This is a genomic window from Paraburkholderia sp. BCC1886 (assembly GCF_900996245.1).
Classification (GTDB): Bacteria; Pseudomonadota; Gammaproteobacteria; order Burkholderiales; family Burkholderiaceae; genus Paraburkholderia.
Window position 1 is genome coordinate 55,620 of record NZ_CAAJGK010000049.1, and the last position, 40,972, is coordinate 96,591.

General features: G+C 64.6%; 37 protein-coding genes (1 of these 37 running past the window's edge). 22 read left to right on the forward strand and 15 right to left on the reverse strand.

Translation table 11 applies throughout. The annotated features are described in order from the left end of the window. The 4 genes from FQ746_RS17245 to FQ746_RS17260 form a co-directional block, all read right to left on the reverse strand. Positions 1-578, reverse strand: the 5' portion of a protein-coding gene (locus FQ746_RS17245) for an amidohydrolase family protein (RefSeq protein ID WP_144110585.1). The gene continues 307 nt to the left of window position 1, outside the view; only the first 578 of its 885 coding nucleotides appear in the window; it begins with the start codon at positions 576-578; the stop codon falls past the left edge of the window. A gap of 18 nt (positions 579-596) precedes the next feature. After that, complete coding sequence (locus FQ746_RS17250; protein WP_409932406.1) at positions 597-2,507, reverse strand: feruloyl-CoA synthase; 1,911 nt, start codon at positions 2,505-2,507, stop codon at positions 597-599. 121 nt (positions 2,508-2,628) lie between these two features. Beyond that, the gene (locus tag FQ746_RS17255; protein WP_144110587.1) at positions 2,629-4,080 is read right to left on the reverse strand and encodes an aldehyde dehydrogenase; all 1,452 of its coding nucleotides are present in this window, start codon (positions 4,078-4,080) and stop codon (positions 2,629-2,631) included. A 26-nt stretch (positions 4,081-4,106) separates the two neighbouring features. After that, a complete protein-coding gene (locus FQ746_RS17260) occupies positions 4,107-4,934 on the reverse strand; it encodes a p-hydroxycinnamoyl CoA hydratase/lyase (protein ID WP_144110588.1) in 828 nt (275 codons plus the stop codon). Positions 4,935-5,100: 166 nt separating this feature from the next. On the opposite strand from FQ746_RS17260, the gene FQ746_RS17265 reads away from it, so the two are divergent. Continuing rightward, complete coding sequence (locus FQ746_RS17265) at positions 5,101-5,574, forward strand: MarR family winged helix-turn-helix transcriptional regulator (RefSeq protein ID WP_144110589.1); 474 nt, start codon at positions 5,101-5,103, stop codon at positions 5,572-5,574. Positions 5,575-5,620: 46 nt separating this feature from the next. Here FQ746_RS17265 and FQ746_RS17270 read toward each other — a convergent pair whose 3' ends face one another. After that, positions 5,621-6,565, reverse strand: coding sequence for a LysR family transcriptional regulator (locus FQ746_RS17270; RefSeq protein WP_144110590.1), 945 nt, complete (start codon positions 6,563-6,565; stop codon positions 5,621-5,623). A gap of 180 nt (positions 6,566-6,745) precedes the next feature. Between FQ746_RS17270 and FQ746_RS17275 the strand changes: the two genes are divergently transcribed. Genes FQ746_RS17275 through FQ746_RS17290 form a run of 4 tightly spaced genes read left to right on the forward strand, consistent with a single transcriptional unit; the run spans position 6,746 to position 11,328 of the window. After that, complete coding sequence (locus tag FQ746_RS17275; RefSeq protein WP_144110591.1) at positions 6,746-7,798, forward strand: porin; 1,053 nt, start codon at positions 6,746-6,748, stop codon at positions 7,796-7,798. Between the two features lie 25 nt (positions 7,799-7,823). Next, positions 7,824-8,903 carry an alpha/beta hydrolase gene (locus FQ746_RS17280; protein WP_144110592.1) on the forward strand — a complete coding sequence of 360 codons (1,080 nt, stop codon included), beginning with the start codon at positions 7,824-7,826 and terminating at the stop codon, positions 8,901-8,903. A gap of 11 nt (positions 8,904-8,914) precedes the next feature. Further along, positions 8,915-10,261 (forward strand): MFS transporter, encoded by a 1,347-nt coding sequence (locus tag FQ746_RS17285; RefSeq protein ID WP_186310764.1) that lies wholly within the window; start codon positions 8,915-8,917, stop codon positions 10,259-10,261. 20 nt (positions 10,262-10,281) lie between these two features. Then, a complete protein-coding gene (locus tag FQ746_RS17290; protein ID WP_144110594.1) occupies positions 10,282-11,328 on the forward strand; it encodes an alpha/beta hydrolase in 1,047 nt (348 codons plus the stop codon). A 67-nt stretch (positions 11,329-11,395) separates the two neighbouring features. Here the strand turns inward: FQ746_RS17290 and FQ746_RS17295 are convergent, their stop codons facing one another. Continuing rightward, positions 11,396-12,301 (reverse strand): LysR family transcriptional regulator, encoded by a 906-nt coding sequence (locus FQ746_RS17295; protein ID WP_144110596.1) that lies wholly within the window; start codon positions 12,299-12,301, stop codon positions 11,396-11,398. A 118-nt stretch (positions 12,302-12,419) separates the two neighbouring features. Between FQ746_RS17295 and FQ746_RS17300 the strand changes: the two genes are divergently transcribed. Together FQ746_RS17300 and FQ746_RS17305 are read left to right on the forward strand one after the other, a co-directional pair. Then, complete coding sequence (locus FQ746_RS17300; protein ID WP_144110598.1) at positions 12,420-13,631, forward strand: L-dopachrome tautomerase-related protein; 1,212 nt, start codon at positions 12,420-12,422, stop codon at positions 13,629-13,631. 36 nt (positions 13,632-13,667) lie between these two features. Next, positions 13,668-14,189: a GlcG/HbpS family heme-binding protein gene (locus FQ746_RS17305; protein ID WP_144110600.1), complete on the forward strand. Its 522-nt coding sequence runs from the start codon at positions 13,668-13,670 to the stop codon at positions 14,187-14,189. A gap of 19 nt (positions 14,190-14,208) precedes the next feature. Here FQ746_RS17305 and FQ746_RS17310 read toward each other — a convergent pair whose 3' ends face one another. Genes FQ746_RS17310 through FQ746_RS17320 form a run of 3 tightly spaced genes read right to left on the reverse strand, consistent with a single transcriptional unit; the run spans position 14,209 to position 16,696 of the window. Beyond that, positions 14,209-15,525 (reverse strand): Nramp family divalent metal transporter, encoded by a 1,317-nt coding sequence (locus tag FQ746_RS17310; RefSeq protein ID WP_144110602.1) that lies wholly within the window; start codon positions 15,523-15,525, stop codon positions 14,209-14,211. 21 nt (positions 15,526-15,546) lie between these two features. Beyond that, positions 15,547-16,170: a superoxide dismutase gene (locus tag FQ746_RS17315; RefSeq protein ID WP_144110604.1), complete on the reverse strand. Its 624-nt coding sequence runs from the start codon at positions 16,168-16,170 to the stop codon at positions 15,547-15,549. Between the two features lie 31 nt (positions 16,171-16,201). After that, positions 16,202-16,696, reverse strand: a complete 495-nt coding sequence (locus tag FQ746_RS17320) for a hypothetical protein (protein WP_144110606.1) — start codon at positions 16,694-16,696, stop codon at positions 16,202-16,204. Positions 16,697-16,947: 251 nt separating this feature from the next. Here FQ746_RS17320 and FQ746_RS17325 point away from each other — a divergent pair, with 251 nt between their 5' ends. Continuing rightward, positions 16,948-18,219, forward strand: a complete 1,272-nt coding sequence (locus FQ746_RS17325; protein WP_144110608.1) for an MFS transporter — start codon at positions 16,948-16,950, stop codon at positions 18,217-18,219. Positions 18,220-18,246: 27 nt separating this feature from the next. Here the strand turns inward: FQ746_RS17325 and FQ746_RS17330 are convergent, their stop codons facing one another. Further along, positions 18,247-19,059, reverse strand: a complete 813-nt coding sequence (locus FQ746_RS17330; RefSeq protein WP_144110610.1) for a shikimate dehydrogenase family protein — start codon at positions 19,057-19,059, stop codon at positions 18,247-18,249. 47 nt (positions 19,060-19,106) lie between these two features. Further along, positions 19,107-19,856, reverse strand: a complete 750-nt coding sequence (locus tag FQ746_RS17335; protein ID WP_222105884.1) for a carboxymuconolactone decarboxylase family protein — start codon at positions 19,854-19,856, stop codon at positions 19,107-19,109. Positions 19,857-20,036: 180 nt separating this feature from the next. Here FQ746_RS17335 and FQ746_RS17340 point away from each other — a divergent pair, with 180 nt between their 5' ends. From FQ746_RS17340 to FQ746_RS17360, 5 genes are all read left to right on the forward strand, one after another. Beyond that, positions 20,037-20,927, forward strand: a complete 891-nt coding sequence (locus FQ746_RS17340; RefSeq protein WP_144110614.1) for a LysR family transcriptional regulator — start codon at positions 20,037-20,039, stop codon at positions 20,925-20,927. A gap of 107 nt (positions 20,928-21,034) precedes the next feature. Further along, complete coding sequence (locus tag FQ746_RS17345; protein ID WP_144110616.1) at positions 21,035-22,051, forward strand: aldo/keto reductase; 1,017 nt, start codon at positions 21,035-21,037, stop codon at positions 22,049-22,051. 60 nt (positions 22,052-22,111) lie between these two features. Next, the gene (locus tag FQ746_RS17350) at positions 22,112-23,029 is read left to right on the forward strand and encodes a LysR substrate-binding domain-containing protein (protein ID WP_144110618.1); all 918 of its coding nucleotides are present in this window, start codon (positions 22,112-22,114) and stop codon (positions 23,027-23,029) included. A 186-nt stretch (positions 23,030-23,215) separates the two neighbouring features. Beyond that, on the forward strand, positions 23,216-24,523 hold the full coding sequence (locus tag FQ746_RS17355) for an MFS transporter (protein ID WP_144110620.1): 1,308 nt from the start codon (positions 23,216-23,218) through the stop codon (positions 24,521-24,523). A 34-nt stretch (positions 24,524-24,557) separates the two neighbouring features. Next, positions 24,558-25,805 carry a metal-dependent hydrolase family protein gene (locus FQ746_RS17360; protein ID WP_144110622.1) on the forward strand — a complete coding sequence of 416 codons (1,248 nt, stop codon included), beginning with the start codon at positions 24,558-24,560 and terminating at the stop codon, positions 25,803-25,805. Positions 25,806-25,868: 63 nt separating this feature from the next. Here FQ746_RS17360 and FQ746_RS17365 read toward each other — a convergent pair whose 3' ends face one another. After that, the gene (locus FQ746_RS17365; RefSeq protein WP_144110646.1) at positions 25,869-26,780 is read right to left on the reverse strand and encodes a DMT family transporter; all 912 of its coding nucleotides are present in this window, start codon (positions 26,778-26,780) and stop codon (positions 25,869-25,871) included. Between the two features lie 127 nt (positions 26,781-26,907). Here FQ746_RS17365 and FQ746_RS17370 point away from each other — a divergent pair, with 127 nt between their 5' ends. Further along, the gene (locus tag FQ746_RS17370) at positions 26,908-27,828 is read left to right on the forward strand and encodes a LysR family transcriptional regulator (RefSeq protein ID WP_144110624.1); all 921 of its coding nucleotides are present in this window, start codon (positions 26,908-26,910) and stop codon (positions 27,826-27,828) included. A gap of 47 nt (positions 27,829-27,875) precedes the next feature. Then, positions 27,876-28,955: an asparaginase gene (locus tag FQ746_RS17375; protein WP_144110648.1), complete on the forward strand. Its 1,080-nt coding sequence runs from the start codon at positions 27,876-27,878 to the stop codon at positions 28,953-28,955. A gap of 32 nt (positions 28,956-28,987) precedes the next feature. On the opposite strand, the gene FQ746_RS17380 is transcribed toward FQ746_RS17375, so the two are convergent. Further along, positions 28,988-29,968: a chemotaxis protein CheV gene (locus FQ746_RS17380; RefSeq protein ID WP_144110626.1), complete on the reverse strand. Its 981-nt coding sequence runs from the start codon at positions 29,966-29,968 to the stop codon at positions 28,988-28,990. A gap of 126 nt (positions 29,969-30,094) precedes the next feature. Between FQ746_RS17380 and FQ746_RS17385 the strand changes: the two genes are divergently transcribed. Both FQ746_RS17385 and FQ746_RS17390 read left to right on the forward strand, forming a co-directional pair. Continuing rightward, the gene (locus tag FQ746_RS17385) at positions 30,095-31,816 is read left to right on the forward strand and encodes a tetratricopeptide repeat protein (RefSeq protein WP_144110628.1); all 1,722 of its coding nucleotides are present in this window, start codon (positions 30,095-30,097) and stop codon (positions 31,814-31,816) included. Positions 31,817-31,855: 39 nt separating this feature from the next. Continuing rightward, on the forward strand, positions 31,856-32,881 hold the full coding sequence (locus tag FQ746_RS17390) for an aldo/keto reductase (RefSeq protein ID WP_144110630.1): 1,026 nt from the start codon (positions 31,856-31,858) through the stop codon (positions 32,879-32,881). 104 nt (positions 32,882-32,985) lie between these two features. Here FQ746_RS17390 and FQ746_RS17395 read toward each other — a convergent pair whose 3' ends face one another. Further along, positions 32,986-33,729 carry an SDR family oxidoreductase gene (locus tag FQ746_RS17395; protein ID WP_144110632.1) on the reverse strand — a complete coding sequence of 248 codons (744 nt, stop codon included), beginning with the start codon at positions 33,727-33,729 and terminating at the stop codon, positions 32,986-32,988. Positions 33,730-33,886: 157 nt separating this feature from the next. On the opposite strand from FQ746_RS17395, the gene FQ746_RS17400 reads away from it, so the two are divergent. Both FQ746_RS17400 and FQ746_RS17405 read left to right on the forward strand, forming a co-directional pair. Further along, the gene (locus tag FQ746_RS17400; protein WP_144110634.1) at positions 33,887-34,789 is read left to right on the forward strand and encodes a LysR family transcriptional regulator; all 903 of its coding nucleotides are present in this window, start codon (positions 33,887-33,889) and stop codon (positions 34,787-34,789) included. 110 nt (positions 34,790-34,899) lie between these two features. Continuing rightward, positions 34,900-35,241, forward strand: coding sequence for a single-stranded DNA-binding protein (locus tag FQ746_RS17405; RefSeq protein WP_144110635.1), 342 nt, complete (start codon positions 34,900-34,902; stop codon positions 35,239-35,241). Here the strand turns inward: FQ746_RS17405 and FQ746_RS17410 are convergent. Then, positions 35,187-36,137: a LysR family transcriptional regulator gene (locus FQ746_RS17410; protein WP_144110637.1), complete on the reverse strand. Its 951-nt coding sequence runs from the start codon at positions 36,135-36,137 to the stop codon at positions 35,187-35,189. The two genes, FQ746_RS17405 and FQ746_RS17410, sit on opposite strands and share 55 nt — an antisense overlap. Positions 36,138-36,246: 109 nt before the next feature. Here FQ746_RS17410 and FQ746_RS17415 point away from each other — a divergent pair, with 109 nt between their 5' ends. From FQ746_RS17415 to FQ746_RS17425, 3 genes are all read left to right on the forward strand, one after another. Beyond that, positions 36,247-38,022, forward strand: coding sequence for an acyl-CoA dehydrogenase family protein (locus FQ746_RS17415; protein ID WP_144110639.1), 1,776 nt, complete (start codon positions 36,247-36,249; stop codon positions 38,020-38,022). Next, positions 38,019-39,221, forward strand: coding sequence for a CaiB/BaiF CoA transferase family protein (locus tag FQ746_RS17420; RefSeq protein WP_144110641.1), 1,203 nt, complete (start codon positions 38,019-38,021; stop codon positions 39,219-39,221). The genes FQ746_RS17415 and FQ746_RS17420 overlap by 4 nt, the downstream gene beginning before the upstream one ends. 74 nt (positions 39,222-39,295) lie before the next feature. Then, positions 39,296-40,612 carry an MFS transporter gene (locus FQ746_RS17425; protein WP_144110643.1) on the forward strand — a complete coding sequence of 439 codons (1,317 nt, stop codon included), beginning with the start codon at positions 39,296-39,298 and terminating at the stop codon, positions 40,610-40,612. The last annotated feature ends 360 nt before the right edge of the window (positions 40,613-40,972 follow it).

The following is a 40,972-nucleotide window of genomic DNA, read 5'->3' on the forward strand; positions in this document are numbered from 1 at the left end:
GGGAAATCGGCGGCGACATCGTCGAGATAGATCGGCTCGGAGTACTTCAGGCGTAATCCGCCTCCGCCGGGCATGCCGGAGCCCATGCCGGAATGTCCGCTATGAAACACGGCCGTCAGCCGGTATTCGGCGATCAGTTCGTAGAGCGGGTACGCGAGCCGATCGTTGGCAAAAAACGCCTGCATGGTCGGATGAAACTTGAAGCCGCGCACGCCGTACTCCTCGACCAGCTTGCGTGCTTCGCGCACGCCCATCTTGCCTTTATGCGGGTCGATGCTGGCAAACGCAACCATGATGTCGGGGTTGTTCTGCGCGAACTCGGCAATCTCTTCGTTGGGGATACGGCGACGCCCGAGATTCGCTTCGCAATCGACGGTGAACATGACGAAGCCGATGTTGCGCTCGCGGTAATGCTCGATGGTCTCCGGTATGGTCGGCCGTCGGCCGCGCTTGAGCACGGTGCCGAAGTATTTGTCGGCCGCGTCGTCGAATTCCTTGCCGAACAGATCCGGCGGCTGGCAACACGAAATCTCCGCGTGAACGTGCGTGTCGATCGCGACGAGCTTGCTGATGTCCATCCATGACTCCTGTTGGTTCTATGTGCGAGCGGCGGCAAGAATCACGTCGGCATCGGCTCGTCCAGGCTCGTGCAGCGACTCCACCAGCGCAGCGCGCTGGGTCAGCACGGCGCGCTGATTGATCGAGCCTTTGTCGGTCACCTCACCGAGATCGAGCGATGGCGCGCGCTCCATCAGACGCAGACGCGCGATGGTCGTCGCGCTGCCGCTCGCATTGCGGTTGAGCGTCGCGAGCAGCGCGAAAAAATGCGCGCGCACGGCGGGCGCGTCGATCACCTCGCGCACGCTCGCGGTAGCGGGCAGTTGCGCAAGGCGGCGGCATTCGTCGAGACGCGGAAAGACGAGCAGGCCGACGTCGTCGCGATTCATGCCGGTCACGACGACATCCTGCACGTAGGGCGCGCCCGCGGAGATCACGCGCGAGCGCATCGGCCCGACGCTCACGAAGGTCCCCGAACTCAGCTTGAAATCTTCTGCAATCCGGCCATCGAACAGGAGCCCGATTTCAGGCCGCGAAGCGTCGACGAAGCGCAGCGCATCGCCGCTGCAGAAGTAACCTTCATCGTCGAAGGCGGCATTCAGGTCGGCGGATTGCGCGCGCCAGTAGCCGGCCATCACATGCGGGCCGCGATAGCGCACCTCCAGCTTGTCGCCGGCCGGCGCGAGCTTGACGTCGACCCCATGCGCGGGCAGTCCCACGTAACCCGCCTGCATGACCGGCCCGGTCGTGAACATGCACGACGGCGAGGTCTCGGTCATGCCGAGCCCCGCCATGATGCGAATGCGCTCGCCGCAATGCTGTTCGGTCACGCGTTCCAACCGGTCCCACGCCGCTTGCGACAACCCCGCGCCCGAGAAGAAATACAGCTTCACGCGCGAGAAGAATGTCTCGCGCAATTGCGCGTCCCGTTCGAGCGCGACAGCGAGTTCTTCCCATCCCTTCGGCACGTTGAAGTAGATGGTCGGCGCGATCTCGCGCAGATTGCGCAGCGTCTCTTCGAACTTGCCGTTGACCGGTTTGCCGTCGTCGATATAAAGCGTGCCGCCGTTGTAAAGCGCAATGCCAAGGTTATGACTGCCGCCGAACGTATGGTTCCACGGCAGCCAGTCCACCAGCACCGGCGGCTCGCTGGCGAATTCCGGAAACGTTTCGAGCAGCATTTGCTGGTTGCTGCACAGCATGCGATGCGTGGTCGGCACGGCCTTGGGCAGTTTGGTCGAACCGGAGGTGAACAGGAATTTGGCGATGGCGTCGGGGTGGACAGCGGCGTGCACCGAGTCGATGTCGCCGGGTTCTTGAGAAAGCAGGGTATCGAACGGCGTGACCACGCGCTGCGATGAACGGGACTCAGTTGGAATCTTCGCCGACACCACCTCGACGTCGCGCGGCACGACTGCTTCGATGGCAGCGGCGAACGCATCGTAGTCGCTGACGAAGACGAGCCCGGGCGTCAGCAGTTCGAACGTATGCCGCAGCTTGCCGAAGTCGCCGGACGCGAGCGAATAGGCCGGGGAAATCGCCGCCGAGGGGATGCCGGCCCACATCGCGCCGAGCGCCAGTTGCAAATGCTCCAGATCGTTGCCCGAGAGAATCGCCACGGGTCGCTCGGCGGAAAGGCCACGCGCGCGCAGAGCCGCGCCGATCGCGCGCGCGTCGTGCAGCGCTCGCGCGTAGCTCAGCCCCCGCCACTGTTCGCCGCTATCGCGTCGCGCCGCCAGCCAGCGGTCGGGATGCTCGCGCGCGCCGCTGGCGAGACGGTCGGTCAGCCGCTCGGGATAGTCGCCGAGCGGCTCGGCGGCCCGCAGATACCAGGCGCCGTCGCGTTGTTGCGCATGCAACGACGACACGCCGATCGTCGTCGCGCGATAGCGCAGCGTCTCACTGCCGCTCGCGTGCGGAATAACTGCTTGTGTCGGCTCGGAGTGCAAAGCCTGTCTCCTTGTCGAGGTGTCCGCGCGCCGTGTGCCGATAACCGGCGAACGGCGCGCGTCCCTCATCGTTTCTCGAGCGAAGCGTCGGACTGCGGTGACCGGATCGGATCCGGTCCGGTCAGATCGGATAGTGCCGCGGTCCGGTCTGCACGGTAATCCAGCGCAGATCGGTGAACTCGGCAATCGACGCCTTGCTGCCGAAGCGTCCATAGCCGCTTTGCTTCACGCCGCCGAACGGCATCTGCGCTTCGTCGTGCACGGTCGGACCGTTGATGTGACAGATGCCCGATTCGATGCGTCTGGCCACTTGCAGCGCACGCGCCACGTCGCGGCTGAACACGGCAGCGGACAAGCCGTAGTCGCTGTCGTTGGCGACGCGGATCGCTTCTTCGTCGCCGTCCACGCGCTGAACCGTCACCACCGGGCCGAACGATTCCTCGGCATAGAGCTTCATGTCGCGCGTCACGCCGTCGACGATGGTGGGTTGCATCACCGCGCCCTCGACCCGGCAGCCGACCGGCAGCATCGCGCCTTTCGCGCGGGCGTCTTCGACGAGCGCCGCGATGCGTTCTGCGGCCTTGACGCTTTCCAGCACACCGAGAATCGAACCGGCTTCGGCCGGATCGCCGGCCTTCAGGGTGCGGGCTTTGGCGGCAAGCTTGCCGATCAGCGCGTCGGCGATTTTATGGTCGACGATCAGCCGCTCGGTCGACATGCAAATCTGCCCTTGATTGAAGAATGCGCCGAACGCAATGCCGTCCACGGCCGCGTCGAGATCGGCGTCGTCCAGCACGATGACGGGCGCCTTGCCGCCGAGTTCGAGCAACGCCGGCTTCAGATGCTGCGCGGCGTGTTGCGCGACGATTCGGCCCACGCGGGTCGAACCGGTGAAGTTGACGCGCCGCACGGCAGGATGCGCGATGAGCCGCTCGACGATAGCCGGCGCATCCTGCGCCGAATGCGTGACGACGTTCACGACTCCGTCGCCGAGACCGGCTTCCTGCAACACGCTGCCGATCAGGCGGTGCACGCCCGGGCATCCTTCGGACGCCTTGAGCACGACCGTGTTGCCGCACGCGAGCGGCATCGCGATGGCGCGCGTGCCGAGAATCACCGGCGCATTCCACGGTGCCATGCCGAGCACGACGCCGCACGGTTGGCGCACGGCCATCGCGAGGCTGCCGGGCACGTCGGACGGAATCACCGCGCCGTCGATCTGCGTGGTCATGGCGGCGGCCTCGCGCAGCATGTTGGCCGCGAGCATCACGTTGAAGCCGTACCAGTTCGGCATGGCGCCGGTTTCGGCGACGCCGGTCGCGATGAACTCGGGTGTGCGCGCATCCATCAGGTCGGCGGCGGCGAGCAGGCGCTTGCGGCGCTCGGTCGGGCCCAGAGCGGACCAGCCGGGGAAGGCGGCGGCTGCCGCGGCGACGGCCGCGTCGGCATCTTCCAGCGTCGCCGCGGCGGCGCGTGAGGCCGGCTTGCCGCTGGCGGGGTTGATCCGCTCGAATGTCTTGCGGTCCGAGGCGCCGCGGCTTTCGCCGCCGATCAACAGGGTGACGTCGTCCATGTGTCGTGTCTCCTCGCTGTCTGCGTTCAGCGTTTGTAGGTCTGCAGGCCGGGCTTGATCGCCTTGTCGTCGAGGAACTGTTTCAGCCCCTGCTCGCGGCCGCCTTCGGGGTCGCGGTGCTGCGCCTGATCGAGTTTCGCGTACAGGTAGTCTTCGTTCTGATCCCACGTGAGTTCGCGGCTGCGCTTGAAACCGTGCTTCGCCGCGCGCAGCACCACCGGATTCTTCTCCAGCAGTTTGGCCGCCAGCGCGCGGGTTTCTTCGCGCAACTGCGCACGCGGCACGCTCTTGTTGACGAGGCCCATTTGCGCCGCCTGCGGGCCCGTGAAGGTTTCGCCCGTCATGATGTAGTAGAGCGCCTGGCGATGCCCGACGGTATCGGCCATCGCCTTGCTGACCAGGTTGCCCGGCGGAATGCCCCAGTTGATTTCCGACAGACCGAAGGTGGCTTCGTCGGCGGCGATCGCGAGATCGCACGCCACCAGCGGCGAGAAACCGCCGCCGAAGCACCAGCCGTTGACCATCGCGATGGTCGGCTTCGCATACATGCGCAGCAACTGCCATTGCCAGCGCGAGGCGTCGCGGCGAATCTTTTCCTGCAGGATTTCGGGGCCGGCGTCGACTTCGCGGAAATACTCCTTCAGGTCCATGCCGGCGGTCCATGCGTCGCCTTCGCCGGTCAGCACCAGAACCTGTGCGTTCGCATCGAGTTCCAGCGTTTCGAGGACGTCGATCATCTCCTTGTTCAACGTCGGGCTCATCGCATTGCGTTTCTCGGGACGGTTGAACGCCACCCACGCAATGCCATCCTCGATCTGCACCTTGACGGTTGTCCAGCGACCTTCGTAACTCATCTTCATTCTCCGGGAGCGTCGACCGCGACAGCGGCCCAATGCATCGATTTAATATCAGGCTGCCTGATATGTAAAGCGGAACTCGCCGCCCTTGGTGCAAACCCCTATCGTCGGCAACGCGGGGCGGGCACGCTAAGATGCGGGCTGGACCGATCCCACGCCGCCCATGAGCAAGACTCCGAATTCGCCTGTCAAGTCCGCAGCCGTGCCGAAGAGCCGTCGTCCCGCTTTGCGGCTGACGTATGTAATCGGCAGCCTCGACCGCATTCTGCGGCGCCGGATGAGCGAGGCGCTCGCGCCGCTCGGCTTGACGCTCGCGCAGTTCACCGCGCTTTCCGTGCTCGACACGCGAGGCCAGGCCTCCAATGCGCAACTCGCGGAGCGCTCTTTCATCACGCCGCAATCGGCCAACGAGGTGATGAACGCGATGGCGAGCCGCGGCTGGGTCAGTCGCGAACCGGACCCGATGCACGGCCGTATCGTGCTGCTCGAATTGACGGAGCAGGGACGCACGGTGTTGCGCGAAGGCGAGCAGGCCGTCCAGGCGATCGAACGCCAGATGACGGCAGGCACCGATGCCGATGCCGCTGCCGCGCTCCAAGGCCAGCTCGAAACCTTCGTGCGCAATCTGCGCGGTTGAGCGATTGAGAAAAGCGATTGAGAAGGTCGGCCCTCGAGCGGCCGCGTCAGTCCCGAATCCGGGCCTGCACCAGTTCGATGAAGCGCGCGGCCGCGCTGTTATGCAATGCCGTCGGATACGCGAGGTGCAGCGGCGCGCTGAGTTTCGACGGATTCGCCAGCGTGCAGTACACGGTGCCCACCTGGTCGTAGCGCTGCATCGACGCGGGCACCAGCGTGATACCCAAACCCGCGGCCACCAGATTGATACCGGAGAGCATGCGCGGCACCTCCCGCGCGATACGCGGCTCGAAGCCGGCCTGACTGCAGGCGGCGAGAATATCCGCATACATGCCGGGCGCGCCGGGCCGGCGCACGAGAATGAAGTCTTCGTTGGCGAGCGCCTTCAGCGACACCTCGGTGCGTTTTTTTGCCGTGGTTCTGGCGGCCCCCTTGCCCGTGCTTTTGCCCGCCCTGGCAAGCAGCGGATGACCCACCGGCAACACGACCACCATCGGTTCGTCGGCGAGCAATTCGAAGGCGACGCCTTCATGCAGCGCCACGGGCTTGCGCAGAAACGCCACCTGAATCTGACCGCTGGCGAGCCGCTCGATAATCTCGGCCGCATTCAGTTCCGCGAGTTCCACACCGACGCCCGGACAGGCGCTGCGAAAACTGCGAATGACCTCCGTAGTCAGCGGATGAAACGCCGCTGAAGAAGTGAGGCCGATCGAGATGGTCCCCAACTCGCCGCGCGCGATCCGGCTCGCCTTGCCGATTGCCTGCTGCAACGACAACAGCATCGACTCGGCATCTTCGGCGAAGGCTTTGCCCGCCGCGGTCAGCACCACGCCTCTCGGCAGGCGCACGAACAGTTCGAAACCCAGTTCGTCTTCCAGCGCGCGAATCTGTTGCGACAACGGCGGCTGCTGCATCGACAGACGCTCGGCCGCGCGCGTGAACTGGCCTTCCTCCGCGACGGTCAGGAAGTAGCGTAAATGGCGAAGCTCCATGAAGTGTCTGTCTCCTTGCCGCAGCGGTCTGGCGCCGCATGCCTGGTTGAATGGATCCATATATGGAAGATATGGATGGTGCTGGAAAAACGTATTTTACATTCACCACGGCTGGCTCTACGATTCGCCCCATCGCATCGCGCGTCGGTGCGAATAACTAGATATCGCCAGGAGACAGGTGTGAAAAAGCAAGCGGTGGTGGCAGCATTCGCGGTGGCCGGATGCGGTGTGGTGCACGCTCAATCGTCAGTCACGCTGTACGGTTTGATCGACACCAATATCGAATTCATCAACCATGCGAGCGCCACGGGTGGCGTCGTGGTGCGGGAAAATTCCGGCGGCCTCAGCAATTCGCGGCTCGGTTTTCGCGGCACGGAAGACCTGGGCGGCGGCAACTCGGCGTTCTTCGTTCTCGAAGCAGGCTTCAACGGTAACGACGGCACAGCCGCGACAGCGGGCGATATCTTCAACCGTACCGCCGCCGTGGGGCTGTCCAACGCGTTCGGTTCGCTCTCCGCCGGTCTGCAATACACCGCGATGTACGACACCCTGATCAAATACGATCCGATGGTGTTCGCGCAACAGTACACGTGGTTTCCCACTACCGGTTCCGTCGACAGCTTCTCGTTCAAGGCGCGCGTCGACAACTCGCTCAAATACGTCGGCCATTACGCGGGCCTGACCGCGACCGCCGACTACAGCTTCGGCGGCGACGCCGACAACTTCCAGAGCAGCGCGGCCTACGGCGGCGCGCTCGATTACGACGGCGGCAGCTTCGGCGCGGCCGTGGCCTACGACTATCGCAATGGCGCGATCAATTCGTCGAATACGTGGACCAAGACGCGCAACTGGAGCGTCGCTTTCCGTCAGAACGTGGGCAGCGCGTCGCTGTTCGCGGGCTACGAGCACTATCTGTACAACCCGACCAAAACCGCGGCCGTCTCGTCGGCGTTGTGGTGGGGCGGCGTGCGCTATCTGATCGTGCCGAACTTCCGTCTGACCGGCGCGGTGTACTACCAGACCAACAAGACCGACGACGTGTCGAACTCGTGGATGGGCGTGCTGAGCGCGGACTATATTCTGTCGAAGCGCACCGACGTTTACGCGACGGTGGCTTATGCGGCATCCTCGCGTTTTGGCAACGACCAGTACACGGCGACGGGCGTGACGAGCGACACGGCATTCGGACCAAACCAGACGGCGGTGACGCTGGGCATCCGGCATCGGTTCTAGGCAACGGTTTCAAGGAGCAGCTTGCATGGCTTTCAATCCGATTCATCGTCGCGTGCTCGTGAGCATCGCAGCGGGTGTCGCCGTCACGCTCGCGGTGCTGGCGCGGCCGGCCTTTGCGGTGCATGTGTACGAACCGCATCTGCGGCCGGTCGCGACCGTCTCCGATACGCGCATGACGCTCGGCACGCCGCAAGGCAAGGCGGAATTTCCGCTGTATCTGTCGAAGGACTGGAGCGTGGCGCAACCGCAGGTGACGCGGGCGGTCATCGTGATTCACGGCAAGCTGCGCAATGCAAACGTGTACTTTCATACGGCCGAAAAAGCGCAGCAGGCCGCCGGGGCAAATCCCGACGACGCGCTGCTGATCGCGCCGCAATTCCTCGCGAGCATCGACACGCAGCTGCATGACGAACCGGCCGACCTGCTGCGCTGGAACGACAACGCGTGGATGGGCGGCGAAGCGGCGCAAGCGCCGTCGCCGGTCAGCTCGTACAGCGTGCTCGATGCGATCGTCGAGCGGCTGGCCGATCGCAAGCTGTTTCCGAATCTGCAGCACGTGGTGTTCGCCGGACATTCGGGCGGCGCGCAAGTCGTGCAGCGTTACGCGGTCGCGGCACGCGATCTCGGCGTGCTGACCAAGGAAGGTATCGACGTGCGCTACGTGGTGTCGAGCCCGTCTTCGTATGCGTATTTCGATGCACAGCGTCCGAACGGCGAGGGCGTTCCCGCGCAATACGATGCCGCGCAATGCGCGGGCTTCGATCAGTGGAAATACGGCATGGAGAATCGCCCGGCGTATCTGAACGATCGCACGCCGGCCCAACTCGAAGCGGCGTACGCGGCGCGCCGGGTGGATTATCTGGTCGGCGGTTCGGACGACGATCCGCAACAGGCCGCGCTCGACCGGAGTTGCGGCGCCGAAGCGCAGGGCACGCAACGCGTGGCGCGCGCCGAAGGCTACTACCGCTATATGCAGACGCGTCATCCCGACGGGCTGCAGCAGAGCTTTCACGTCGTGCCTGGCGTGGGTCACAACGGCGCGCGGATGCTGACTTCGGCATGTGCGTTGTCGGCGATGTTCGGCACACAGGGTTGCGACAAATGAACGATGCCGCCATGACTCCGATTACACGGCAGCATCCGGCCGCGCCCGCCGCCGCTTTGAGTCCCGCGATGGTGCGCCGCGCGATCGGCGCGTCGGTGCTCGGCAACGGTCTCGAGTGGTTCGACTTCCTGATCTACGGCTATTTCTCGAAGATCATCGCGCAAGTTTTCTTTCCGAGCGGCAGCGGCTTCGTATCGATCATGCTGACGCTCGCCACGTTCGCGATCGGCTTCGTCGTGCGGCCGCTCGGCGGCATTCTGCTGGGCATCTACGCGGATCGCGCGGGGCGGCGCAAGGCGCTCTCGCTGCTGATCATCTCGATGGCGGCGAGCACGCTGTTGATGGGTCTGACGCCCGGCTACGCGAGCATCGGCCTGGCTGCGCCGCTACTCGTCGTGCTGGCTCGCCTGCTGCAAGGTCTGTCGGTCGGCGGCCAGTTCGCGACCGCCTCGGCGATGCTAGTGGAGTACGCGCCGCCCAACAAGAAGATGTTCTACGGCAGTTTCAACATGTCGGCGCAGGCGTTCGCGTTGCTGCTGTCGTCGGCAGTCGGCTATCTGCTCACCACGCATCTGACGCATGCGCAGCTCGTCACGTGGGGCTGGCGTCTGCCGTTTCTCGCGGGTGCGCTGGCTGGGCCGTTCGGTTTCTATATCCGGCATCGCGTCGCGGAATCGCCGGAATTCGAGCGCTTGCGCGAACAGGGCGATACGCCGCCGCGCGTGTCGATCCGCCAGTTCTTCCGCGAGAACGGCGATGCCGCGCTCTGCGCGATGGGCGTGATCATCGTCGGCGCGGCGACCAACTATGTGTGGCACTCGTATCTGTCGGTGTATGTCGAGCGGCAATTGCATTTGCCGTTGTCTACCGCGTTGCTAGGCGCGTTCGCGTCGGGCGTGCTGAACCTCGTGCTATTCCCGGTCTCCGGTAAGCTGGCCGATCGCTTCGGGCCGTACCGGCTGTTCTATCCGGTCGTGATTGCGTGGATGCTGTGCACGTACCCGTTGTTTCACTTCGTCGTCGCGCATCCTACGCCGGGGCATCTGTTCATCGCGCAGATGATCGCGTCGGTGTTTCTTGCGGCGATGTCGGGCGCGCATCCCGGCATGCTCGCCACGCTGTTCCCCGTGCGTAGCCGTTCGTCCGGTGTCGCGCTGTCGTACAACGTTGCGGTGACGCTGTTCGGTGGGCTCGCGCCGCTGACCATTACCGGTCTGACGCGGCTCACCGGTAGCAGTCTGACGCCGGCGTTCTACCTGATCTTCGCGGGTTTCGTCTCGCTCGCGCTGGTGTTCTTCACGAAGTCCGGGCGCACCCAAGGCGACGCCGCGACCGCGCGTTCAGTTTCATCAATCTAATCACGACACGAGCCTTACGCATGACCCAGTCTCTAAACACGGTCCCGGATGCCGACGACGAACGCGCACCGAACGAACGCCCGGTGTCGGTGGTGGCGCCGCAATTCCTGAGCATCAGCACGCCGGTGGGTAGCGGCACCATTCCGTTGTATGCGACCGGCGAGTGGCCCGCGCCCGCCGGTCTGCAGTCCGCCGGCGCGAGTCGCGTCAAGCGCGCGGTGATCCAGCTTCACGGCCGGCTGCGCAATGCCGATGCCTATTTCAGGCTTTCGCAGCAGGCTTGCGCGGCGGCTGGCGGCGATATCGGCGAGACCTTGCTGATCGTGCCGCAATTCCTTGCCACCGACGATGTCGTCGCGCATCGCCTGCCGCCGTCGACCTTGCATTGGGACTGGACCAGCTGGATGGGCGGCGGCGCCGCCGAAGGTCCGGCGCCGCTCAGTTCGTTTGCGGTGCTCGACGCGATACTCGCGGTGCTCGCGGATCGCGAGCGCTTTCCGGCGCTGACCGACGTGGTGATCGCCGGTCATTCGGGCGGCGGTCAGGTCGCGCAGCGTTATGCCGTGGTCGCACGCGGCGAGGCGCCGCTGCTGGCGCGCGGTATCGCGCCGCGTTACGTGATTGCGAATCCTTCGTCGTACGTGTATTTCGATGCGTTGCGGCCGGATGCGTCGGGTAAATTCGTCGCGCCGGACCCGGCGTGTTGTCCGCGTTTCGATCACTGGAAATATGGGCTGGTCGATCTGCCGCACTATGCGTACGTGGATGGCCAGCCGCCTTCGCCCGTAGCGCTCGAAGCCGCATACGTGCAGCGCGACGTCGTGCTGTTGCTGGGCGGCGACGACTGCGATCCGCAGCATCCGGCGCTCGACCGGTCGTGCGCCGCGATGACGCAAGGCGAGCACCGGCTAGGCCGAGGCCGTGCGTACGCGCGTTATATGGCGATGCGGCATCCGCACGATTTCAAACATCGCACTCACGAGATTGCCGGTGTCGGGCACGACGCGAACGGCATCTATTCGTCGGCGGCGGGCATGGCCGCGGTCTTCGACACAGGTGAGGGTTGACCGCCAAACTGACGTTGCAATCGCAGCGCGCTGAATAACGCGCTGAAGAACGCGCTGTGCATGTCGGTCACGGTGCGCTCAACGGCCGCGCCTCGAAGTCCGCCACCAGATAAGCCAGGAACAACTGGATTTTCTTCGAGCGCGTGCTCTGCCCGTGATGCAGCGCGACGAAAGGCACGTCGTCCGGCTCGAACGCTTCGAGCACCGTCGACAGTTCGCCGGCGTGCACCGCAGCCGCCACTTCCCACCACGATTTCTGCGCGACGCCCAAGCCTGCGCGCGCCCACTCGACGGGCAGTTCGGAATTGTTGCTGGCGAGCGCGCCTTCCACCCGCACGACGCGCGCCGCGTTGCCTTTGCCGAAGCGCCATGCTGCGCGCCGGCTCGCGTCGGCGTTATGGACGAGGCACGCGTGCCGGCACAGATCGGCGGGCGTTGCCAGCGCAAGTCCGCGCTTCAGATAATCCGGCGAAGCAACCACCACCCGTCGCGACAAACCGAGCACGTGACCGACCAGGCTGCTGTCCGGGATCGGCCCGCCGCGAATGGCGATATCGAAACCCTCTGCGACGAGGTCCGCGTATTCGTCGGTCAGCACGAGTTCCACGCGAATGTCCGGATGCTTCGCGATAAACCCGGCCAGCAGCGGCGCGATGCGGCGCCGGCCCAACGGCGTCGGCGCCGTGACCCGCAGCACGCCGCTCGGCTCGTCGCGGTGGTTCGCCACCGCGCGCTCGGCTTCGGCCAGTTGCGCGAGGATCAGGTGGCAATGTTCGAGGTAGGTGCGGCCCACGTCGGTGAGCGCCTGCTGGCGCGTGGTCCGCGCGACGAGGCGCACGCCTAGCCGCTTTTCCAGCGCCGCGATCCGTTCGCTGACCACCGACGTGGCCAGCCCCAGACCGCGTGCCGCCGCCGACAGCGTGCCGCGCGCGGCCACCTCGACAAAAATCGTCATTTCGTTGATTTCACGCATCGGCTTTCGGTATTCCCGGAAAGTGTTTTCAGCAGAGCGGGGTTCTCCACGCCATCGTCGTCGGCGATACTGGCCCACGATGGAACCGGTTCCATCCGAAGACAGACTGGGAGATTGAATGCGTGTCCGCCTTGCCCCGTTGTTGCTCGTGTTGTCACTCGCTATTTCGCTCGTATCGTCCGCATTTTACTGTGGGGCCGCGTCCGCTCAGGCGAAGCCCGCGCCGCAGGCTGGCGACACGGTCGATCTGGGCGGGGCGACGGCCGGCTCGCTCGAGGTAGTGGCGCGCTTCTACGGGCCGGGGCCGTCGGGCATTGCGGTCACGCCGGACGGACGGGTGTTCGTCGGCTTTCCGCGGCATGCGGACGATCATCGCGGGCCGACGCTCGCCGAACTGCGCGACGGGCACCTGATTCCGTATCCCAATGCGGCCATGAGTCTGCCGTCGGACGCGCCGGCCTCGGACCGGCTGCTTTCCGTGCACGGCATGACCACGGACACGCGCGGCCGCCTCTGGCTGATCGACGACGGCAAGCGCGCCGGCCAGCCGATTCCCGCGGGCGGTGCGAAGGTGGTCGGTATCGATCCCGCGACCGGCCGTGTGTTCGCCAAGGTCGTGCTGACGCCGCCTGCCATGCGCGAAGACAGCCACATGAACGATCTGCGGGTCGATCTCACGCATGGTGCCGAGGGCACGGCGTATATCTCGGACTCGTCGTTCGGTACGACGCCGGCGCTGGTCGTGGTCGATATCGCGAGCGGACGGCAGCGGCGAGTGCTCGCCGACGACCCGTCGACGCATGCGGTCGACGGTTTCCTGACGGTGCTCGAAGGGCGGCCGTTGCGATATGACGCGCACCATCAGCGGTTTCCTGTGGGCGGCGTGGATGGCGTCACGTTGAGCGCGGACAGCACGCGGCTGTATTTTTCGCCGCTCACGAGTCGCCGTCTCTACAGCATTCCCACCGCGCTGCTGTCGGACTTCCGCGTCGACGATCCGCAACTCGCCGCCGCCGTGCGCGACGAAGGCGAGAAGGGCGCCGCCGACGGCCTCGCCACCGACGCCGATAATCGCCTCTACACGACCGATTTCGAACACGACGCCATCATGCGGCGCGATCCCGACGGCCACTTCGACGTGGTGGCGCGCGATCCGCGCATCGTCTGGCCGGATGGCATTTTTGCGGCCGAACGGTACGTGTATGTGACGCTTGGACAGTGGGACAGACTGCCGGGCTTCAACGATGGCAAAGATTTGCGGCGGCCGCCTTATCTGCTGGTTCGCATTCCGTTGCAACAGCCGCCCGCGATCGATCTTCCCCGGCACTAATCGACCGACAAGGTCGATCTACAAGGAGACTCTCTCATGACCCTGCGCAATCTCAGGCACCTGTTGCTCGGCGTCGCGCTCGCGGGCGTCGGCGCGAGCGCATTCGCAGCCGGCAGCATCGTCGAGACCCCGAAGCTGCAATGGCGTCTGGCCAGCCAGCTCGCGGCCGATGCGGTCAGCGTCTGCGAAAGCCGCGGCTATTCGGTGACGGCGACGGTCGTCGATACGTCGGGGCATCAGCAGGCGGTGGTGAAGGGCGACACGGTGCCGCTGCAATCGCTGTCGGTGTCGTATCGCAAGGCCTATACGGCGTATTCGTACGGGCAGGCGTTCGACAAGTCGTCGACCGGCGAACTGCTGAAGTCGGGCCATGGCGGCCCCGCCGATGCCGCGCTCAACACGATTCCCGAAGTGATGTTCGTGCCGGGCGGCGTGATCATTCGCGCGGGCAAGACGGTGTTGGGCGGATTGGGCGTGTCGGGCGCACCCGGCGGCGACAAGGACGAAGCGTGCGCGGCGGAAGCGCTGTCGCACTTTCAGGAACAGATCGGACGCTAGCGCGGTGCGTCGCGCGTATTCAGTCCGCGAGACCGGGAAGCGCGACGCCGAACGTCTGCATCAGCAGCACGAGATTCAGCACGAGGATCGCCACGGTAGCGACGATCGCGACGCCATCGGTCAGCCGGCTATTGACGAATTCGCCCATGATGTCTTTGCGCCGCGTGAAGAGCACCACGGCGATCATCGGAATCGGCAGCGCGAAAGACAGCACGACCTGACTCATCACGAGCGCCTCGGTCGCATTCACACCGAGCGCCACGACGACGAACGCCGGCGCCATGGTCACGAGCCGCCGCAACCACACGGGAATGCGAAACCCGACAAAGCCTTGCATGATCATCTGGCCGGCCATCGTGCCGACGACCGAACTGGATATGCCGGAGCAGATCAGCGAGACGAGGAAGATCGCGGCGGCGCTCGCGCCGAGCAGCGGCGTGAGCGTGTGATAAGCCGTGGCGATCTCCGCGACATCGCGATGCCCGGCGTGGAACGCGGAACTCGCCATGATCACCATGGCCATGTTCACGAGGCCGGCCACTGCTAGCGCGGCCACCACTTCGAAATGCGAGAAGCGCACCAGCAGATGCCGCTCGCGTGCATTTCGCGCGGGCGTACGGGCTTGCGTGAGACCGGAGTGCAGATAGATGGCGTGCGGCATGACCGTCGCGCCGACGATGCCCACCGAAATCGTCAACCCCGCGGCGCCGGGCAGCGAGGGGACGACCGTGTGCCAGGCTGCTTGTCCCCACGCGACCGGTGCGATGAACATCTCCGCGAGATAGCACAGGCCGATCATGCCGACCAATGTCGCGATGACGATCTCCATTGGCCGAAAGCCGCCTTTCTCGAACAGCAGGATGCTGTAGGTCAGGATGGCGGTGACCGCCATGCCGGACAGCAGCGGCAACTGGAAGAGCAGCGACAGCGCGATGGCGCCGCCAAGGAATTCCGCGAGATCGGTCGCCATGGCGGCCACTTCGCTGACGGCCCACATCGCGATCACCGCGGGGCGCGGAAACTGCTCGCGGCACAGTTCGGCGAGATTGCGGCCCGTGACGATACCCAGTTTCGCGGATAACGCCTGAAACAGCATCGCGACGAGATTGGCCAGCAGCACGACCCACAGCAGCGAGTAGCCGAAGCGCGCGCCGGCCTGGATGTTGGTCGCGAAGTTGCCGGGGTCCATGTAGGCAATCGACGCGATCACCGCCGGTCCCGCGAACAGCAGAAACGACCGTGCCGCGCGACGCTTGCCGTCGAAGACTTCGTGGATCGCGAGCGTGGCGCGGGTCGTCAGCGTGGTGCGGGTGGTTCTGCCGGGCACGGTGTTCATCGAGGTCTCCCCGGCATCCGGTTAGCCACGCGCTGCCGCATAGCGCCGCGCCACCTCGGGCCAGTCGATCACGTTGTAGAACGCGGCAATGTAGTCGGGACGGCGGTTCTGATACTTGAGGTAGTAGGCGTGTTCCCAGACGTCGAGTCCGAGGATCGGCGTGTTGCCCGACATCAGTCCGGCCATTAGCGGGCTGTCCTGGTTGCCGGTATGTTCGACGAGCAGTTTGCCTTGCGCATTCACGCTCAGCCATGCCCAACCGCTGCCGAAACGGGCCAGCGCCGCCTTCGTGAAAGCCTCCTTGAACGCATCGAATCCGCCCAGGTCGGCGTCGATCGCCCGGCCGACGTCGCCGTCCGGTGTGCCGCCGCCCGTGGGCGACATGACGGTCCAGAACAGGCTGTGATTCGCGTGACCGCCGCCGTTGTTGCGCACCGGGAGTTGAAGGGGCTCGGGCAGCGACGGGATGCGCGCGATCAGCGTGTCGACGGGCAAGTCCGCGTACTCGCTGTCCTTCAGCGCGGCATTCAGGTTGTTCACATAGGTCTGGTGATGCCTGGAATGATGAATCTCCATCGTGCGGGCGTCGATGTGCGGTTCGAGCGCGTCGAACGCATAGGGCATTTCGGGCAGGACATAGGGCATGCGCAATCTCCGTGGCAGAAAGGGATTTGAGTCAGTGTTGCGTCGGACGATCGACACCCACTGCAACGCAGCCGGCCCGCAGCGCGCGTGTGATGAGCGGATGATCGCCATGTCGCGCCACATGCGCGATGAGCGCGACGTGGGTTTCGCGGCTATGACGCAGGGCGGCTTGCCGCAGCGAGGTATCTCGCGCGGCGTTCAGAAAGACGTCCAGCAGCGCTTCGTGAGCGCCGCCGAGGAGGGCGGCGGCATCGTCGATATCGCCCTGTTCGACCTGCAGGTCCGCGAGGTTGAGCGAGGAGACGACCAGCGCGGCGACGCAATCTTCCGCGCGGCCCGCTGGAGGCGCGGCCAGCAGACGGCGCGCGATGGACAACGCCTGCCGGTAGCCCGCAAGGGCCAGCTGGTGCTGCGCGTCGTGGCCGGCCGCGATGGCCTGGCGCGTGACGCTTTCCCACGAAGACAAAGTCAGAGCCGGCGCCGGCGTGCTGCTGTCGGCGGCGGAGTTCGCAATCTGGCGGTCCATGGTGAACCCTCGTAGGGAGGCTCCCTTTGCGTAGTCTTGTCACCTTCGTATTCGGGATAATGAATGATAATGATTATCATTTGAGATTTCCAGCGTAATTTTTCCCGCAGGTACCGGGCGCCTTGCGTGTGGTTTCAAGCGGCTGGGTGCCCGGCGACCGTAAGCAAAACGAATTCGCTTGCTCTAAACTGGCAGCCGCCTGTGTTTGCTCACGTCCCAGAACGCCCAAGCCAAGTAGAGACACGATCCCGATGCCCCCCGCTCCCGCCGATCCCACCGGCTCCGACACTGCAGTTCCGCTCAGCTTGCCCAGACATCCCGCTTTCCAGCGTTTCTGGAGCACCCGGATTCTTTCCTCCCTGTCGTTCCAGATGCTGGCCGTGGCGATGGGCTGGCACATCTACGCGTTGACGCATAGCGCTTTTGCACTCGGCCTCGTCGGCCTCGCGCAGTTTCTGCCGATGTTTCTGCTGACGCTCGTGGTCGGACACGTCGCGGACCGTTACGACCGCCGCCGGATCGCGGCGGTTTGTCAAAGCCTGGAAGCGGTCGCCGCGTTGCTGTTCGCGTGGGGCACGTTCGGCGGCTGGATCAGCGCGCCGGTCATCTATGTGCTGGCGGGCTGCGTCGGCGCGGCGCGTGCGTTCGAATCGCCCGCGGTGTCTTCGCTGTTGCCGGCCGTCGTGCCGCGTGGCTTGCTGCCGAAAGCGACTGCGTGGGCCACGTCGGCGAATCAGACCGCGCAGATCGCCGGACCGGCGTTGGGCGGTCTGCTGTACGGCATCGGTCCCGGCGCGGCGTATCTCGCATGCACGGTGTCGTTCGCCGCGGCGGCGGCCGCCGTGTGGGCGATTCCGTTGCAGGCGAAGCCGGCGCATCGCGCGCCCGTGACGCTGGAATCGGTGTTCTCCGGTATCGCTTTCATTCGCCGGGAGCCGGTCATTCTCGGCGCGCTGTCGCTCGATCTGTTTGCCGTGCTGTTCGGCGGCGCGACGGCCTTGCTGCCGGTCTTCACGCGCGACCTGCTGCATACCGGGCCGCTCGGGCTCGGACTGTTGCGCTCGGGCACGGCGATCGGCGCGCTCGCGGGCACTATCTGGCTTGCGCATTTCCCGCTGCGCAACCGGCCCGGCGCTGCGATGTTCGGCGGCGTGATCGCGTTCGGCGCGGCGACGATCGTGTTCGGTCTATCGCATCAGTTTCTGGTGTCGCTGTTCGCGTTGATGGTGCTGGGTGCGTCGGACACCATCAGCGTGGTGGTGCGCCTGTCGCTCGTGCAGTTGCGTACGCCCGATGAAATGCTGGGGCGGGTCAACGCGGTCAATTCGATGTTCATCGGGACCTCGAATCAACTCGGCGAATTCGAATCGGGCGTGACGGCAGGGTGGTGGGGCGCGCAGCCGGCGGTGCTCTTCGGCGGGGTGGCGACGATTGCCGTGGCGCTGCTCTGGATGCGGCTGTTCCCGGCGCTCAGACGAACCCGTTCGCTCGAACCGGAAGCGGAACTGGCGACCAGTCCTTGAGCGGGAGGGGACATCCCCGGCAATGGGTCAGGTGGGGCGATCCGTGTACTGGTCCAGCATGAAATCGAGCATCATCTGCTGAACGGCATCGAACATCTGTACGCCGTTCGCGGTCCCGCAGCCGGCCGACTGAGCCGCCATCAAAAGTGGCGTCACGCCATGGCCCGCTATCACGTCGCCGACGAACATGGATGCCTCCAGCAACTCGGCCGCAACCGGTAGCGGGTCGGCGTCGTTCAGGCCCATCGGTGTTGCGTTGAACACCAGCGTGCAGCCTTCAGGATCGGCCGGGCCAATCCGGACATGAGCGTGGCCCGCATTCGAAGCCAGTTTCTTCAGGCGTGCCGCGCGGGCTTCGTCGGCATCGTGGATGATCAGGTCGCGAATCCCGGTGTCGAGCAACGCGATGGCTATCGCGCTTCCCGCCGCACCGGCACCGACCAGTAGCGCACGCGCGTTGTTCATCTGCGCGCCCCGATCGGTTTGCGCTTTCACGAACGCGAGACCGTCGAGCATATCGCCGTGCCACGTGCCGTCCGCGTTGCGTCGCATGACGCTGACGCATTCCAGCCGTTGGGCCGTCGCGGAAGCGGTCGCACAGTGCGCATAGGCCGCCGATTTGTGCGGCATCGTGACGAGCAGGCCATCCACGTTGCCGGTCCGGCCGAGCGCGCGCATGACCGCTTCGAGATCCGCTTGTCCGACCTGCATCGGCAGGCACAGTCCGTTGAAGTTGCGTGCCGCGAAGCCCCGGGTCAATTGTTGCGGCGACTTCACGAACCCGATCGGGTCGCCGATGATCGGGAACAGCCGTGTCGCGCCATCCAGTTGCTCGGGCATGCGCTTTCCTCGTGATAGTTGCAATGACGCCGACGAATTGATGCGCGCTAGCCGGGTCTTTTGTCCAGCACGTCCTTGACGACCGGCAGCGCCGTAAACACGTTCGGCCAACCCGTATAGAACGCGAGTTGCGTCATGATTTCGGACGCCTGCGATCGGGTCAGTCCGTTATCCATGGCCCGGTTCAGGTGATAGGTCAGTTGCGCGACCTGGCCGGAGGCGACCAGCGCGCTGACCGTGACGACGCTCCGGTCGCGCGGCGCGAGGCCGGGTCGTAGCCACAGGTCGTTGAAGAGCGCGTCTCGCGTGAATTGCACGACGCCTGGCGAGACCGCGCCGAAGTTCTGCTGCACCGTGGATTCGCGCTGCGCTTCCGCGGCCTCGTCGAGCGGAAGCAGGGTGACCGATGCCGGCGGAAGCTGCGCCGCGGTGATGCCGCGCCGCGCGAAGACGGCCTGCGTCACTTTCACGGCAGCGGTCGCATTGGCCCAGCCGGAGTAGAACGCCAGATGTGCGACGATCTCCGAAACCTCGCCGGGCGTGACGCCGTGCTCCAGCGCGAAATCCAGGTAGAACGGCAACTCGGTCGTCTGGTTGCGGGCGATCAGTACGGCAAGCGTCACGATGCTCCGGTCGCGCGCTGATAACTGCGGACGCTTCCACAAATCGCCTAGCACGACGTCGTGGGTATAGCGCTCGAGCGCGGGTGAAACGCTGCCCAGCGCGACGGTTGCGTCAGCGGTGGGGGCAGCGTTGGAATTAGCGTTGGCGGTGGCGGGACGGCCCTGACTTTGCATAATGTTTTTCCTTTCTATCTGCGAACTGCGTGCGGCACCGAGCGAAAGCATCGGCACTGCAGTAACCGGTAATTTCATCGTTCAACTCCTGAATCGCTCGAACGTCGTTGCAATGTAAGCGACTCTCGCAGTGACGACTAGGCGCTAGAATCGGCAAACACCCATGAAGCGAGTTCATCAATGCGACGCGAAAGTTATAACGATCTGCTGGCTCTGATCGCCGTTGCGCGCGAGCGCAGTTTCACCCGCGCGGCCGCGCAACTCGGCGTGTCGCAATCCGCGTTGAGCCATACCATTCGCGCGCTCGAAACCCGGCTTGGTTTGAGACTGCTGACACGAACCACGCGCAGCGTCGCGCCCACCGAGGCCGGCGAGCGACTGCTTCGCACCATCGCGCCGCGCTTCGAGGAAATCGATGCCGAACTCGCGGCCGTGACGGAATTCCGCGACAAACCCGCCGGTACGATCCGCATTACCGCCACCGACTACGCGACCGAAACGGTCCTGTGGCCCAGATTGTCGAAGGTCCTGCACGACTATCCGGATATCAACGTGGAGATCATCACCGACTACGGCCTGGCGGATATCGTCGCGGATCGTTTCGACATCGGCGTTCGCCATGGCGATCAGGTTGCCCAGGACATGATCGCGGTGCGGCTCGCGCCGGAAATGCGGATGGCCATCGTCGGCGCGCCCGACTACCTGGCGAGACATCCGCGGCCAAAGAAGCCTCAGGACCTGACCGCACACCGCTGCATCAATCTGCGTTTGCCGACCCTCGGCGGTTTTTATCCGTGGGAACTCAGGAAGGGCAACCGCCAGGTGCAGGTGCGCGTGACCGGTCAACTCGCGTTCAACGGCACCTACCCGATGCTGGCGGCGGCGCTGTCGGGATATGGCCTCGCCTATGTCCCGGCCGACCTCGCCGAAGCGCATGTCGAGGCCGGCCGTCTCGTCAAGGTGCTCGACGAATGGTGTCCTGCTTTCCCGGGGTTGCACGCCTGCTATGCGAGCCGGCGTGAGTTCTCGCGAGCCATGACCGTGGTGATCGACGCGATTCGCTATTCATGAGCCCGCTTCATGAGGGCTTGCGGTTTTAACAGCTTTATCGCTGGATCCGCCGCGCCTAACATCCTTCCCTGTTTGCACCGCGGGTGCAGTTCTACAGGGAGTGGACGATGGATTATGGCTATCTGGGGCGCAGCGCCCTGAAGGTATCGCCGCTGTGTCTGGGCGCGATGATGTTCGGCGGCGAAACGGACGAGGCGACTTCGCGCCGGATCGTCGACAAGGCGTTCGATCAGGGCGTGAACTTCGTCGATACCGCCGACGTCTACCACGCCGGCCGCTCCGAAGAAATCGTCGGGCGCGCGATAGCAGCGCGACGCGACGACTGGGTCGTGGCCACCAAGTTCGGCTATCCGGCTTCGCCCACGACACGCCCGAACGAACAGGGGCAATCGCGCAAATGGATTTACCAGAGCGTCAATGCGAGCCTCGAGCGCTTGGGCACGGACTATATCGATGTCCTCTACTTCCATCGCGCGCTCAACGATGCGCCGCTGGAAGAGGCGCTGCGTGCGATCGGCGACCTCATCCGTGAAGGCAAGGTGCGCTACTTCGGTCTGTCCAATTTCCGCGCGTGGCGTGTCGTGGAAGTCGTGCGCCTCGCCGATCGACTCGGCATCGACCGGCCGGTTGCACTCGAACCGGTCTACAACATGGTCGACCGCACGGCCGAGGTCGAACTGATGCCCGCCGCCGGTCATTACGGCATCGGCGTCGTGCCGTACAGCCCGCTCGCACGCGGCGTGCTGACCGGCAAATATGCGCTCGACGCCACGCCGCCGGCCGATTCGCGCGCAGGGCGTGGCGACAAGCGCATCCAGCAGACCGAGTGGCGGCCGGAATCGCTCGCCATCGCGCAGAAAGTCGCGGCGCACGCCGCCGAGCGCGGCACGACGTCGATCGCGTTTGCCATTGCGTGGGTGTTGAAGAATCAACGGGTGAGTTCGGCGATTGCCGGTCCGCGTACCGAAGCGCATTGGGACAGCTATGTGGAGGCACTCGCACTGCAACTCGGGCCGGACGACGAGCGGTTCGTCGATAGTCTGGTGCCGCCGGGACATGCGTCGACGCCGGGTTATACCGATCCGAACTATCCGGTGGAAGGCCGGCGCGTGAGCCGCGAATGACCGGCTGATCTTCCGTATCGACCCGCTATGATGGCGCCATCGTGACTCGCCCGCACCATCATGCGCATCGCTCCTTTACCTCCGCTGCAGTGCCTCGTCGCATTCGAATCGGCCGTCCGGCATGCGAGTTTCACCAAGGCGGCCGCGGAACTGCATCTGACGCAGAGCGCGGTCAGCCGGCAGATCGCCCAACTCGAAGACTTCCTCGGCCGCTCGCTCTTCGTGCGCGAGCACCGCGCGTTACGTCTGACCATCGCCGGTGAAGGCTACGCGAAGCACGTGCAATGGCTGCTCGCCACCTGCTCGGAAGCCACCTTCGATGTCATGAAGCGCTACGGCGATCAGGAACTGACCATCGCGTGCTCGTCCGGGGTGGCGGTGCTGTGGCTGACGCCGCGGCTCGGCGAGTTTCGCGCGGCGCATCCGCACGTGCGGATCAGGATGATCGTGCGCGATGGTCTGGCCTCGCTGTCGCCCGCCGAATTCGACGTGGGTGTGTATTACATCCGGCAGCGCGCCGAGCCGCATTTCACCGCGCGCCGTCTGTTCGACGAAGAGGTGTACCCGGTCTGCTCGCCGTCCTATCTCGCCGGCCGCACGCTGCAACCCGCCGACCTCGTGCACGAAACGCTGCTGATGCAGGAAGACGGTCAGCGGCAATGGATGGCGTGGTCCGAATGGTTCCGGTTGAATCAGGTGACCATGCCGGCCTCGCCGCCGGCGGTCGTGGTCAATCACTATCCCCAACTCGTGCAGATGGCGATTCTCGGCCAGGGCGTGGTGCTCGGCTGGCGTCACATGATCGACGCGTGTCTGCACGACGGTCTGCTGGTGCGCGCCACGCAGGCCTCCGCGAGCCACGGCGGCGGCTACTACGTGGTCTCGCCAAACGACCGCTCGCAGAATCAGGCAGCCCGTCAGTTCACCCGCTGGCTGTTCGAGCAGGCCGAAGCGCAAATGGGCCGTCCCGCGCCCTGAACCGCGTTCGCATGCGCTACACGCATGCGTGCATGCGAATCTTTCGTTTCGAAAACAAATCGGCTGTGACTACGATCGGCGTCATGCCTGCGAAAACGCCGTTCGAGCTTCGGCGTGGCGCGTGGCCGTTGCGATTCTTCAGGATCGCTGCCAATGCCGAGAGGCACCCCGATGAGGACAGAAACCATGCAAGGAACGCTTTCCGCCGCCGCCGGCTTACCGGCGGATTCGCTCGCCCGGCAGCGGCGCCGCGCGATTATCGCCACCGTGCTCGGCAATGGGCTCGAGTGGTTTGACTTCACGGTCTACAGCTTTTTCGCGGTGATCATCGCGAAACTGTTCTTTCCGACCGGCAACGAACTGACCTCGCTGTTGCTGACGGTCGCGACCTTCGGCGTGGGCTTTTTCATGCGGCCAGTGGGCGGCATGGTGCTCGGCGTGTATGCCGACAAGGTCGGGCGCAAGGCCGCGCTCTCGCTGACCATTCTGCTGATGGCGGCCGGCACCGCGCTGATCGGTCTGGCGCCGACGTACGACAGGATCGGCGTATGGGCGCCCGCCCTGATCGTGATTGCGCGGCTGCTGCAGGGCTTTTCGGCCGGCGGCGAGATGGGCACGGCAACGGCCTTTCTCACCGAATACGCACCGGCCAACCAGCGCGCTTTCTATTCGAGCTGGATTCAGTCGAGCATCGGTTTCGCGGTCCTGCTCGGCGCCGCGGTCGGCACGTTCGTGACCAGCCATCTGAGCGCCGAGGCACTGCATTCCTGGGGCTGGAGAATGCCGTTCCTGATCGGCATCCTGATCGGACCAATCGGCTATTTCATTCGCAGCCGCATGGATGAAACGCCTGCGTTCGCCGCAGTCGCGCAAGAGGCGAAAAACGATTCGCCGCTCGCCGATGTTTTCCGCCGCTTTCCGCGTCAGACCTTCGCGAGCTTTTCGATGGTGATTCTGTGGACGGTCTGCACTTACGTGCTGCTGTTCTACATGCCGACGTATTCGGTGCGGACCTTGCATCTTCCGCAATCGACCGGATTTTCCGCGGGCATGTTCGGCGGCCTGATGATCATGTGTTTCTCGCCGCTCGTCGGCAAGCTCGCCGACCGCTTCGGCCGCCGCCGGTTTTTGTCCGGCGCTGCCGCGCTCATCCTGCTGCTCGCATGGCCGATGTTCGCGTACATCAACAGCGCGCCGGGTCTCACGTCGCTGCTCGTGTTCCAGGGCGTGTTCGGTCTGCTCATTGCCGGCTACACCGGCCCGATTCTCGCCGCGTTCTCGGAGTTGTTTCCGACGCGGGTGCTGTCCACGGGGCTGTCGGTTGCGTACAACTTCGCGGTGACGATTTTCGGCGGCTTCGCACCGTTCTTCATCACGTGGCTGATCGCTTCGACCGGCAGCAATATGGCGCCCGCCATCTACGTGATGATCGCCGCGGCCATCAGTTTCGTCGGCACGCTGTTCGTGCGCGATCCGGCGCCGCACCGGGTCTGAAGCGATTCCCACATTCAGTCAGGAAGAATTTCTCATGAGCATTACGGTAATCAGCGGTGGCAACGTACTCGACCTCGTTCGCGGTGAGTTGCTCGAGCATCATCACGTGGTGATCGAAAACGGTCATATCGTCGAAGTCACCGATCGGCCCGTCGACCTGCCGAATGCCCGCGTGATCGACGCGCGCGGCAAGACGGTCATGCCGGGTCTGATCGACTGTCACGTGCATGTGCTGGCCTCGCGCGCCAACCTCGGCGCGAATGCCGCGCAGCCGAACATTCTGACCGCGATTCGCGCGCTGCCGATTCTCAAGGCGATGCTCGGACGTGGCTTTACCAGCGTGCGCGATGCGGGCGGCGCGGATTGGGGCCTCACGCAAGCGCTGGAAAGCGGCCTGATTCCCGGCCCGCGGATTTTTCCGTCGGGCAAGGCGCTCTCGCAAACCGGCGGTCACGGCGACTTCCGTCCGCGCGGCGACGTGCTCGAACCGTGCTCGTGTGCGTTTCGTGCCGGTGCGATCGCGCGCGTGGTCGACGGCGTGGATGCCGTGCGGCTTGCCGTGCGTGAAGAGATCCAGAAGGGCGCCACGCAGATCAAGATCATGGCGTCCGGCGGCGTGGCTTCGCCGACCGATCCGATCAGCAACACGCAGTACTCCGAGGACGAGATTCGCGCGATCGTCGCCGAGGCCGAGGCCGCGAATACCTACGTGATGGCGCACGCCTACACTGGCCGCGCGATCTCGCGTGCGATCCGTTGCGGCGTGCGCACGATCGAGCACGGCAATCTGGTCGACGAGGCCGCGGCGAAACTGATGCATGAGCACGGCGCATTCGTGGTGCCGACGCTGGTGACCTACGACGCGCTCGCGAAGCATGGCGCGGACTACGGTTTGCCGGCCGACTCGATCGCGAAGATCGAAACCGTGCGGCAGGCCGGGCGCGACTCGCTGCAGATCTATGCGAACGCGGGCGTGCCGATGGGTTTCGGTTCGGACCTGCTGGGCGAAATGCACACGTTCCAGAGCGACGAGTTGCGGATTCGCGCCGATGTGCTCGGCAATCTGGAAGCCTTGCGTTCGGCGACCAGCATCGCCGGCGAGATCGTCGATCCGAATGGGCGGCTGGGCGCGATCAAGGTCGGGGCGATCGCCGACCTGCTGGTGGTGGACGGCAATCCGCTCGCCGATATCGGCGTGCTGACGGGGCAGGGCGAACGTCTGGACTACGTGCTGCAACGCGGTGAAGTCGTCGGCGAACGAGGCACGGTGCTGTCGCGGTGAATGGTTAGCCAGCAATACCCGCGTGGCCCGGCAGAATTCATTCAGGCGGTGCGGCCCACAGACTCAAGCCCGCGCCGCGCTCACTCGCCCCGCACTCCACCGTACCGTCGCGAGAATCGATGCCGCGACGATCAGGCCGCCGCCGACCCAGGCGGCGGTCGTTATCCGCTCGCCTAACCAGAGGCAGGCGAACAGCGCGCCGAACGCCGGTTCGCTGCCCATCAGCAGCGAGACGCGCGTTGGACTGCTGCGTTTGATCGCGAAGTTCTGCGCGAAGAACGCGAACAGCGTGCACGCGAGCACCAGATACGCCACATAGCTCCAGAAACCCGCATGCATGGCGAACGAAGGCGGCGCTTGCCATTGATGCGGCGCGAACAGGATTGCGACGGCGGCGCTTCCGGATGCCACGACACCGGATTGCATCGCCGTGATGGTCAGCGGCGGCAGGGCGGAATCGCGCATCACGCGTTTGGTCACGCACACCATCACTGCGCGCAGCAGCGCGGCGAGCAGAATCAACGCATCGCCGGGGTTCAGGTTCAACGAGCCCGCGCCCGCCAGTAGCCACGCGCCCACCAGCGACAGCGCCACCGCCGCCCATTCGATTGCACCCGGCTTGCGCTTGAGCAGCCACCATTCGACGAGCGGCGTCAGCACCACGCACAGGCTGATCAGAAATGCCGCGTTGGCCGCGCTCGTCAGCAGAATGCCGAAGGTTTCGCACAGAAAAATGCTCAGCAGCAACGCGCCGGTCAGCAGCACGCCGCGCAGCGTGCGCGCGGTCGCGGTGCGCAGATGCCGCAGCGCGGGCGACAGGATCAGGAAAGTCAGCCCGAAGCGCAGCGCGAGCAGACTCAGCACCGGGTAGACCACCAATGCGCTTTTGACGACGCCGTAACTCGTGCCCCATACGACGGCGACCGCCAGCAACATCAGGTCGGACAGCAGGGGTAAGCGCTCCTGTTTCTTCAGCATGACGGACCTCGGGCAAGTAAGCGCCCATTGTCCGGTTTTGCGTCCGGAGTGATAATGCGGTCTCGTCGCACAGCATTTATGTTGCCTGCGCATCAATCTGTTCAACTGGCCGCGAGCTTGCCGCATGACACCCACCGACCTTTTCGCGTTGCTGCCGGACATGGCGGTGTTCGCCCGGGTGGTCGACGCGGGCAATTTCTCGGTGGCGGCGCGCCAGTTGGGGAGCACGCCGTCCACCGTGAGCCGCCAGATCAAGCGGCTCGAAGACGCGTTGGCCACGCGCCTGCTCGAACGGTCCACGCGGACCGTGCGCGTGACGGAATCCGGCGCGCAGGTCGCGCGGTTTTGCCGCGATATGGTGAGCGCCGCGTCGGGCGCGGTCGATGCCGCCGGTCAACTGGCCAGCAAGCCGCAAGGCAAGGTCAGCGTGAGCGCGCCCACGGCATTCGCGAAGACCGTGATTCACCCGCTGATTCCCGGCTTCCTGCAAGCGTACGAGGAAGTCGACCTGCAACTTCGCTTCACCGACGACGACATCGACCCGCTCGCCGACGACATCGATCTCGTGATTCGCGTCACGGAGCATCCGCCACCCGGTCTCGCGGGTCGGCGGCTGGGTTCCGTGCGCTGGCTGATGGTGGCATCGCCCGCGTATCTGGAGGCGCATGGCGTGCCTGCGGCGCCGCGCGATCTGCTGAAGCACGACTGTCTGTATCTGGGCGAGACCGTCGACGACAACCGTTGGCGCTTGCGTCGCGGCACGGAGACGCAGAGCGTCGATGTGAAGGGTCGCTATATTGCCAACCATGCCGGGGCGCGACTCGAGGCCGCGCAACAAGACCTCGGTATTGCGAGCGTGCCGGAGTTTGCCGCCATGGCCGCGCTGCAGCGCGGGGAACTGGTCGAGGTCCTCCCGGACTGGAAACTCGAAGCGCGCGCCTACATCGGCACGGTCTGGCTGCTATATCCGCCGAACCGGTTTTTGCCGCAGAAAGTGCGAGTCCTGATCGATTACCTCGCCGGGCATCTTCAGGAACGCGCATGAATATCGAACACACCCAGACCCATGCAGAACCCACGGAGAACACCCGCATGACCCATTCGCACGGCACCCGAGCCGTCGCCGTCACGAGCTATCGCGGCGACGCCATCGAAAACACGTATCTGGCGCACGTCGCCGTCGTGGATGCGAGCGGACGCCTGCTGCATTCGTTCGGCGACCCTTCGCGGATGACGCTCGCCCGTTCCGCGGCCAAGCCGGCGCAAGCGCTGGCGATCGTGGAAACGGGCGCGCTCGAGCGCTTCGGTTTCGACGAAGCGGACCTGGCGTTGATGTGTGCGTCGCATAGCAGCGAGCCGCGTCATATCGAGCGTGCCCGGCAGATGCTGGCGAAGGCGCAGGCGAGCGAAGCCGATCTGCGTTGCGGCGGCCATCCGCCCTTATCGGATGCGGTGTACGTGGACTGGTTGAAGCGCGACTTCAAGCCGGGCGCGGTGTGCAGCAACTGCTCGGGTAAGCATGCCGGCATGCTGGCCGGCGCGCGTTCCATCGGTGCGGCGCTCGCCGGTTACGAACTGCCTGAGCATCCGTTGCAAACGCGTGTGAAGCACACGGTGGCGAGCGTCTGCGATCTGCCCGACGACGGCGTGCATTGGTCCACCGACGGCTGCAATCTGCCGACGCCCGCTTTTCCGCTGGACCGGCTGGCGCGCCTGTTCGCCAAACTGGCCGCCGGTGAGGACGCGGTAGAGGCGGGCGCTGCCGTCGAACCGCGCACGGCGGCACTCGCACGTATCTATCGCGCGATGACCGGCTACCCGGAACTGGTCGCAGGCGACGGACGTTTCTGCACGCAGTTGATGCAGGCGTTCGACGGCACGCTGGTGGGGAAGGTTGGCGCGGAGGGCAGCTATGCGATCGGCGTACGCGCGTCGCAGCAAACCGCACAGGCGGGCGCCGAAGGCGCGCTCGGTATCGCGGTGAAGATGGAAGACGGCAACGTCGCGATGCTGTATGCCGTCGTCGCCGAGGTACTGGCGGTGCTCGATATCGGCACCGCTGCGCAGCGCGCGGCACTCGATGCCTTTCATGCGCCCACCATGCGCAACACGATGGGCGTGGAAACGGGCCGGCTGGCGTTCTCGGTCGCGCTCGAGCGCGCCGCCGGGTGACGTTTTCCAAATAACGTTTTCTAAACGGCTTTCTAGACCGCCATCTCCGCCACCGCGGCGCCTTTGAGCGCGCCGCGAATCGCATCCGCCAGCTCGGAAGCCGCGAACTTCGCGACATAACCGTTCGCGCCGGCGTTTTTCACATGCGCCTCGTTGGCCGCGCCCGTGAGCGACGAATGGATGATGACCGGGATGTCCCGGGTCCGCTCGTCCGCCTTGATCTGGCGGGTCAGCATGAAGCCGTCCATCTCCGGCATTTCCAGGTCGGTCAGCACCAGCGCAATGCTGTCGCTCGCGCGGGCACCTTTTGCCTGCGCGTCGCTCGCGACCTGTTGCAAGGTGCGCCACGCTTCTTCGCCGGTTTTGGTCATGACGTAGTCCGCGCCGATCGCGCTCAACGCCTCTTCGATCAGCTTGCGCGCGAATCCCGAGTCGTCCGCCGCGAGAATCTTCGCGCCGCGGCGGATGCCCAACGCTTCGCCCACCGAACCCGGTTCCACACCTTGATGCTGCGACGGAAACACGTCGCGCAACACCTGCTCGACGTCGATGACTTGCGCGAGGCGCGATTCGCCGGTATTGCCGTCGATGCGGGCGATGCTCGTCACCAGATTGCCGCCGGCAGTGCCTTCGGCCGACAGCACCTGGTTCCATTCCAGCCGCACGATATCGTCGACTTCCTCGACCGCGAACGCCTGCGTCGAGCGGGCGAATTCCGTCACCAGCAGGATGTTCAGACCGCGCGTGGGCTCGCAGCCCATCAGCCTCGGCAGATCGATCACCGGGATGATCTGCCCGCGAATATCCACCGCGCCCATGACGAACGGCGACGATCCCGCGATCGGCGTGACCGGCGGCATGGTCGATATCTCGCGCACCTTGAAGACATTGATGCCGTAGAGCTCGTGCGCATCGCTGTCCGGCACCGAGCCGAGGCGGAACAGCAGCAGTTCGAACTTGTTCGAACTCGTCAGATTGGTGCGTTCGTCATTGGCGCGATGATCGGCTGCCATCGAATCTCTCCGTTGTTATGGGTGCCGGCGTGGGCCCGATTTCCTTGTTATCGGCGCGGGTGCCGAAAAATTGAGCGCATTCGGCGATAATCGGCGGTCTCCTTGCGCCTTTCTCCGCCTCGCCTTATGAGCAAACCCGCCAATCTCCCGCAGCAGTTGGACCACATGCTCCGGCAAGCCGTCGCACTGCAGCAGAACGGCGCGCTCGTCGAGGCCGAAGAGCTTTACCGCGAGATGCTCGAACTCAAGCCGCGCCATGCCGACGCGCTGCAATTGCTCGGCGCGCTCGCGTTGCAGTCGGGACGATTGCCGGAAGCGGTCGAACTGCTCAGAAAGTCGCTCGCCGTCAACCCGAGACAGGCGCCGGTTCATTCGAACCTGGCCTACGCACTGAACGCCCTGCAACGCTTCGCCGAAGCCCTCGCCTGCGCGGATCGGGCACTCGCGCTGCAAGCGGGTTTCGTCGATGCGCTGAACAATCGCGGCAATGCGCTGGCGGGCTTGAACCGGCCGGCCGACGCGCTCGGCAGTTTCGATCGCGCTATCGCCGTGCGGCCGGCCTTCGTGCAAGCCTGGAACAATCGCGCCTGCGTATTGCGCGACCTCGGCCGTCCCGCCGATGCACTCGCCAGTTGCGATCACGCGCTGGCCTTGCAGCCGGACTATGCGGACGCCTGGAGTAATCGTGGCAACGCTCTTAGCGATATGAATCTGCCGCAGGATGCCGAGCGCAGTTATCGGCGTGCGCTCGAAATTGCGCCGGCGTTTGCGGATGCCTGGAACAATCTCGGCCTCACGCAAATCGATCTCGGTCAGCAAGCAGAAGCGTTGTCGAGTTACGAGCATGCGCTCGCTGTGAACCCGGCGGCAGCGGAGACGCATTGGAACGAATCGCTGTGTCTGTTGCAGATGGGGCAGTTCGAAGCCGGCTGGCGAAAATACGAGTGGCGTTGGGAGCGCGCGCGAATCAGGTCCAGCCGACGAAGTTTTCCGCAGCCGCTCTGGCTCGGCGATTTTCCGCTGCAAGGCAAGACGATTCTGCTGCACGCCGAACAGGGCCTCGGCGATACGCTGCAGTTTTGCCGGTACGCCGCGCAGGTCTCCCGACTCGGCGCGAAGGTCGTGCTCGAAGTGCCGCCGGAGTTACTGCGATTGATGTCCACGCTCGAAGGTGTGGACCAGTTGATCGAAGCGGGTCGACCCTTGCCGCCGTTCGACTGTCATTGCCCGTTGTTGAGTCTGCCGCTCGCGCTGGGAACGGACCTCGCGAACATTCCGTCGACGACGCCTTATCTGTTCGCTCGAGCCGGTGCCGTCGACGAATGGCGCAACCGTATCGATGCCGAAGCATCGGGTCGCGTGAAAGTCGGTCTCGTGTGGGCCGGCGGTAACCGGCCGCATGTCGCCGAGTTGCGCAAGAACGATGCGCGCCGCTCGATCACATTCGAACGGCTGGCGCCGATTCTCGATGTGCCGAACCTGCGGTTTTACAGCCTGCAAAAAGGGCCTGCCGCCAATCAGCTCGCGGATGCCGGCGCCGCGTCGAAGGTCATCGATCACACCGACGCACTGCATGATTTCGCCGACACGGCGGCGTTGGTCGCCAATCTCGATCTGGTGATTTCAGTCGACACGTCCACCGCGCATCTGGCCGGCGCGCTCGGCAAACCGGTGTGGATTCTGAATCGCTTCGACACCTGCTGGCGCTGGATGCTGGAGCGCAGCGATTCTCCGTGGTACCCGTCGGCGACTTTATTCAGGCAACCCGCACTCGGCGATTGGGACAGCGTCATCGACGCCCTGCGATGCGCGCTGGCCGACACGATCGGTGCGACCCGCGTAGACTGAACCTCCTTTTATCGACGGCCAAACTACGGAGAAGCAGCAATGGAATATCGACATCTGGGTGCATCCGGTTTCAAGGTGCCGGTACTGAGTTTCGGTACCGGCACGTTCGGCGGCAAGGGCGAATTTTTTCAGGCGTGGGGCGCCACCGACGTGGCCGAAGCACGGCGTCTGATCGATGTCTGCTTCGATGCGGGCGTCACGATGTTCGACACGGCGGACATTTATTCAGCCGGCGCATCCGAATCCGTGCTGGGCGAAGCGCTAAAGGGCAAGCGTGACCGGGCGATCATCTCGACCAAAGCCACCTTCCGTTTCGACGACGGCCCGAACAACGTCGGCTCGTCGCGCTTTCACCTGATCCAGGCAGTCGACGCGGCGCTCAAGCGCTTGCAAACCGATTACATCGACCTGTTCCAGCTACACGGTTTCGACGCGAGAACCCCGGTGGCCGAAGTGTTGTCGACGCTCGACGACCTCGTGCGGGCCGGCAAGATCCGCTATACGGGCGTGTCGAATTTTTCCGGCTGGCATCTGATGAAATCGCAGGACGTGGCCGACCGTTATGGCTATCCGCGCTATGTCGCGAACCAGACTTACTACTCACTGGTGGGCCGCGACTACGAGTGGGAGTTGATGCCGCTCGGCGCGGATCAGGGCGTGGGCGCGGTGGTGTGGAGTCCGCTCGGTTGGGGACGGCTCACCGGCAAGATCAAACGCGGCCAACCGTTGCCCGATTCGAGCCGCCTGCATACGACCGCGGACAAGGGCCCGCCGGTGTCCGACGAACATCTGTTCCGCGTGCTCGACGCAATCGACGAGATTGCCGAAGAAACCGGCAAGACGGTGCCGCAAATCGCGCTGAACTGGATCTTGCAGCGGCCGACGGTATCCACGGTGTTGATCGGCGCGCGCAATGAGGAACAGTTGCGTCAGAACCTCGGCGCGGTAGGCTGGAATCTGACGCCCGAGCAGGTGGCGAAACTGGACGCGGCGAGCGCGGTGCGGCCGGCGTATCCGTACTGGCATCAGGAAGGATTTGAAGAGCGCAATCCCAAGGCGGTTTGAGGTAAGCGTGAGTCGTTGAAGAAAATCCCGCTCCGGTCCCCGTGGTAGAGGAGGCCGCCGGAGCGGTGCGCTGGATGCACGGCCTTCATGCTGCAGCGCTCTGACTACGCAAGCCCCCCGTTCGCCCGCAACACCTGTCCGTTCACCCAGCCTGCGTCCGGTCCCGCGAGAAACGACACCACCGACGCGATATCGTCGGGCTGCCCCAGCCTTTGCAGCGGCGGCATGTTCGAGAACGTCTTGATCTGCTCATCTGTCTTGCCGTCGAGAAACAGCGATGTCGCAACCGGTCCCGGCGCGACCGCGTTCACCGTGATATTCCGGCCGCGCAGTTCCTTTGCGAACACATGCGTGAACGCTTCCACCGCGGCCTTCGTCGCGTTGTAGATTGCGTATCCCGGCATGTTCAGCGCGAGCGTGGTGCTCGAGAAATTGACGATGCGGCCGCCGTCGTTCATGCGGCCGGCGGCTTCGCGCAATGTGTTGAAGGTGCCGCGCACGTTGATGCCGAAGGTCTGGTCGTACAGCGCATCGCTCGTCTCGGCGAGGGGCAGCATTTTCAGCACGCCTGCGTTGTTGACCAGCACATCCACCTTGCCGAGTTGCTTTTCGGTGATGTCGAACAGGCGGCGGACGTCGTCCGGATTCGCCACGTCCGCTTTCACTGCGATCGCATGGCCACCGCCTGCTTTGAGTTCGGCGACGAGCGCGTCGGCTTCGGTCGCGCTCGACGCATAGTTGATGACCACTGCAAGACCGTCTTTGGCGAGGCGCTGCGCCACGGCGGCACCGATGCCGCGCGATGCGCCGGTAACGATAGCGACGCGGGTGCGGGAAGCTGTATTCATGGTTCGTTTCCTTGACTGAAATGGATGGAGATTGGTTGGATGAAACGAATCATGCCCGCTTTCTTCGTCGGGATAATCGGGTTAGACTCACCATCATCATTTCATTTGCTTTAACAATAGCGGCTTTTAGCGCCGCCTGAGCCCCAAGACGCCAGCCATGGACCGCTTCGAAGAAATGCGTGTTTTCGTGCGAATCGCCGAGCGCCAGAGCTTCACCCGCGCATCGGACGACCTGCAGATTCCGCGCGCCACCGTCACCAATCTGATGAAGCGCATGGAGCAGCGGCTCGGCGCACGGCTGCTCGAGCGTACGACACGTACGGTTCGCCTCACGCACGACGGCGAAGCGTATTACCGCCGCTGCGTGCGGCTCATTGCCGATATGGAAGACGCGGAAGGCTCGTTTTCCAATCGCGCGCCGAAGGGTTTGTTGAGAGTGAATCTGCAGGGCACGCTCGCGCGGTACTTCGTGGTGCCCGAGTTGCCGGCGTTTCTCGCGCGCTTTCCCGAGATCGAACTGACCATCGGCGAAGACGACCGCTTCGTCGATCTCGTGCGCGAAGGCGTCGATTGCGTGTTGCGGGCGGGCAATCTGCAGGACTCGTCGATGGTCGGCCGGCGCGTCGCGCAACTGCGTCAGGTGACCGTGGCGAGTCCGGCCTATCTCGCGGCGTTCGGCGAGCCGACCGATCTCGCGTCGCTGGCCGGCCATCGCGCGGTGAACTACGTGTCGAGCGCGACCGGCAAACCGGTGCCGCTGGAATTCCGTATCGACGATCGCGATACCACACTGGTGTTGCCCTCGGCCGTCGCGGTCACCGGGACCGAGATCTACACCGGCGCAGCGGTGGCTGGCCTCGGCATCGTGCAGGTGCCACGCTACCGCGTCGAAAACGAACTGGGCGCGGGGCGTCTGAAGATCATCCTCGGCGATTTTCCGCCGCCGCCCATGCCGGTTTCCGTGCTGTATCCGCAGAACCGTCAGTTGTCGTCACGCGTGCGCGTGTTTGCGCAATGGCTGGGCGAGATCTTCGAAGCCGCTGCCGCGCGCACGGGTTAGGGCAGTCGCAAGCCGCGCGTGTGGGATCATACGCGGCGTGCCGCGGCGACCGCGCCGCGCTCGCGTCGGTATGACGACAGCGACAACAGGAAACACGAAGGAGCAGGGCGATGATCGATGGACTGGTGGGCGGGCGCCTGTATGGCGAGGCGCAGATTCGCACGGGGCAGAACGGCAGGCGGTTCGTCACCTGCAAGGTGCGCGCGGCGACCAACGACGGCGATACGCTGTTCGTCAACGTCATCGCTTTCGACGACGACGTGCAGAGCGCGCTGCTCGCGCTGAGCGACGCCGATAGCGTGAGCCTGAGCGGCGCGCTGACGCCGAAGGTGTGGACCGACAAGAATGGGCTCGTCAAACCGGCGGTGGATATGGTGGCGCACAAAGTATTGAGCGTTTATGACGGCCGCCGCGCAGAGGGTCGTGACGACGGCCGTGACGACGACGCTTGAGGCGGCTTGACCTGCTCGCCGCCGGCGTCCTTCAGATAATCGACGAAACGCTCGGCCAGCGGTTCCGCATCGCCGCTGCGGCGCAACAGCAGGACTTGCGATAGGAGGGTTTCGCCACGCAGCGGCAGGAAACACACCCGCGGGTCCTGCACTTTGCGCAGCGTGTACGGCACTAGCGCGACGCCCATGCCGAAGCCGACCATCGTCACGACGGTTTGCCACAAACGCGCTTCGTGGCGGATCAACGGACTGAAGCCGGCGCTCACGCACTGCGCGATGATCAGATCGTGATAATGCGGCGACACCGTGCGCGGAAACAGAATGAAGGGCTCCTGCGCGAGCGCCTGCAAGTCGATCCGGCGCTTCTTCGCAAGCGGATGATGGACCGGCAGGCAGCACAGAAACGGCTCGGAAAACATCGGCGTGGACACTACGTCTGCGGGAAAATTGCCCCAATGCGCGTAGCCCATATCGATCTGCATGCGCTGGATGGCCTGCACCTGCTCGCTGGTGTTCATCTCCTTCAGCACGATTTCGACGCCCGGGTAGTCGGTCTCGAAACGGCTCACGGCTTGCGGCATGCCGCGATACAGCATCGAATTCACGAAGCCGATGCGCAAACGTCCTGCCAAACCGTCGGCCGACCGAACCGTGATGCGCTCGACCTCGCTCGCCTGCAGCAACAAACGCTGCGCCTCGCCGAGCAGCACCTGACCGGCATTCGTCAACGCCACGCTCTTGTTGGTGCGCGCGAGCAACTGCACGCCGAGTTGCTCTTCGAACTTGCGGATGTCGAAACTGAGCGCCGGTTGCGAAATAAACAGACGCCTGGCCGCGCGGCCGAAGTGCAACTCTTCGGCGACCGCCACGAAATAGCGCAATTGCTTCAGATCCACCGTCGTCTCCTGATCCTTTATCGATAAGCTGCGTCTATCGTACCGGATATAAGTTGTATTAGACGATTATCGAACGCGCTTCTATGCTCCTTCCACCAAGGAGACACGCATGAGCGAAACGCGCGAAATCAATACGCAGCCGGTACACGGCTCGGCCAACATCCCCGATAGCCGGGGCATCAACTTCTTCGCGAGCGATCCGGACTTTGCCGGGCTGCTCAAACTGCATCTGGGCGACACGCTTTATCAGGAACTCGAAAGTCAGCTCGTTTCCCTGGGCCAGCGCGCCTCCGACGAACTCGATATCTGGGCACTCTCCGCGGACAAGAACCCGCCGCAATTGCGGCAACGCACGCGCCGCGGCGAAGCGCTGCAGAGCATCGACAAACACCCCGACTATGTCGCGCTGGAACGCGTCGCTTACGCCGAGTTAGGGCTCGCGGCGATGAGCCACGAGACGCCCGAAGGCGGCCGGAAGTTGCCGCCGCTCGTTAAATACGCGCTGACCTTCCTGTTCGTGCAGGCGGAATTCGGCCTGTGCTGCCCGGTGAGCATGACCGATTCGCTCACGCGAACCTTGCGCAAATTCGGCGCGCCCGAACTGGTCGCGCGGTTTCTGCCGATGCTCGCGTCGCGCGATTTCGACACGCTGTTCCAGGGCGCGATGTTCATGACGGAACAGGCGGCGGGTTCCGACGTGGCCCGTATTGCGACGCGTGCCGCGCTCGACACTGCTGCGGACGGCACCCAAACCTGGCGCCTGTACGGCGACAAATGGTTCTGCTCGAATGCGGACGCGGATCTCGCGATGGTGCTGGCGCGCCCGGACGGCGCGGCCGAAGGCATCAACGGGCTCGCGCTGTTTCTGTTGCCGAAGACTCTGCCGGATGGCTCGCGTAATCACTACCAGATCGTCCGTCTGAAGGACAAATTGGGCAGCCGCTCGATGGCGAGCGGCGAGATCGTGCTGGATGGCGCGCACGCGTATCTGATCGGCGAAGTCGGCCGCGGTTTTCATCAGATGGCCGACATGATCAACATGTCGCGGCTGTCGAACGGTGTGCGCGCCGCCGGCCTGATGCGTCGTGCGCTGACCGAAGCGCTGCACATCGCGCGAAACCGCGAAGCGTTCGGCCGCAAGCTGATCGACATGCCGTTGATGCAGCGTCAATTGCTGAAGATGATGTTGCCGGCCGAACAGGCGCGCTCGATGTTCATGCAGATCGCGCTGCTGCTCGAGCAGGCCGACGCCGGCGATCGTCAGGCCGCGAAGTGCGTGCGTATCCTCACGCCGTTGATCAAGTTCCGCGCGTGCCGCGACGCCCGTCGCGTGACAGGCGATGCGATGGAAGTGCGCGGCGGCACCGGCTATATCGAAGAGTGGAGCGACGCGCGCCTCGTGCGCGATGCGCACCTCGGTTCCATCTGGGAAGGCACCAGCAACATCGTCGCGCTGGATATCGCGCGCGCGGCGAAACGCGACGGCGCGCTCGAACCGTTGCGCGGCTATCTGCTCGATCGCCTCGGTGCCGCGGGTCTGCCGGCGGCGAGTCTCGCACTGCTGCGCTCGACCCTGACGCGGGCTTGCGACGCGCTGGCAAGCGTGGCCGAAGCGGGCCGCGACGAAGACGTACGGCAAGCGGGCACGGCGCTGTATCACGCGACGACGGCCGTGCTGATGGCGTGCGAAGGCGTGCGGCTCGCACCCGATTACCGGCGTCTCGCGCTCGCTCATCTGGTGTTGCGGCACAAACTGTTGCCCGTCGATCCGCTGGCGCTGGGCACGTCGGCGAACGAACGCAGCGTGAGCGCGGCATTGGTGGGCGGACAGACGGTATCGCTCGATCAGGCCTTGCAGTTGTTGCCGGCAGGGAGCGCCGCATGAGCGCCGCTGCGACCCCGCAAAAGCGCGGTGCGCTCGACGGCATCAAGGTCGTCGACCTTAGTCGCGTGCTCGGCGGCCCTTACTGCACGCAGGCGCTCGCCGATCACGGCGCGCAGGTGATCAAGCTCGAACCGCCCGATGGTGACGAAACGCGTGGCTGGGGTCCGCCGTTCTACGGCGATACCGCGTGGTACTTCGCGGGCGTGAATCGCAACAAGCAGGGCATTGCGGTCGATCTCTCGCGCGACGAAGGGCGCGCGATCCTGTGGAAGCTGCTGGAAGAGGCCGACGTGCTCGTCGAAAACTTCAAGCCCGGCACGCTCGCGCGCTGGGGCATGGACTACGAGCGCGATCTGCGTGGCCGTTTTCCGCGACTGATTCACTGCGCGGTGTCGGGCTTCGGCGCCGACGGTCCGCTCGGCGGCTTGCCGGGTTACGACGCGGCCATCCAGGCGATGACCGGGCTGATGAGTGTGAACGGCGAGCATGACGGACCGGCGCTGCGTGTCGGCTTGCCGGTGGTCGACATGGTGACCGGACTGAATGCGCTCGCCGGCATTCTGCTCGCGCTGGCGGAGCGTGCTTCGAGCGGGCAGGGACAGTCGATCGATATCGCGCTTTACGATTGCGGCGTGTCCTTGCTGCACCCGCACTTGCCCAACTATTTCGGCTCGGGGCGTACCCCGCAGCGTAGCGGCAATGCGCATCCGAACATCACGCCCTACGACAGTTATCGCACGGCCAGCACGCCGATTTTTCTGGCGGTCGGCAACGACCGGCAGTTTGCGAAACTGTGCGCGCATCTCGGCGCACCGGAACTCGCGGACGACCCGCGCTATGTCGACAATCGCAGCCGCTGCGCGCATCGAGAAGAATTGAAGGCGGCACTCGAAGCACGGCTTGCCGCGCATGACTGCGAGCCGCTTGCCGAAGCATTGATCCGTGCGGGCGTACCGTGCGGACCGGTGCAAACCGTCGATGTGGTTGCGCGGCATCCGCATACCTTGCATCGCGGCATGGTGATCGAGATGGGCGAGTATCGCGGCACGGCGTCGCCGATCAAGTTGTCGCGTACGCCGGCGACTTACCGGAGCGCGCCGCCTGCGCTCGGCGGCGATACCCGCGACGTGCTGAACGGTTTGGGTATCGACGCGGCCACCCAGCAGCGATTGTTCGAAGCCGGCGTGCTGAGGGCCTAGCGATTCGAAGGCAGTTTTTCGGCGACGGCACACAGAAGCCGCGCCATCCATAACCAGGATCAGGAGACACCGACATGACCCGTGACGCAGACGATCACAGCCCGGCCAGCCAGCCGACCCGCGCCGCGGCGGCGGCTTTTGTGGGCACCACGATCGAGTGGTACGACTTTTATATCTACGCGACCGCTTCGGCGCTGATTTTCGGCAAGCTGTTCTTTCCGGGCAGCGATCCGTTTTTCGGCACGCTGGCTTCGTTCGGCACGTTTGCGGTGGGCTTTTTCGCCAGACCGTTCGGCGGACTGGTGTTCGGCCATCTCGGCGACCGCATCGGCCGGAAGAAGGCGCTCGTCGCCACGCTGGCGATCATGGGGATCGGCACGGTGGGGATTGGTTTTCTGCCGACGTATGCGAGCGCCGGTATCTGGGCGCCGGTGTTGCTGGTGCTGCTGCGGGTCGCGCAGGGCATCGCGATGGGTGGCGAATGGGGCGGCGCGGTGTTGATGGCGAGCGAGCATGCGCCTGAGGGGCGACGGACTTTTTTCGCTTCTTTCGCGCAGTTGGGGAGTCCGGCGGGGTTGATCCTGTCGTTGCTGGCGTTTCGCTGGGTGGCTTCCATGGATAAGGAAGCGTTTTTCAGTTGGGGATGGCGCTTGCCGTTTATTGCGAGCGCATTGTTGCTGGTGGTAGGCCTGCTGATTCGTGCGGGGGTCGACGAGTCGCCGGAGTTCAAGGCGCTCAAGGCCCAGCGGCAAGTGGCGGCGTTACCGGTCGTCGAGGTCGTGCGCGATGCGTGGCGGACCTTGTTGTTGTGTCTGGGTGCCAATGTGATTGGCGTCGCGGGGGCGTGGTTCGTCAATACGTTCATGCTGAGTTATACGACGCAGACGCTCGGGCTCGATCGTGGGTTGATTCTGGATTGTCTGTTCGTGGTTGCGTTCGTGCAGTTGTTGACCCAGCTGGGGGCTGGGTGGTTTGCTCAGCGGGTGGGGACGGGGCGGTTCCTGAAGGGGGCTGCTGCGTTGGCGATGTTATCGCCTTATCCGATGTTTGCTTTGGTGTCGACGGGGAGGCCGTTGGCGATCGTTGTCGGGGTTGCTATTGCCGTGATGTGTATGTCCAGTTCTTATGCGGTGATGGCCGGGTTCATGTCGACCGCGTTTCCCGTGCGGGTCAGGTATTCGGCGATTTCGCTTTCTTATCAGGTTTGTGCCGCTGTGGCGGGTGGGTTGACGCCTTTGGTGGGGACGCTGCTCGCGCATCGGTATCCGGGGGATTGGTGGCCTCTGGCGGTTTTTTATAGTTTTCTGGCTGGGGTTTCGTTGGTTTGTATTTCTGTTTTGGGGCGGAGGAGGGGGAGGGAGGCGGTGGCCACTGTTGTTGCGGGGGGATAAAGGGTTGGTCGTTGCACTGGGCTGCTTTTTCGTTGCACTGGCTTTTTGGCCTTTCCTTGATTTGTTAGTGGTCTATTAGCGTTCCCCCTGTGCGGGGGGGCACTTACTTCTCTTTGCCGCCGCAAAGAGAAGTAAGCAAGAGAAAGCGGCTCACACCGCTAAGGAAGGTCTGCAAAACCCGTTTTCTGCGCGTGGGCTGTTTGCAGCGCGTGCCACTACATTGCAAACATGCTGCGGCGCTGGTCATAGGTTTTGATTCGGCCGTGTGATTCACGTTTGCCCGCGCATGAGGCCGCCCACGCCCTCGCGTTTCACGCTTTGAGCAATTGCTTGCGTGCCATCCACAGGTTACCCAGTGCA

Bases quoted from the DNA above. Each gene is read 5' to 3' on its own strand.
- FQ746_RS17255 (WP_144110587.1), bottom strand. From the start codon at position 4,080: ATGGACGACGTCACCCTGTTGATCGGCGGCGAAAGCCGCGGCGCCTCG.
- FQ746_RS17260 (WP_144110588.1), bottom strand. From the start codon at position 4,934: ATGAGTTACGAAGGTCGCTGGACAACCGTCAAGGTGCAGATCGAGGAT.
- FQ746_RS17265 (WP_144110589.1), top strand. From the start codon at position 5,101: ATGAGCAAGACTCCGAATTCGCCTGTCAAGTCCGCAGCCGTGCCGAAG.
- FQ746_RS17270 (WP_144110590.1), bottom strand. From the start codon at position 6,565: ATGGAGCTTCGCCATTTACGCTACTTCCTGACCGTCGCGGAGGAAGGC.
- FQ746_RS17280 (WP_144110592.1), top strand. From the start codon at position 7,824: ATGGCTTTCAATCCGATTCATCGTCGCGTGCTCGTGAGCATCGCAGCG.
- FQ746_RS17285 (WP_186310764.1), top strand. From the start codon at position 8,915: ATGACTCCGATTACACGGCAGCATCCGGCCGCGCCCGCCGCCGCTTTG.
- FQ746_RS17290 (WP_144110594.1), top strand. From the start codon at position 10,282: ATGACCCAGTCTCTAAACACGGTCCCGGATGCCGACGACGAACGCGCA.
- FQ746_RS17295 (WP_144110596.1), bottom strand. From the start codon at position 12,301: ATGCGTGAAATCAACGAAATGACGATTTTTGTCGAGGTGGCCGCGCGC.
- FQ746_RS17300 (WP_144110598.1), top strand. From the start codon at position 12,420: ATGCGTGTCCGCCTTGCCCCGTTGTTGCTCGTGTTGTCACTCGCTATT.
- FQ746_RS17305 (WP_144110600.1), top strand. From the start codon at position 13,668: ATGACCCTGCGCAATCTCAGGCACCTGTTGCTCGGCGTCGCGCTCGCG.
- FQ746_RS17310 (WP_144110602.1), bottom strand. From the start codon at position 15,525: ATGAACACCGTGCCCGGCAGAACCACCCGCACCACGCTGACGACCCGC.
- FQ746_RS17315 (WP_144110604.1), bottom strand. From the start codon at position 16,170: ATGCCCTATGTCCTGCCCGAAATGCCCTATGCGTTCGACGCGCTCGAA.
- FQ746_RS17320 (WP_144110606.1), bottom strand. From the start codon at position 16,696: ATGGACCGCCAGATTGCGAACTCCGCCGCCGACAGCAGCACGCCGGCG.
- FQ746_RS17325 (WP_144110608.1), top strand. From the start codon at position 16,948: ATGCCCCCCGCTCCCGCCGATCCCACCGGCTCCGACACTGCAGTTCCG.
- FQ746_RS17330 (WP_144110610.1), bottom strand. From the start codon at position 19,059: ATGCCCGAGCAACTGGATGGCGCGACACGGCTGTTCCCGATCATCGGC.
- FQ746_RS17335 (WP_222105884.1), bottom strand. From the start codon at position 19,856: ATGCAAAGTCAGGGCCGTCCCGCCACCGCCAACGCTAATTCCAACGCT.
- FQ746_RS17340 (WP_144110614.1), top strand. From the start codon at position 20,037: ATGCGACGCGAAAGTTATAACGATCTGCTGGCTCTGATCGCCGTTGCG.
- FQ746_RS17345 (WP_144110616.1), top strand. From the start codon at position 21,035: ATGGATTATGGCTATCTGGGGCGCAGCGCCCTGAAGGTATCGCCGCTG.
- FQ746_RS17350 (WP_144110618.1), top strand. From the start codon at position 22,112: ATGCGCATCGCTCCTTTACCTCCGCTGCAGTGCCTCGTCGCATTCGAA.
- FQ746_RS17355 (WP_144110620.1), top strand. From the start codon at position 23,216: ATGCAAGGAACGCTTTCCGCCGCCGCCGGCTTACCGGCGGATTCGCTC.
- FQ746_RS17360 (WP_144110622.1), top strand. From the start codon at position 24,558: ATGAGCATTACGGTAATCAGCGGTGGCAACGTACTCGACCTCGTTCGC.
- FQ746_RS17370 (WP_144110624.1), top strand. From the start codon at position 26,908: ATGACACCCACCGACCTTTTCGCGTTGCTGCCGGACATGGCGGTGTTC.
- FQ746_RS17375 (WP_144110648.1), top strand. From the start codon at position 27,876: ATGACCCATTCGCACGGCACCCGAGCCGTCGCCGTCACGAGCTATCGC.
- FQ746_RS17380 (WP_144110626.1), bottom strand. From the start codon at position 29,968: ATGGCAGCCGATCATCGCGCCAATGACGAACGCACCAATCTGACGAGT.
- FQ746_RS17385 (WP_144110628.1), top strand. From the start codon at position 30,095: ATGAGCAAACCCGCCAATCTCCCGCAGCAGTTGGACCACATGCTCCGG.
- FQ746_RS17390 (WP_144110630.1), top strand. From the start codon at position 31,856: ATGGAATATCGACATCTGGGTGCATCCGGTTTCAAGGTGCCGGTACTG.
- FQ746_RS17395 (WP_144110632.1), bottom strand. From the start codon at position 33,729: ATGAATACAGCTTCCCGCACCCGCGTCGCTATCGTTACCGGCGCATCG.
- FQ746_RS17400 (WP_144110634.1), top strand. From the start codon at position 33,887: ATGGACCGCTTCGAAGAAATGCGTGTTTTCGTGCGAATCGCCGAGCGC.
- FQ746_RS17405 (WP_144110635.1), top strand. From the start codon at position 34,900: ATGATCGATGGACTGGTGGGCGGGCGCCTGTATGGCGAGGCGCAGATT.
- FQ746_RS17415 (WP_144110639.1), top strand. From the start codon at position 36,247: ATGAGCGAAACGCGCGAAATCAATACGCAGCCGGTACACGGCTCGGCC.
- FQ746_RS17420 (WP_144110641.1), top strand. From the start codon at position 38,019: ATGAGCGCCGCTGCGACCCCGCAAAAGCGCGGTGCGCTCGACGGCATC.
- FQ746_RS17425 (WP_144110643.1), top strand. From the start codon at position 39,296: ATGACCCGTGACGCAGACGATCACAGCCCGGCCAGCCAGCCGACCCGC.